A 57,671-nucleotide genomic window follows, 5' to 3' on the forward strand; every position below is an offset into this window, starting at 1 on the left:
TTTAGTAAAATTGATGCTGTGGCTGAAGGGTGAAGGCACGACATTATTTCGTGCCGTTTCTAAGTCAGAACTTGACGATAATAACAATGTTCAACCAATTTTTCGGCATTTTATTTAAAGGGTTGTATACAACTATTCAACACGATCAAGTTAGCCAAATAAATTTATTTACCTAGTGCTCAACGATACAATAGGCTGGGCTTCATTCAGAATGAGTACATGATACTATAGTTAAAATGATACATTGCCGTTTAATACTGCCGCGGATTGGAGTATAAATGAAAAGAAGGCTCCGAAAAGAGCCTTCTTTTCGTTTATTATAGCTTATTAATAGACCTCCCTTAACCCACCAGCATGAGCTTTCCATCCTGATCAAACAGTTTAGAACGAACAAAGAGGTTGATCTTGCGGCTAATGCACACCACTGAAATGTGGAAGAATGGGAAAGCATATAATTTAGAAGTTCTTTATGATAAGGCAACAAACTCTATTTGGCACTTCATGTATTGGCCAAAATGAAATTAAAAAAATAGTATGTACGATAAAAACGATAAACGAAGATTATATTGGCTTATTGACCAGTATTTATCAGGGAAGATTAATGAACCAGTTTTTTGTAATGAATTTTATTATTCGTATGATTTAGAAGTGAATAATGACATTCTTACTGATATGGAAAAAGTTGCATTCGCAGAATTAAGCAAAGTTTCCAGCAGATTTTCTCAATACGAAGAAGACCATAAGCTAAATCCAAGTGCTTTTTCTACTGCGGAGGAATTGAGGCGAAAAATAATAGAAGTAAAAGGTAAATTACAATATCAAAATCCACTGTAGAGAGCTCTATATGCAGTTAAAATATAATTGCTCATCATTTGGTCAGCATGATTGACATTTTGTACCATGAATTTTTCATCGACACAAGAGATTAGTCATTGCGAATATTAAACTGCTTATTTTTAAAGTGCCTTTCAANNTTGAAAGGCACTTTAAAAATAAAATTGTAGTTGAGATAGGAGGATATATAAACTTTATGAATATGTCTTCGGATGTGCAGACTATTGATGCCTACACAGCAGTCTATTATAGTGAAGGAATAGAAACCTATTATAACAACAGCAGAATAAAAGGAGGATTTAGTAGTACATTAGGTTTTGCTATACCTATACCTTTTCCGGTATTTGGTCCTGCTGGTAGTTCTCCTTATCCGGGTGCCGCGCCGCTGGAAATACCAAGCGCAGAGAGTGTGGCCAATTGGGTTAAAGCGTACCCAGAATCAATTTCGATTATCTTCTTGGTAGATAGGATTTGGAATTTATTTTCAAGAGGTAGAGGTACTACTAAAGGAGAAAAAGGATGGCAAGGAGATTCGAAGGGGACTGATAATCCTTATAAAAAATGGAGAAAAGATAAAAATAATCCAAATAATGTATTAAAACCTAAAAATGACGGTAATGGTAGCTTTCAGTCAATACCCGAGCCCCCTGATTGGTCTGACTGGAAAACACCTGAAGGAGGAAATAAATCTAAAAAGAAATAATTTATCATATATGAATGAAAATCACAATAATTTATATCAAGATATTAATGATCTCCTATATAAATATAAGAATATACTTGATTATAATCAGTCAAAAAAGTTAATTAAGCTACAAATAGAATTTCTGGAGGCTGGTGCAAAGGAAGGCGATGATGCTGCTCAGTTTAATTTAGCTGTACATTATGCTGATAGTGGATATTTAAATCCAAACCCTTTTTATAATCCCTCAAAATATTATAAATGGATGAAAATTGCTGCAAAGAATGGGAATATAAGTGCAATTGCTAACTTGTCTGTTTGGTATATTTCTCCAGAAAATGGCAAAAAAAGCAATATTATTAAGGGATTACACTTATTAAAAGATGCCTATAACAAAGGAAATTATTTAGCGAGTTTAAATTATAAAGCATATATCAAGCAGCTAAAGAAGAAAAAATCTCAGTTAAAGACACAACTTCTTAAAGCACTGGGCAATTTGCCTGATAAGGGAGCCGCTTTTAAGAAAGAGCATCCTGATTTTGCAATTTACATCTAAAGTAACTAATGCACATATGTGGTAGTGTACTAGATATGTTGATTGCAGATAAAAGACCTTTTAATATGGAATAGTAGACGTTAAAATACCATAAAGAAAGCGAGCAATATAGATATTGCTCGCTTTCTTTATGGTATTAGTTTTGCCTTCAAATGAAAGGTTTTACCTATAGGTAGAAAGGATTATTATAGATATCAACACGTTTGATACACTACCACTTGGGGAATCAATGTTATATGATCAATCTCTTGCAGAATTAGATTTGTAGAACTCTAATTTGATTAGTCAATTTGAATTTGATGAAATTTGGAAGTTAACATGAATATGGTTCCTAAAATTAGAAACTGCCTCAAGCCAATTGACTTGAGGTAGTTTAGTGAATAGAGACTTCATCTCACCAGCATCAGCTTCCCCTTTTTATCAAACAGTTTAGAATGCACAAACAGGTTGATATTTCTACTGATGCGTTCTGTTCGCACCTTGTAATAGCGCTGCGTTGTACTGTATGAATACAATGACCACCGGATAGTACGGTTCAAGATGAAAAGAAATGATATGCTTTTTGGAAAAACCGCTGTAGGAAATGCGATTTAATGCAAAAAGGCGCAACTTAGTGCGCCTTCTGTGATCCCGCTGGGATCAAAAAATAGGGATGCTATAAACTTATAATCAACCAGTTGCGAAATTTTCATTCTGATTGGTAACCGAAAAGGTAACCGTTTCAAATGGTTTGATATGTATTAAAATAGATCAAATAACTGTTTATTCTACCATAAATATACAAGGATTATTTTGTTATGGCAAATTTCGCAGAAACTTTAATTATGCATTTAATACACAGGAACTCTTTGGGTTTAAAAGGCATTCAATTTTTCTAATAATATAAACTTTTGTAAATTTATTTTCCGGGACATTGGGGCTAGAAATGTCAAGATTATAATTATCAAACTTCATATACTAATGGATATTTCCTCTGAAATAAAAAAGCAAATCAACAACATAAAATTTGAGGATAATTCAGTTTATCTTGATCAGATATTAAATCATATCGACAGAGCTGAAAAATACTATATACAAGGACAGCAAGATGAGCATTTTTTTAATGATGTAATTTATAGGTCGAATCAAGCTTTTGAAGGTGCATTAAAGGAAGCATATAAAGTTTTAGCATCTAAAGAGGAAGGAGAACTTAACAATACAACTCCATATAAGATTGAAACTCATTTCAAAGAAAACTTAATTTTTAGAGAGAGAGTTTTACAGCTATTTGAGAACTATAGGCAAGAATGGAGAAACAAATCGACTCATGACTATAAAATAATATTCAATGAAAGTGAAGCTTTTATTGCGCTTACAAGTGTTTCCTCATTTGTTCATTTGCTCCTTAAGCAAATACAAGAAAAATTAGCATTTAACAAAGAACAAAAAATATTGCAAGAGCAAAAAGAAAGTTTAGAGCAATTAAAAAGAACCGTTTTGAAAATAAATATTACACTTGCGGAAAAAATTTCTAGGCTGTTGAATCAATTTATAGAAAGAAATGAATTTCTCACAAAGGAATCATTAACAGAGATAGAAATATTGGGAATGATTCACGGATTCTTATCAATGACTAACGATGAATTCGATATTGTTAGAGAACCAAAAATCAAAATAAATAATGGAATATTAAGACCGGACTTTATTATTGAATATGACAATGAAAAGGTTATTTTAGAAATAAAGAAGCGATTTGATAAACAAAGACTTGAAAGTGATAAAGAGCAGGTACTTTTGTATTTAGAGTCAACAGAGATAACACAGGGAATTTTATATTTTATTAAAACGGTTGAAGGGAAACCATTTGCGAGTATTTCTACAGAAACTTACAAACGGAATAATATTGAATATAAACTTTTTATTATAAAAACATGAATAATCATTTAGCTACTGGATTAAGTCCCTCTAAGAAGTAGGTCTACTATAAGTTGATATTGTATAGTTACCCGATAGAAATTTGATGAATCTTTTCATCAAAAAGTTTCATACCCTCTTAGTCTTTCAAATTTTCTAAAAATTACTTTCTGATTTGGTGTAAAACTTCTTTTGTTTCACTACTTACAAAGTCTACCTTTAATTGTTTAGTTTGCTGTTTAAATAAGTCCATTCCAGGGACATCATCATATCTCTCACTAAGTTTTTGTCTTAACCCAAATAATCTTTTTTCCGCCGTATCGACAAGTTGTCCAAATGTTGTAATTCTAATTTTCCCCATTTCTACAGAATTTCCGTTCAATACCTTCGCAATTGGTTGTATTTTTTCTGAGAATGATTCACCAACAACAAATGCTTCTATGTATGGTGAACCAATTAGGTTTCCGCAATTCATAAACTCTTCTACATAACCTTGTGCCTGGTTTCTTTCTTCTCTTGTAAGTTTAAATCCACCTCTTTTTAATTCAATAACTAGGACTTTATTGACTGTTGCTAAATTGGAATCACTATCAAAGGACTCTGTACCTGTAATAGAGGCTGTAGAATTATTCAAAACAACTATGTCAGGACGCTTCTTATGATTATTAAAAACATCTGTTCCAATTTTCTTTTTAAAGACGGCTTCAACTGCCGTTTGCAACTGTCGATTAGATGAATATTCTGCTGATTCAAATTCGGGTCCGAATAACCACCTCGCCCCAGTCACTAATGGATGTAAGACATGTAATTCATCTACGTCTTTATCTTTAGAAAGTTTGCGAATAGCTTCTATTACTGAAATCCGATTATCTATTTCGTCTAAGACGCTCAAAGCGTCTCTTACTGACCACTTTTCCAGAAGACTATTCAACCCATTAATATCATCTTCCGAAAGTTTAGCAAGCTTTACTAATAATTCTTTTCCTGTTCTTGTCTTTTCAAGATTTATAATTGCTTCTACAGCTATTGAGATAGATTCTGGTTTTGCTGTGGGGTGACTTATGGTAATGCTTTCAATTGCCTCGTTAACTTCATATTTTGCTAAAGGTGTTAATTGTGATAATTCGGAATGAAAATCGCTTTTAATCTGTTGTTTTGTTTCTTCAATAGTATCTTTTGCTATTTCTGAAAACATTTTGTTTACATAGGAAATAACCTCTTTGTAAACGCTTTCCATAACTTCTACTTTTTTAAATCCGGTCCAATCCTCATAAATATATTCGGCTAGATCATTTGTTTGAAGAACAACTGTATATTGTTTAGCAAATTTTGTTCTTCCATCAATAACAACCTCATTCCCTAAAATCCAAGACGGTTCTCCAACCAATCTATTACTTTGCCAGAAGGCAATACCTTGATATAAAGTTGAACGAGCAGATTTTTGTGAATCAATAAAGTGTGCAGTTAAGTTAATGTCTCCAATTTTAATATCTGTAGAATCTATTAAACCAGAATGCTGCTCTAATTGGACTGTCTGTCTATTAATTGAAACAATAAATTTGGGGTCATGAAGAAAACGTGCAGAAATGATTTGTAAAATCTTATCTGGGCTAGGTAGATTTCTGGTAACTGTCACTTCCAGTCGTGTGCCAAAAGTACTCGATATGTCAAAATGAGCATCTTTAATGACAAACGGATGGGATTCATTTTGAGTAGTGATAACAAATATTGATTTTTTGCCACCTGAGTTTGTAATTACTGTATATTCTTTGTCGAAACAAAGTAATCCGTGGCGGCCAACACCGTTCCTTCCATAAGCTAATCGCTTTCCTTCTACATTAGGTGGAAAAATAACATTCTTTCCTTGATGTCTAATTCGATTGTACCCGAGCTTCATCCAGCGTTGCTCAAATTGATCTCTTGTTAAGCCTGTTCCGTTATCCTCGACAATTAATTTTTGTCCGTAATCTTCAGGTATAAATATGTCTACCAATGTTGCTCCAGCGTCCCAAGCATTTGCAACAAGTTCGGTAAGAGCTATTTCAGGTGAATGAACTAATGCGCCTAATGTGCGTACAAGATAGTCCTCTTCAAATAAGGAACCTTGAAATATTGGGTTAGGTGTTTTATCGGTCATAATATTTTTAATCTTCTGTTACAATCCATCATTATAAAGATGAATTAAAGAAATTGCAACTGTCTCATGATATTCGGAAGTCCCAAATATTTGTTTGGCAACAATGTTACTAAATTAAGATAGGTTTTTCATTTTTGTTTATATTTTTTACACGAGCTTCTTAATATTGTTTATATATTTCTCCAATATACCCACTCCCAAGCTACCTTTTTCCAGTTGCTTACGGGGTTCCCGTTTTTATATTTCCAATTAAGCGCAGTATACCATTCAAAAAAGCTATGTGCCTGATTAACAGAACACCCAGCCTGTAAAAAGTAAATCTCCACATGAGCAAGCAAGGGAGGGATTGAGACTCCAAAACCTAAACAAACCTTTCCCATACTATTGCACCTTATTGAGTTCCATCAAAGCCAACACATCCTCCTCGGCATAATAAAACACCCCACCAATAGGCGTATAGGGCAGTTCCCTTTTATTGCGCATGGATTGCAGCTTACCCGGGGAGATACCCAGGAGCTTCCGTACCTCCTTAGACTTCAGCCATTTCTTGGCTACAGGCTTCGCTCCCGAGAGCAAAACCTTCAGTTCAGCGCTCAATGCACAGATCAACCCTGCTTTAAATACTTCCAAATCCCCCACGGTAACCAGCCGCTCCTGCGCAGCTATTAACTTCTTTTCCATCCCCACCATTCTTTAAAACAGGCTCAGCGCCCAATATTTAATTAAACCAATAAAAGAAAGATTACCCTATAATCTTCTTCTTTTTTTATTCTTTTTCTTCCACTCATTGGGAACCGTTTGGGTGGCATACTCATATTGAATGAGCAATTCCAAAAGAGACTTTTCATTGCCGGCAGGCAAATCCCTAATGCCCTCAGAAGGGCTATGATCAGGAACAGCAGTACCACCACTACCATCACTAAATCCCTTAGTATCTGAAGCCGAAGCAATATCTTGGCCCATCAGCTTAGCCGATTGATCCACCACAATACCCAGGCGTTCCAGCGTCCCCTGAGCACTATATTCCTTACCCAAAGCACTCCCGTTAAACACCGATTTTGTCTCAAAATGCACATAAGTAATTCCATAAACCATACCACCATCACTTTGGCGGAGCACCATATTAATGCCCTCCCTTCTGAGCAACTCCGCTAAAGCGTCCAAGCTTTTAGGTTGCTTCGACATGATCGCAAAATCAATAACAGATTTAAGCCTGTTTTGATGTTTAAACCTGTCCGCATCCGATTCATTTTTAAGATATAACTTATCCAGATACTTCAAGGTTGGCTTATTGTAAAACAAACTCGCCTTGATCGGTACGCCAACCGCCTTACCCGTTTCATCAATGATCCGGTAGACCAGGCCACCCCTTTCATAGATCCGGCTGCCTTTTTCGCCCCGGTCCGCGCGCACATGGTACAAACCCAGGACCGCATTTAACTCATGAAGCGAACCAAACTTATATTCACCCAGCACCTTATTTAATACCTTCTCAATAGCCCTTTTACTATCCGTTTTGCCATACTGCACCCGTGCAACATCAATAGGTTTCAAGGGATCTTGAAAAGTCTTTTGAACACCCTGCGCAGGCACCAAACCAAACTTCTTTTCCAGTTCCTTACGGGCAGGCTCCGACTTCAAACGACCAATATGATGCAGAGAAATACGCTTCGCTTCCATCGTCACATTCGTTGTGACGATATGGCAATGCGGATGGCCGCTATCATGATGACGGTAGACCAGGTACGGCTGATCACCAAAGCCAATCTGCTCCATATATGCTTTGGCAATCAAACCCATTTTTTCATCAGAAAGCAGCTCATCAGGAGAGAAATTCAAAGAAATATGCACAGCGTTTACGCCCACATCAGGACGTAAACCGGCCACCTTCAATAACATCTTAAGCCGGAGATCCTGGGTTAAATCGGCATCCTGAAAAGGATAATTTTCCGAAAACAGCAAAGACGCCACACCCTCCCTTAACTTATTTTCATTATACGAAAAACTCCTGCGCAGCGAAGTCCCCGTATTGATTACCGCAACCATACTTCCCCCGTTTTAACCACATAATCACGGATCAATTCAATAGCCGAAAAGAGCACAAGCTTTTCCTTTTCATACCGTAAAATCCAATCCCGGAACTCCGGGAGCGCAACCATAAGATGCAGCTTATGGATCATCTGGTTATAATTATTGCCTACTCCGTTAAAGTCCTTTTGCAGCTTAGATAAGACCACCAGGATGTCCTGCAAACCCTCATCCCGAACCGATGCGATCATCGGTTTAGACAGCAGGATCTTACGGGCATACACACTTAGTTGCCGTTCCGTAGTTTTATTAAAATGTTGTAAAAGCAGGGCATATTCTCCCTCATTGAGGCGCAGATGCAGCCATTTGTTTCGGATGTTCTTTTGTTCCTCCATCACTATATCATTATCACATTACACAATCAAACACAATCAAAAAACACTCATCTCCCTAAAAAAGCAAAGCCCACGAGTTCCGAGTATGGGGCTTAAAATTCCGGTGGGGTGATACACCGGTTCATCTTGCCGTTTCCGGGCGCAGACAGGGAAACCGCCGAAAAGCAAGATCTGCCTTTCAAAAAAACAATGCTGATGAAAAGAGAAAAGATCAGCAGGCATCAAAATTCCAAAACCAAAACCGGAAACTAAAAACCAAAAATAAAGAGACCGAAGGAGTTAAACCCCATCAGTGATGCAAAGGTAAAACACCGGTTTCAAAAAAAGAATAGTTGTTCAAATTCTAAATAACCCAACAGTAAAAAGAGGGGAAAAAAGAACAAAATAAAATGTGAAACCAAGTCCTAAAACACCAAAGAATTTGTTGCTTAAAACAAGAAAGATCGTGATACAAATCGCAATCATTTTGTTAAAGAAATCATTGAAACCAAGCCCTGTTTTTAGATCAAATGTGTACATCAATCAGGGGTCAATTTAAATCGGTGCAGCCGAATAAATACAACCTTAAGAAGAATCCAAATAGGGAAAGAAAATGAGGATAAAAGTGTAACAATCTCCTTCCCCTTAAATGAAATTTCTCCAAAAGAAAAGGAAAAAAGAAAGCAATTACAGAATGGGATCGGGCCAGCGGAGCGCTATAAGTCCCGAAGGGTGTTTTGCTGTTTTCGCAGCAAAACATTATGCGCGCGCAGTGCTGTCCGATCCCATTATCTTGGCGGCCTTTTTGTCCTTTTCCTTGTCGGAAAGAATCACGTAATATTTGAAAAAGGCTAATAGATTAAGAGGTATTAGCTTGACCATAGTCCTTAAGGAGTGTTCTTGCTCGAAACACGAACAAAGGGAAGATTACTCGTTTAGGGAAACATTTAGCTTCCGGGAATGGCTCCCCATTTTAATTTAATATTATGTATCAAAGGCTTAGGTGGAGCCTTCTGGATTATTTCACTTTTTCTTGATTAAACGCTTGAAATTATGAAAAACCGCAATATCTTCGCCGCGAAAAATTCCTGTTAACAAAAACCTAAATTTCTTGAAACTATTCTTACAGATGCTGTTAGTATTTGTTTTAGGCACGTTTTTATCGAACGCGCAGGTAAATTGTGAATATGATGCTTCACCCGAGAACAGCAATGTTATTCATAAAGCGCAGGTTTGTATCAGCAAACAATCAGGGCATTCAAACCAATACGTAAAGAAGCTTAGACACTTCCAGAAGAAATTTCTAAAAAGATTGTAAAATCCAACTCCCAATGGATTCGTCTTGCTGGGTTCGAAACTTTAAATAAGTAGATATTAATTATGAAAATTATTTTTTTGAAAAAAACAATCCTTACAATTGGGTTTGGTGTATGCACATCTGTCTTGCTAGGTCAAATCCGGTTAGTAATGCCCCCTGCTCCCAATACCGCTTCACTGGGAAAGTATGTCGATAATCCGGTAGGTTATTATACGGGTGTTCCCGGCATTTCAGTTCCCTTATACGAGATTAAGGAAAGAAATTTCAGCTTACCCATTAGTCTTAGTTACCATGCCGGGGGTATTAAAGTAGAAGAAGTGTCTTCAAATGTAGGCCTGGGCTGGGTTTTAAATGCTGGCGGAGCTATAGTTCGCTCCGTTAAAGATATACCGGATGATTTTAAAGGAATAGAATCTCCTTGTGTTTCATCTTACGGTCAAGGCGGGCCAAATCCCGGTTGCAAAAAGGGCTTATTGCATAGTGGAAAGAATATTGGCGATACTGACCTAGAATATGCCTATGCTCAGGATCTTATAGACCAAAATTATTCATATAATAATATTATTGATAAATTTAATAGGATTGATACCGATCCACAGGGTAATGGAAGACATATATACTTTAAAGATGTCGATTCAGAACCGGATGTTTTTTACTTTAATTTTTGTGGCCATACAGGTCAGTTTGTTTTCCAGGTGATCGATGGAACCGCAACGGTTAAATTGCTTTCAAATTCCGATTTGAGTGTTAAGCACTATCTTGATACAGGTGGGGAGCTGTCAAAGTTTGAAATTATGGATAACACGGGAAATACCTATATTTTTGAAGATATAGAGCGCCAGGAATCGTTTGCTTATAGAATTGTCAATGGTGTCCCTAGTATTCAAATGGAACCGGGATTATTTTCTTCCGGTTTTAATATTACCGGTGCATCTTCCGGCTACAGAACGGGTTGGTATTTGAGTAAAATTGTAACTACTTCAGGAGAAAATATTAATTTTAGCTATAATACGGAATTTAATATAAGTCATACCTCTATTCCGGAGCAGAATTTTTACTGGGGCCCTAGTTGGGCTAATACCTACAATACTTATAATCCAAATACTAGTGGTGCAACCCTATATTTTCTTACTCAAAACTATAATTACCAGTATTCCAAGAGGTTGGGTAAAATCGAAAGTCCTACTGCACGAATTGTTTTTGAACAGTCTTTTGAAAGGCAGGATATTTCTGACTCAGCAATAATCAACACACTTCATCCCCGGGCTATTACAGGACTGACTATTTATTCCCTTGGAAATCAATCAGCAGAAAGGATCAAAAGATTCAAATTTGAACAAGATTATTTTGAAACATCCATAACTCAAGCCTATTATCCAATCGGAAGTAATGAAATGTATCCCCCGAACTCTATAGATATTAATGCGCCGATCAACAGGTATTTCAAAAGGCTTCGCCTACGCAGTGTACAGGAATTAGGATTAACAGATAATTGCATCAATCCGTCAACATCATTTGAATATAAATACAAGGATTTTGCAGGTTATACAAATGCAGATGAACTGCCCTATAGATTTTCTTCACAACAGGATATGTGGGGTTATTATAACGGTGCAACCCAAAATCTCTTTTCTAAAATACCTACACTTTATGTCTATCCCCAGATGTTTGACGATAGCAGGAAAATCGGTGTCTATAAAAGAAACAATTATACCGGACCGGAATATGTATTGGAAGGTGCAAATCGGCAACCGTCTGTGTCAGTAATGGATGTAGCTATGCTTACCAAGATAAATTATCCTACGGGTGGTTATACTAAATATGAATACGAACCGCATAAATTCAAGGATTTTAATGAAGAATTTATCGGTGGTGGGCTTAGGATAAAAAGAATAACTAAGAATGACGGTATCCCCAATAGTCAACCCATTATTTATAATTATGGCTATACCGATAGTCTGAATGTTTCCTCGGGTAGAGCGATCAGTATGCCTCAATACGCAAGCCCTCAAGGTATTGGAGGTATATATCCTTTAGACGGATCTGAAAGTTCGTTTAGGGCGAATACGATCAGGTATAGTGTTACACAGGCACCATTGGGTACTACCCAGGGTTCCAATATTGGTTATCGGAAGGTTACAGAATCCATAAGTGGAAATGGTAAAACGGAATACCAGTTTTCACTACCGGGATATTGGTTTGAGACGAATGATGCGGCTGCACCCTTACCCGGACCGGATTGCAATATCTCAGAAAATGGGATTTGTGATAATTTATATAAGGCAACTCCTGTCGTTACCCTTTTCCCGAGTACCCCATTGCGATACAGTGATTTTAATTTTACACTCTTTCCGGCCTCTATAAATTCATATCCGTTTGCTGAAAATCCTAATTATGACTGGGCGAGAGGTCATTTAATGAAAAAGAATGTTTTCGACCAGAGTGGCCAACTATTGTTGTCAGAAGCCTATACTTATAAAAATTGGATTGCCAATGGCGTGAGTAGTCCTACAAAAGTATACGGGTTAAAGATGGATTTAATCACCGCTTCAAGAAATGCAAACAATAGTAGTCCTTCAAGTTCAAATAGGGCTGGTGTATGGAGAGCCGGTAAATACTATTATCTAACTGATGTAAATAAAGTCTTATCAACTAAAACAACCACAGAATACCAGGTGGGCACAAGTAATTCAATCACAAAAACGGAACAATTTAAATATGATGGAGTAACTCATCCATATAATACCCAGACTAATACAATGTCAAGTACAGGCGACGAATTAATAAAAAGGATAAAATATGCTGCTGATTATAATTACACAACTGCCGGAGGTTTCGGTGGAGTAGAAGGAATTGCTGCATTAAGATACAAACAGATGCGCGCGGTGCCCATTGAAACATCCCTATTTATAAAGCGAAATGGAACCGAATACTTGAAGGGTGCGAGCCTGATGACCTATGATAAGTTAAGTAATAATACCCCGGTTCCAAAAAGAGAATTCAAAGTTGAAAATGGCGAGCTGCTTAATAATTTCGCACCTTCATATACCACGGTAGCTCCTTGGGCTTTAATAAAAGATCCCAATTATGTGGAACAATCAGTCGTCAACCGCTATGATGATAAAGGTAATCCTCTAGAAGTGCAAATGAAAAGTGGGGAGCTGGTATGTTATATATGGGGCTACAATAACGGGCAGTACCCGATCGCTATGATTACCAATGCCAGTTATGCCCAAATTGAAGGAGTCATATCCAGTACAACACTTCAAAATCTTAATAAAGGTTATAGATTAGTCGGTGCTACACAAGTTTATCTGATCGATAATGAAATAAGAGATGCCATAAATACCTTAAGATCGGCTTTGCCAAAGGCACAGGTTACCTCCTATACCTATAAGCTTTTAGTTGGGATGACCTCAGAAACCGCCCCAAATGGAGCTATTATTTTCTATGAATATGACTGCTTTAACAGACTATCATTCGTTAAAGATCAAAATGGTAAAATCATAAAACAAAACACTTATGAATTACAGCAATAAATTTAAATATCCTATTGATCCACAATCAACAATAATGAAATACATGCTTTATAAAGGAATACTTGTTTTTGTAACCATTGGCTTGTTATCGACTTTTATTGCTTCTGGTCAGGCGGTCAATAATCCTGCTACAAATATTCCGGAAAGCCCAGCGGTTTTACCCAGCCTTACAGCCTATCCCGGTTTATTTAACTTTCCTTCAACTACGAAGAAAAACTATATAGTCACCTGGGTACCCGATGCACCGACCACAGTGAAGGACAGTGCCATCAAACACCGACAGGTGACCGATTTTATAGATGGTTTGGGCCGTCCTCTTCAATCCGTTCAAAAAAGAGCCCATGCAGATGGCAATGACTTGGTACAGCATCATTTTTACGATGGGGTTGGCAGAGAGAGTGTTCAGTACCTGCCTTATGCCAAGCAAGAATTTAGTTCATTGGGGCAAATAGATTATTCACCCAAAGTGCGCATGGAAATCTTTTATCCGCTTGCCCAAGGAGAACAACCCTATAGCCAGACCGTATATGATAATTCCCCCCTTAACCGTCCGGTAAAACAGATGTCTCCTGGTAAAAGCTGGGTGGGCAGTAATCGGGGCTCCCTTATGGAGTATAAGACAAATGGTGATGAAACCTATTTTGGAGGTGGGATCAATCCTACCAATATAACCGTAAAGAGCAGCTTTCCGCGTTTTAGCGTCGATGCTACAGGTACGCTTCAATATGACGGAAATTATGCCGATGGGACTTTATACCTCACTAAAGTGACTGATGAGGATGGAAATATTACAGAAGAATGCAAGGATAACCAGGGACGGTTGATTCTCAAACGTAGTCTGAGCAAAAATACCTCAGGAATTATGTATCCTGCTCAGGCATCTGCAAGCCTATTCCCGGTCAACTATGTATATACCATCTATGTATATGATGACCTTGATCGGTTAAGATATGTATTACCACCAAGTACAACCACTCCACAACTGAGCGTCAGCAGCAGTCCGGGTGGCGGGGGTACAATTAATACCTATACCTATAATTGGAGTGTTCCGACCATAACACAACGGGAACAACTGTGCTATACCTATCAATATGATACCAAAAGCAGGATCATAGAAAAAAGAATCCCGGGCAAAGGAATCGTATACATGGTATATGATAAGCGTGATCGTGTGGTGCTCACACAGGACGGGAACCTGAAACAGCAAGGAAAATGGATGTTTGTCTTTTACGATGTCCTTAACCGCCCGACGACAAGCGGCCTGTTAACTATTGCAGATGACAGAGCCAGTTTACAAAGCCAGGTAAATAGCGGCAGTGTAGGCGGTGGCAGCTCTACAAGTCACTGGTTATATTTTGTCAACAATTATACAGAGCAACTTTCTGAAAACTATCCCATAAACGTAACCAATGGTTTTATACTCAGCTATAATTATTATGATAATTATACGCGGCTGGGTGGCTTTAGCTTTGACCCATCCAAAATACCGGCACCCCCCGCAAATGACAACACCATTGTACCCTCCGTTTACAGCAATGCCGTAAGGGGATTAACAACCGGTAGTAAAATAAGGATAATGGACCCGGACAACCCCAGTGGAAATGAATGGATCACCACCGTAAATTATTATGATGCCAAAGGCAGATTGATTCAAAGCCAGCAGAATAACCTGAAAGGCGGTACAGAGATCAGCAGTAACCTATATTACTTCCAGGGGATGGCTTATGAAGGTGTAAACTATCACCAGAACCCAGATGCCATGACTATTCCCGGAGCCAATGCTGCCTTAACAAGCATTAAGTTGGACAAGAAATACAAACGTAACCTGGGCTTTGGCGGTAATGACCAGATCTGGAACATCCAACAAAGTATCAATGATGGTGCTGCTTATAACATTGCCTATTATGATTATAACCATCTTGGCCAACCGGTGGTCAAGCAATATACCATTGCCAATGTATTACAGGAGTACAACATTCGTGGCTGGCTCAAACATATACAGGCGCGTAATCCAGTAGATCAGAATATTAACTATTTTAATGAGACAATTCATTATGATGATGGTTTCGGCAGTAAATTGTATAGTGGCAAAATTGCCGGTACTACTTGGAACTATTATAATGAGGATGATAATGTACAGAAACATGCCTATGGCTATAGTTACGATAAACTCAATCGGCTTACCCATGCAGAATATAGGAACAATCATGCAAACCCCACTAACTGGGTAAATGATAATTACGATTATACCAACAGCAATATCACCTATGATGATTTAGGCAATATCCAGACTATGAACCATAGAGGGAATATTGGGGGCAACCCAGGGGATATGGACATCCTCAAATATATCTATGCGCCCAACAGTAATAAGCTGGTTAAAGTAAGCGATGCCATAGCGGCCAATATAACAAGTGCCTTACCGGACTTTAAGGATAATGCCAACCTTGCTGAAGAATTTACCTATGATGTTAATGGTAACTTGTTGAGTGATGCTAATAAGGATATTAGTGGCATTGCCTACAACTACCTGAATAAACCAGAGAAGCTGGAGGTTAATGGTAAAGGCAGTATTACATATGTATATGATGCTACCGGCAATCTGCTACAAAAGAGAGTAGCCGATTACCAAGCAGGCAATACCGATATCTGGGACTACATGGGGAATTTTGTGTACAAAAATGATCTGTTGCAGTATATCCTCAATGAAGAAGGTCGGTGTCGTCCACAGGTGACCACAGGAGCGATGAGCGGGCAGACCAAGTTTGTATATGATTATTTTATTAAAGATCACTTGGGTAATGTTCGCAGTACGATAGAAGCAGAGCCTGCCAATCAGCAATACCTGGCCCGCCATGAAATCGCTACGGCCAATGCCGAACAATTGATCTTTGATAATATTGCCGCCGTAAGAGCCGATAAACCGGGTAGTATCAACCTTGATGATACCAAAGCAGCAAGATTGATCGCCGATGACCCGGCTAAACGTATTGGCACAGCAATCATGTTACGGGTAATGCCGGGGGACCGTTTTACTTTTGCAACGGATGCCTATTATGAAAGTAGTGGAAATCCGATTGAAGGGCCGACCACAGCAGCCGAAGATATCGTAACTTCGTTAATCGGTGCTTTAACTGGAGGTACTATAGGTGGGGTGCCTGTAAGTGAGAGCGGGCAAAGCGGAGAATTGATCAACCAAGCGTTGGGCAATTCAGGAGTGACCAACAAGTTAGAAAATATACTGAACGATACCTATACAGGTTCAGGCCCCAAAGCCGGCTTGAACTATTTGTTCTTTGATAAAAATATGAAGCTGATGAGTACAATCAGCGGTAGCTTGCCGGTAAATGCGACCCCGGGTGTTTTTGAAAATGTAAGTGTTAGCCCTGCGGTTGCGACTGAACCAGGCTATGTGGTGGTCTATGTAGATAATAGAAGCATCGGTACCGATGTATGGTTTGATAATGTGCAGGTATCCCATTACAGTGGTCAGGTGCTTGAAGAGGATCATTATTATCCCTTTGGATTAGCCATAACCGATAATGCGGCTGGCAATAGCCAACCATATAAGTATCAGGGTATAGAATTGGAAAAAAACTTTGGACTGGAAACTTATGAAACGTTTTATCGTGGACTAGATCCACAATTGGGAAGATTCAACCAACTTGACCCTAAAGCAGAGGTAGATTTATCTTTGAGTCCCTATGTTTCCATGCGCAATAACCCGGCATCTTATACAGATCCTATGGGCGATTGCCCTTTATGTGGCTTTGCAGCCTTTGTAGGGCAAACATATACTTCACCATATGGTAGTAATTACAGGGTTGATGGTACAGGCGACTGGGGAAGAGAAGAAGGAATGCTGGGTGAGGTTACGGCATCCGCAACGAGGCCTGGTTCCGGCTCAAGCGGTTCAGGTGGCCTGTATGGAGATGGTGGCTTAAATGTATGGCAGGCCAGCAACCAGGATATCGGGCGCAACGATTATAACCGTAGCAAGGTAGCCGGTTTTGAAACCGCTATGAAAGTATGGGGCACTACCGGTGCCGCACCATTTGTACTAATTGCCGGTGCAGAGCTTGCTCCGAGTTTGATGGTGGCCTACTTATCCAATCCAATGAGATGGAACGAAGCGGCTAACAATCTGCTGATGGGCTCTCAGGGTTATGCCGGAGAGTCGCCGACAGGTTTAGTTGAATCTGCTTCTGTTAAAGCAGGAGAAAGAGGTTTGGTAAATCTTACTGAGGAGACATTCTCACAAGCGGTGTCTAAAGGTGCAGAAAAAATAAGTGGATATTCAGTTTATGGCACGAACGGATTGGTTGGAAGCACATATAACGTAAATGTTTTTCTTTTAGAAGCTAGCGCAGGAAAAAGTCTATCTGGATTTAGAACATTTATTGGTAATTTAGAAGGAAGAGCACTAGACGCAGGTGCAAGTAAAATATCTATATATGGTTCATCTGTAATTAATAAAGGCTTTCTTAACCCGAACATTGCTAGACGTTTTGGCTATAGCTTTGAACAATCTGGTACTGGAGTGTTTCTACAAAAAAATTTAAAACAATAATTTATGAAACAAAAAACATACAATTCTTCAATATTATTATCAATATTTAAAAGAAAGGGAGGAGAAGGTTTTTGGACTAAATTAATAAATGAAGAAAATAAATATAATTATTATAATGAGTTAGCATTAGTAGCAAAAGATGAAAATGCTTTAGTATGTTTTAAAGAAGACGAATTAAATTGGCTGCTCATAACAACTGATGGTATTTGTGCGGTGTCATTCGGAGAAAAAATCTTTATGCCATTTACAGAATTGGCAGATGTCAGTCTTGCTATGAAGGAAGAATTTAAAGATAGTATAGTTAGTAAGGAAGATTTTACACGACTTGCTTTGACAAATATGAATGGTAATAGATATGTTGTGAAAATTGAAAAAGGAGAACCTTTTCAAGGAATATATCAAATGTTGCACCACATTGCATCAAGTAACAAAAGCCTTAGTAAATAGGGCTTTTGTTATATAATTTAAGGTTGTTGATTTAATTTATCATTAAGCTGGATGTGACTGTTGAATAGTCAAGAACCTTATATTTTATTTCAACGGAAAAGTAATACCAAGTCCATTTTAAAGAAGACTGACTATAAGTAAAGAATTTTTTAAATCAAATAGAAATTTTACTAACTGGGAATTGCACACGATTCTGACAATTCCAAATGCTTTACAGCGAACAACTTTCTATAAGTTTTCAAACGGAAGTTATGATGTAGTTCCCAATCCATTTTAAAATTATGAATGATATATTGAATAGAGTTTTTTAAAATCTGGGCTTATACAGTTAGCTACAGTTTCCTAATCTGGAGAAGTCCAATGAAATTCCCAGACCAAGACGACTATAATAAGTTATATGACTGCAATATTGATATAGAATTTTCGGCAGTAGCATATTTGGATTTACCCAATATCTTGAAAGGAATAGAAATAAGAGAATTGAATGAAGGTATCCCTGAAAAACTAATCCATTATAAAAAAGATTTAGGATTTAAAATTTTTGAAATTAAGTCTGAAAATAATATATTTTATGTTGTTACAGGAAACTATAGAATTGGAAAAAAGAGTGGCACACTGAAGATAGGATTAATAATTCTAATTTGGAATACGATGAAATAGTGGCGAATTCATAGACAGCCATTAATGGGAATGGAAATTACAGTAATGTTGTGGACGGGGCAGTTTGTAGTAGAACCGCCAATAATCCCAGGTACAATGTCGCCAAGTTAAGCATTTAGAATCGTTCCAATTCAACAATCAAAAGTTAGCCCTTTGGATTGGGGAGGATGTTGATTGAATTTATTTAATATGAAAATATTTTGTGAAACTGATCAACATGTTGAAGTGCCTTATGATAGTTTAAAAGGTGTTTCACTTGAAAACCTGAATTTACATCGTGCCCAACTAGAAAATATTGATTTATTTGGTACAAGTTGTCTAAATACTAAAAGCAGGTTGATTCCTGCTTTTAGTATTTTTGGTAATAAGATTAGCCGTTAGTGGTTAATAATTGCTGTTTCGACCTATTTATCCTGCCTACGAATTGTTGGAGATTTTAACACTTATAACTAACTGGATTTGCATTTTATTGAGTAAATTTGAGATAGATAAATATACCCATATTTGGGATAAAAAGGAGAACATTATGATAAAGGAGATTATAAGGGATAATGCCGGCAATCCCGTTTCGGTATTATTGGACTATAAAGAATGGATTCAAATAGAACAAGTGCTGAAACAGCAAAAAGTAAGGATAAATCCACCGGAAAATCCCTTAGATTGGTATGCGCTTACAGAGAGTGCTAACTCGATACTCAATGAGCTCATTGCCTATACAGGCCGCGAGCAATTTTCAGAGCTTAAAAAAGAAATACCAGACCAGGGCAGAATAGAGGAACTGCTTAAGCTATCTGAAGAAATCAAAGCTATAAACAGGAAATCGGCCAACTTTATGGATGGGGATCGTTTGAAGCAGATCATTGCATTATATGGGCCTAAATTAAAAAAGGTTAATAATGGAGAACAGCTCGTATAATGACCTTGAACACCTAAAGGAACAGTATCGTTTGTCTGACAAAGATTTTTCGACAATATTTGAAATTATTGTAGAGCATGTTGCAAAAGGATATATTGCTTCACAAACGCCCAAAGCTGTTATCCTTGGTGCCCAGCCGGGAGCAGGAAAATCAGAATTACAGAAAAACGCTGAGGCTTTGCTTCGGGATAATGCTGTTGTTTGCAATGCAGACAACCTGAGAGACTATCACCCATTGTCAACAGAAATAAAGAAAAAGTACCCTTTAGCTTATCCGGAACTGACGACAGCATATGCACAGCAGTGGAATGACCAATTATGCAGATACTGCAGAGAAAACAGGTTAAACTATATTCTTGAAACTACCTTTTCATCAGGTGAAAGGCTTAACGAAACCATCCGGGAAATGAAAGATAATGGTTTTGAGGTCGATATTATGTTACTGGCGGTGAGTCCGAAGCTGAGTTTACTGGGCACTTACATTCGTTATGAAGAAAATCTGCAAGAACAAGGTCTGGGCAGAAAGGTATCAAAAGATGCGCACGATGTTCGTTTTGAAGCGATACCGACCACAATAGCAGCAATATCCCGGAAGCGACTTTTTGACAATATCTCTATATACGCCCGCTCCATTATACTGGAATATACAAGTTTGGTGGAGGGAGTAACTTTGGTTGCTCATAACCCGGTTGATATTATGGAAGTTTATAAAGAAGAGGTACTACGTTCCTGGTCTCCTAAGCTGCAAGAATATTATTTGAAGAGCTGTACTAAAGTACTGCAGATGATGGAAAGGAGATCAGCTTCCCTGCCAGAAACAGACCGCTTCAAAATGGAACTCAATTTAACTGCCGTGCTGACGCCAAAACAGGAACTGCCAGAGGAACAAAGGTTACGGCAAAAGAGAGGACGAAGAATTTAAGTCCTTAGAAACCCCATTAAGCATCCTTGCAGCACAGAACTCCCGGCGCTTGCCCTGTCCATTACTTAATTTTTTCCGGTTTATTATTACATCAATGAAAAGCAGGCTCTTTTAAGGGAGCCTGCTTTTTAATTATTATAAGATTATTATCCATCATTAAACTATCCTACCAGCATCAATTTCCCCTTTTCATCAAATAGCTTAGATCTTACAAATAGGTTAATATTACGGCTGATGCGTTCCTTACGTACTCTGCAATAACGCTGGGTGGTACGGATAGACCGATGGCCCAGCATTTTACTTACATCTTCGAGTGGTACTCCTAAATTAAGCATCATATCCGCAAACGTATGACGGGCAAGGTGCGTATTTAACTCCCGGTCCAAACCACAGATCAAAGCAATCTCTTTCAGATAACCATTATACCTCGTATTCGAAGATACCGGCATCAAAGCATTACGCACCTTACATTTAGGGTGATCTTTATATTTAGTAATAAGTTCTTCTACATTCGGCAGGATCGGCACAATTTCAGAAACGCCCGTTTTTCCCCGATCTTTGATCAACCATCGTTCCTTGTCTACTAAGACAATATTTTCAGGAGAAAGGGCATAAATATCCTGATAGGCAAAACCCGTAAAACACTGGAAGATAAAGGCATCACGCACCTCATTCAAGCGATCTACCCCAAAATCCTTCTGCTGAATGGTAAACACCTGTTGCAGCTCCAAAGGCGGAATATCCACCAAATCCCCTCCACAAACAAAATCGGCAATAGGATTAGCGGAGATAATTTGCTTTTTCACTCCGGCCTTAATGATCTGTTTCAGCTTCTTGATATGCTTCTTAGCCGTAGGATCGGCCAAAGGATAATCCACATAAATGGTCAGGTAATCATAAAACTCATCTGCAAAAGCAGGGCGTATCTCCCCAAAAGCAATATCTGTAACTCTATACTGAGACTCCAGAAAAGCAAGTACCTTGGTTTTAGTAGATCGCCAATGACGTAAAGTACCATCTGAACGGTTATCCTGTCCAACCATCTTAGCAAAGCGCTCAATAAACTCCGAAAAAGCAACCATCAATGTAAAGTTTTCCGCATCTGCCATATCAGCAGAAACCACAACAGCCGATTTTCCGTTATAAACATTCTTTACCATCTCCGGAGTGACAACAGCATATTGCAGGCAAAGTGTATCATAGATTCGTTCCATATCCACACTAACTTTCCTGATCTTAGTATTGATACTTCTATGATCAGCATCCTGCCTTAAAACCATCTTTCGTTCCACATCCCAATGTTCGGGAAGCACAGATGCCCCCAAAGACAATTCCCGGGAAGCACAATCAATGGTAATACGTACGGAGATCGGTACTTTACCGTCTTTTCTTTTTTTACTCCTTTGCAACCAGAACAACAGATCCGGTTTTTCTTGTTTGATATTCATCACACAGCACATTAAAAAGGTTAACAAAAATTAATTTGAACAGCCCTTTGATCGATTACACGCATCAAACGAAATGAGGTTCGCGGTTACCAAAAGTAAAAAAAGGAAATGGTAACCGAAATGGTAACCGTTTGGTATGGATCAGAATGGATTGAAATGGTATGATTATCTTTTAAAAGCGGCCTTTTCAATATGATTTAATGCAAGAAGGCATGCTTTAGCATGCCTTCTGTGATCCCGCTGGGACTCGAACCCAGGACCCCATCATTAAAAGTGATGTGCTCTACCAACTGAGCTACAAGATCATTTGTTTGATTTGCTTTTTAATATATTTATACTCAAAAATTAAAAAATTTCCGCTGAAAAAACAGCAATTTCAAATTGTTTGATGTGTACTAATAAATCAAATAGCTGATTGGAGTGCAAATATATAACGAGTATTTTGTTCTACCAAATTTCGCTAAAATTTTAATTTCGATATTAGGGTGATTATGTGAAGCATTAATATGTTATTGATCTTTTTACAGCATTGTATCTTTTGCTTAAAACTACTAACGTAAAATGATTTGTAAAGCAGTATTTATATTAAGAAATTGGCTTTATAGTAACCGAAAACTTATTTGTATCATTATAAGACATAAATGATGATGTCCTATAAAAAGGAAAAATATGGAATAGGAGCCGTAAAGATTCTTGCTCAATACCTCGAGTTGTTGGGATGTTTCAGAATGCAATGATTAACTTGTGAGCTTTAAAATGAAATGGCGCATATATCTGAACCTTTGCAGCGATGCAACTAAACTGAGCACCCGGGATGGTTGACCTAAAAAAATAAAAAATATGACACAAAAAATACTCAGGCAGGCCTCAACTATGTCACTTATTTTACTAATGCTTTTTTCCTCTTGTAACGGACAGAGCAACGCCCATAAGGATAAAATTGTTGCGCAAACGACGGTTCAAAAGGAAACACAATCTCTTAAGGTAAATGGAAAAATTGTCAATGAATTGGGCAAGGATATTCGTGATGTTTTACAAGATAGAGAGGGCAATTATTGGTTTGCAACTTATGGTGAAGGCATATATTATGCTAAGCGAGAAAGATTATTTCAAATCACGGACAAAGATGGTTTGGGTAGTAATTTTGTTGCGGATATTAAAGAGGACAGTGCAGGGAATTTATGGTTTAACACCAGTGAAGGACTTAACAAGTTCGACGGAAATTTTTTTATTGATTTTGCGGATACACTAAAAAATGCACCAAAAGAAGATTTAGAATTAGAAAAAGAGGGCCTCTTTTTTTGTTATAATGGCAATGTGTATCACTACGATGGGAAACGCTTTGCCCAATTTGTTATTCATCCCGCCACATACAAACCTTCTCCAACAAATTTAGACAGACCTTATGGGGTTTATTGTATTCTAAAAGACAAGTCAGGTAACATTTGGTTTGGGACAGACCAACAAGGCGTTTGTCGTTATGACGGTAAGACATTTACTTATTTTACAGAGCAAGGACTTAATAGAGGAGCTGTTCGGGCTATCTTTCAAGATAAGAGGGGTGATATTTGGTTTGGGAATAATGGCTTTGGCTTATTTCGCTATGATGGTAAAACACTCACAAATTTCACAGAACAGAATGGGCTTGGAAATCCTGATTTCGTGAATAAAAAAACTACCTCAGCGCGTAAAGCAAACCTTGCCAGAGTTTGGACAATCAATGAAGACAACGAAGGTAATCTTTGGATAGGAACAATTGACAATGGCGCCTGGAAGTATGATGGGAAGAACTTGAAAAATTTCACGACCAAAGACGGGCTTGCAAATGAAAAAGTCAGCACTATCTATAAAGATAAGCAAAACTCCTTGTGGTTTATAACAGAAGGTGAAGGAATCAGCAAGCTGAACGGACAAACATTTGAGAAGGTTATAAAATAAATAAAACGACTGGATCGGATCTGTCTGTAACAAGAGCTTGGATAGGACAAAATTAAAGGGACAATCTTTATAATGTGATTTTGTATTTTGGCTTTACATTCCTGCCTCTAAAAATGGCACTTTATATCAGCGAAGAACGGTCATCGCTTCGGTTTTCCCCGAAAAACTGGTATTTGACGGATTTAGTTTTCGAACTACAAGAATCAACGAAGCGATCAGGCTTATATCGTTAGTAAACAGGAAACTACAGGGTAAAAAAATGGGACAAACCAGTTATTTTCTGATTTGTCCCAAGAGGTGATCCCGCTGGAATCAAAATTAAGTATGCTATGTAATTATAATCAACCAATTGCGAATTTTTCATTCTGATTTGTAACCGAAAAGGTAACCGTTTCAAATGGTTTGATATGCATTAAAATAGATCAAATAACTGCTTATTTACTATAAATGTACATGGATTATTTTGTTGTTACAAATTCTAATAGAGATATCAATAATTAATCATTTTTAGAGCGGCATTTATCTAAGCATAATACCACCCCAAAAAACTATCAGAAGAATATTCTTTTTATTTATTCATAAAATTCATAGTTGAGCGTCGATTCATTCACTGTTTTACCATTCGGAAAATCAATTGTTGAAAAATCTGATGATGAACCATTTGCCGATATATCTTTTACGGAAGCCTGCGATTGGTATTCTGCTCCATCTGTAGTTTTTACTTTGAAGCGAATGTAATAGTTGCCATCTTCGTGCTGATCGCCATAAGCTTCATTTTTTAAATTTGTGACTTCAAATTCTATTCGGTAAGACACTTGACCTGCCTCTTTCTTCAAAATGGTCAATTTGAAGTCTGAAGGTTTGAATTTGGATACAGGATCACCGCCACCCGGTTCATTGCCGGACTTATCGCAACTCAGTAGAAAAACGCTAGACAATAAGCACAATAATAAAATATTCAAGATTTGTTTTGCATGTTGTCTGTTCATCGTTTATGTTTTATGGAGTTTAAAAGACTGGATCAAACTTTTGATAACGTTATTGATCATTATATATTTCATAAGTCAAAGTAGAGGGCGCTATCGTTTTACCCGCCGTGTAATATATACCGAGATCATATGCATGGCTTCCGCCAGCTTGTGTAGTATTGATCATCAAATTATCTTCATATTTCGTTCCATCTGTTGTCGCTACTTTAAATCTAAGGGAGTAATATCCATTTTCAACATTGCGGGTATAACCTTCATTCTTTAGGTTCTTAACCTCATAATATATTGTATAAGGACTTGATGTCAAGTTGGTACTGGTACTGGTAATGGTTACCTGGAAATCTGAAGGTTTGAAATTGGATACTGGATCACCTCCCCCCGGGCTATTGCCTGATTTGTCGCAACTCAACAGTAGGGCACTTGAAAATAAGCACAATAATAAAGTACTCAAAATTTGTTTTGCATGTTGTCTGTTCATCGTTTCTATTTTATTGATTTTAACTTTATTGTTCATTTTTGGGTAGCAATAATTCAATCATTTTCCTGCAAAACAAGAACTTTAGATCCACTATAAGGTGATCTGTAACCAACGGAATTATCAAATAGCCCAACGTTCCGATAAACGTAAATAATCTACGATAATATTAAAAGAATTAATCTTTATACACTCTATACGTGACAGTAGAGAGATCTGGTGTTTTTCCGGCAGAAATCGCAATATTAGTAACCTCTGCCGAAGTTGCCCCTGCATTAAGCTCTAGAGGCAACAGATCGTTTTGCTGAAAGGAATTGCCATCGGTAGTCCTAACAGTCCATTCTATCCTAAAACTGGTTCCTCCGTTAATGCTGGAATAGTTCCTGCTGCTGATGTTTTTAAAGTCATAAGAAACGTGAACATTAGTACTAGAATTCACTTCTTTTATAATATTGGACACTTCAAAATCAGAAACATTGAACGAGCCGGTATCACCATCTGGTCCTTTATTTTTGGAACAACTTAATACGAGCGTAAACAAACCAAGCATCAGAAGACTTGAAAGAAATAACTTTTTCATAATATTTTTGTTTAATTGAATATTTAGTTAAACTATTTAAAGCAAAAATACGACTAACAAAAACCGCCCACAATACCGACAAATCGGCTTTTTTGACCTCCTACTATTAGGGTGTCATGCATTCTTATAGCATTTTATGCTCCACCAAAAGCATCAACAATTCAGCGATATTTTTAACTTCGAATTTCTGTAACAGGTTTTTACGATACGTGTCTACGGTGAGTTTACTCAGGAAAAGTTCTTCTGCGATAACCACCGTTGTTTTGCCTTGCGCCAATAGTAGCAACAATTGTTTTTCCCGTTTGGTCAGGGAGGGCAGTTGCTGTGCTGCAGTAGTCGGCGTTGCCAGGATTTTCTTTACTTCTTTACTTAAGACTACTTCCCCTTCCAGGACATCGGCTATACCGCTTAACAGCTCTTCGGCAGGCACATCTTTTAGCAGAAATCCGGACGCACCGTTATGCAGCATTTGCAGGATCGTACTGTGCTCTGCCTGATTACTCAGGCCAATAACAAGGGTATCGGGATATTGAGATCTGATTATTTTGCAAAGGTCCACGCCGTTAGTATCAGGTAAGGCAATATCTAAGAGCAGAACATCTACTGCATTATGTTCCAGGAAAGAAAGGATGGTATGGCCATCGCCAAAACAAACCAGGTTATATTTTTCCTGCTGATGGGCAAAAAGTGACTTCAACCCTTCTATAACAATTGGGTGGTCATCCACCAAAGCCAACGTTATTTTTTGCTTAGCCATATAATTCAATATTTACGGTCGTCCCTTCATTTGCAGCAGCATCTATCTGCATTTTTCCCTTCATAAGATCTACCCGGTTTTTGATATTAATCAATCCGATGCCATTGGATAGTGATTTTTGTTTCGGATCAAATCCTTTACCATTATCTTCTACGGTAAGCAGGAAATGGTTGTCGCTCTGAATGCACTGCACGATAATTTTTGATGCTTTGCCGTGTCGAATGGCATTTGCAATAAGTTCCTGTATGATCCGGTAAATATTGACCTGCGACTGAAGTGGAATTTCCCTTTGCATGCCATTGGGTTGACATTCAACAACTGTTTTTTCAGAAGAAAGCGACACACATAAATCATACAATGCTACTTCCAGCCCGGAACGAATGAGCGTTTCCGGCATCATATTCCGTGCGATACGGCGTAGTTCCCCAATAGAATGTTCCAGTTGCAGAATGGTTTCGCCAATAACGGGTGTATCGGATGGGTTTTGAACTCCCGAAAGTTTTATTTTAATACCGGATAAAGCTCCACCTAAACCATCGTGAAGGTCACGTGCAATACGTTGGCGTTCCCGTTCTTCCCCTTCAAGAATAGCTTGTGTAAGCTCCAGCTCTTTTTGTTTTTCCAGTTCCTTTAGCTTTAATATGGTACGCTGCTGCCTGTTTCGGTAAATGTACACCGACAAAATAAAGGCCAATAGAAAAACCGCAGCACCAATACCCAAAAGCCAGTTAAGTAATGTTTGGTTTTTCCGGATCAGTAAGGTTTCCTTTTTTTCGACTTCCAGCAGGGTGATTCGGTTTTCTTTTTCGGATAGCTTCAATTTTTTATCTATTACATTAATTTCCTTTCTGAAATCGTCATTGTATATTGAGTCGCGAAGGATATAGGCCTTCTTCAGCCAATCATAAGCGGTGGCAAAGTCTTTCGTCCTTTCATGAAGTTCTGCCATATGGGAGAAATAGATGCGCCTGTTGTTTGGAGTAACCATTAAACCCGGTTTTAGCGCCTCTAAAATAGCTTTTGCTTCAGCGTATTTACCTTGCTCGGACAAAGCCTTAAATAACTGAAAATATAAAGCCCTTAACCGATAATCCTGACTGGCATCACCCGTAGAATTGACCGTTCTAATCACTTCCTTTGCAAAGCGTTCCGCTTTAACATAATTTTTTATCACATTGTAATAGTTTACCTCAGTTTCTTTAAGGCTTATATATAACGGATCATTTTTATGACGGTTCGCCAAGGGGAGTGCTTGATCCAGATAATATTTGGTAGCATCTGTTTTCTCCTGGTGTAAAAAATTCGTTGCTGCCCCAATAAGCGCTTCTAGGTGATCGAGTTCGTCTGTATTGGTTAAATTTTGATGATAAGCGATACTTTTTTGATAGTATGCTTCTGCTAACGGATAATCTTTAAGGTTCATCAGCAGCATACCGATCGTATAATTATATCTGGCCTGAAATTTATCATTCTTTGCTTTCTTTGCCAAAGGAATACAATGTTCCATCAGCATGGCCATAAAAATTTCAGAATCACCCAGATAGTCGTATTGAGCCCCGATATTATACCAGGCACGCGCCTGAAATTCTAGGCTTTCCGTTGATTTAAACTCTTCTAATAGGGTAATGCCTTTTTTATACTGATTGATGGCATTTTCCGGTTCTTTATAAAAAAGCAACTGGCCATAATAAAAATGATATACCCCGGTTAAAAATTTATTGTCTTTACTTAATTTAAGACCGATGTCCAGTTCTGCTTTTCCCTTTTCAGGTTCCTGACTATATTCATCGCTCAGTAAAAAGCTGGCCCTTGCTTTTATACTATCTGTTTTGCCCTGTATTTGCAGGTTCCTTAAACTATCAATCTTGTTACCTGATTGCGCATACGAAATAAAAGAGAAGAGTAAACCGGACAGGACAAAGATTGTTTTTTTCATATGGTAGGTTTTAGCTATATCGACTTTCATATTTAAAATTAATGCAAAGCATTTTATAGCTATCCTAAATTTGCAATATAAAAGTCCAATAAGATAGAAATAATGCTAAAAACTTCAGCATATCTAAATACCTCATTTAAAAAAATACATTAATTGATTTTCAGTTTTTTTGCCCTCGGACAAAACATCATGAATCCTTTCTGCTTTAGATCAATTCGTTACCTTGACATTTTTAATAATTTCTCCGTCCGTTTTTATTTCGACAATTCCGTACACATTTCTATAATAACTTTCGGCGGGATCTTCTTCCGTAGCACCATAATGCCACTCTACCGTACTGAGCAAAAAATATTTGCCCGGCTTCATCTCCGTAAATTGGAAATTACCGCCTTCATCTGCTTTTACATCTAATCTCGTTGCATAAACTTCATCACTCATTTTTACTAATTTCTTTTGCCTTAAACTATTTTTTACTTTTAGTTTTTTCCATTCTTGGATGTAGGGAGTAAGGGGAAAAATAGAAACTACTGCATACTTACCATATGTTTTGGCATTTGTATTCTTAATACCGTAGATATTATTTATCGGAGCAAAAAACACCGACCCCATAATGGCAGATTTTCCATTAGCTAATGCCTTTTTTGCACTCACCTGGTCGAAAGCGGCTTTCGGATAAACAAGTTCTTGAGAAAAAGCAACCGTACTCAAGCAAATAGCTAAAATAGTCAATAGCGTATTACACATTTTCATAGTTCATTTTTTTAAAATTTCAATAATTATTATGTAGATGTTAATAAGGCAATACTAGTGAATAAGACTTTTTGATTGGGCTTTATTTTGTTTAAATGATTTATTTAAACAAAGGTACCCACAGGTAAAAACCAATACAATACCTAATATTAGGAATTTTTGATATCCTAATATTAGGGTGATTTTATTATCTCATAAGTGATTTCTATTAGAATTTATTTTTCGTTATCATGTTAGCGGACAGGAATGTGATAACTTTCTTCTTTTAATTGCTAGATTTTCATATTGTATAATTGTGCGTTCCTTTAATTGCCGATATGATACCGTGAGCTTCCCATAAAATAGGCATATTTAAAATTAGAGAAAACGCTTTAGTTTTAAATAAGTATTATAAAGAAGTCATCTAGCTAAGTTCGGGAAGGTTACGGTTCTTTTAGCCCACGACAATAACGCTGTGTCGTACGGATAGAAAATGACCCCGGATAGGATGGCTCAAGATGGAAAGAAATGATATGCTTTTTGGGAAAAACCGCTGTAGGAAATGCGATTTAATGCAAAAAGGCATGCTTTAGCATGCCTTCTGTGATCCCGCTGGGACTCGAACCCAGGACCCCATCATTAAAAGTGATGTGCTCTACCAACTGAGCTACAAGATCATCCGTTTCCAATAATTACGCAACCGTGATTTTGTAAATGGAATGCAAAGGTAGGAGGAATAAACTTAATTTCCTAAAAAAATATATTATTTCTGAAAAATAAATGTAATTGCGGACGCATGCCGTAACATTAAATGCGTAAAATTGGTTTTCTTTGTGCTATAAAATAGACGATAAACATGCTACAGATACAACAATTCACCTGTAATCCTTTTCAGGAAAATTCTTATGTGATTTATAATGAAAAAAAACAATGCTGGATCATAGATCCGGGTATGTATGGTGTTGATGAAGAGCAAAAAATGTATGACTTTATTGCTAACGAAATGCTGGTACCGCAACAGATCATTAATACGCATACACATATCGATCATATTTTTGCAGTAGATAGCGTAAAACAACGCTATAATATTCCTTTTGGGATGCATCGGCTGGAAGAGCCGGTCTTGCGGAATGCAGTGAGTTCTGCCGTGATGTTTGGCTTTAATTTTAATGTTGCGCCCATTCCGGATTTCTTTATTGAAGAAGGTTCTTTAAGCTTGGGTGTGGATAGCTTGGAGGTAAGACTGGCCCCGGGACATTCACCGGGCAGTATCGTGTTTTACAGTCAGGCAGATAATTTTGTGATTGCAGGAGATGTATTGTTTCAAAGAAGCATCGGACGTACGGATTTGCCGGGAGGAGATTACGACACTTTGATCAATAGCATTCGACAACAATTATTCACCTTGCCGGAGGAAACCGTCGTGCTGAGTGGTCATGGCGCAGCCACAACGATAGGGGAGGAAAAAGTGCTCAACCCATTTTTGCAATAGGTTGCCATAGGAAAAGAGATATTTTTGACCTGATTAATGTATGATACGATCAGCACAGGTACTGCTGGCAAAGGCATGTGGTTTGGCTTTAAAAGCAAAGCCCATGCCTAAAATGTAGCCCATCGCCTCGCTTAGAGCAATGTTGCTTTTAAAATGTGGATCGGTGTTGATATCTGCATGCACTTCCATTTCTACATTGTAGGTCGTGAGTACATCACATAAGTCATAGGCCACCTGTATGCTTTTCGCAACTTCAAGCAGCATTCGTTCTTTGATGGCATAAAGCCGTGGATCGCTTTTGTGGTGTACAAACATAAAACCTCCTTTTTTTTCGCGTAGAAAGACAATAACCGTCGCAAAATCAGTATACCTGCCAAAAACCTGCGAATCGGTTCCGATAAACAATTTGATACGGTTACCTTTTTCCTGCTCGGCGATAATCGTTTCTTCTACCGCTTGTTTAATAGGCAGTTTTAAACTGCTGCCATTCAATCTTTTCCATTCCATATTATAATTATTTTAGGATGAATTGATTATATGAAATTAAGATAAATTATAATGTATGTGCATTATGTTGTTGTTAACAGCTAAATTGTTACCCACATCTGTGCATTTCTTTTTGCGTTAAGTAGTAATAGATAGCTTATTTTCGGTGTTGTGTAATTAATGAACGCATAAAATGGAATTAGAACAGTTGATCCTGCATGTAGAAGCTTTGGTGTTTTCCAGTCAGCAACCTTTAACCCAGGTAGAGCTGATTGAACTTATGTCTAATGTTACAGAAGTGCCTATTCCCGGTGAAAGAATTGCCTTGGCTATAGAAACGGTTAAAGAAAAATATGATACACCACATTATCCTTTTCAATTGACAGAAACCGGTGGCGGATATCAATTTCTGACCAAAGCAGCCTACCATCAGACCATTATGCAACTGAACGGAGATAAGTACATTAAAAAGCTATCGTCTGCGGCAATGGAAACCCTGTCTATTATTGCCTATAAGCAACCCGTAACTAAATCGGAAATCGAATTCATTCGTGGGGTAAGTGCCGATTACTCTATTCAGAAATTATTAGAAAAAGAACTAATCGTCATTGCAGGCAGAAATGAAGAGGCCATCGGTAAACCACTGATCTATGCTACTTCAAAGCATTTTATGGACTATTTAGGCATTAATGCGCCTGACCAGTTACCCAAATTAAAAGAGGTCGCAAGTATGGAAATTGTATTTCCGACAGATGCTGCAGAAGCAGCACCTGAAGCGGTACAGCAAATGGCCGTCGGTGATGACGGCATGCTTAAAACAATCGAGTAATTACCATTTACTATAACGAGTAACTGCTTACATTTTTTTGTAGGCAGTTTTTTTATGCCTTTTAAAATACGGGAATTTGTGTAAATACAGCTGATAGAGATATGCCACAAGGCTAGCGGCATTCATAGCACTAAGCATGTATCCGTAAAAGTGTTTAGGGAAACATACGTTTTTATCCATAATCTTTAATTACTTTTGTCGCTATGATAATGAGTAAATTTTTATCACATGTAGGCCGGTACACCCTTATGCTTAAGGGCATGCTCAATAAACCGGAAAATTCCAAAGTTTACTGGAAAGAATTCATGCATCAATGTAATGATATCGGATACCGTTCCCTGCCCATTGTATTGATCATTGCAGCATTTTTAGGAGCAGTAATGACCCTGCAGTCGGCTTATCAATTGGTGAGCCCGATTATCCCGCGTTATGTAATTGCACAAATTGTGCGGGATTCTACCATTCTGGAGTTGGCGCCGACAATGATCTGTGTTGTGTTGGCAGGTGTAGTAGGTTCTAAAATTGCTTCGGAGTTGGGTAATATGCGTATTAGTGAGCAAATCGATGCCTTGGAGATTATGGGGATCAATACGAAAACCTATCTGATCTTGCCTAAAATTGTTGCGGCATTACTAATGGTTCCTTGTCTCATCATATTAGCGATTGTAATCAGTATGATCGGGGGCTATGCAGCCGGTTCAATGACCGGAACTGTTTTGCCGGATCAGTTCTATTATGGATTGACAACGGATTTCGTACCTTTTAATATGTATGTTGCGCTGGCCAAGTCTTTTACCTTCGCGTTTATCATTTCTACAGTGCCGGCATATTATGGCTACCATGTTGAAGGAGGGGCTTTGGAAATCGGGCGCTCCTCAACTACTTCGGTAGTAGTGAGTTGTATCACAATTTTATTGGCAGATTATGGTATTACTGCGCTGATGCTGAGTAATGGTTAATGATAGCTTAATTAGCATTTTTAACTCCCATTTATGTGGTAAGAATGGTACTTTTGATAGTATAAAAGTGAAATTATTTATATCATTTTATATCATTCACCTATAAAATTAAGACTTATGTACAAGAAATTTTTAATGTTATGTATTGCCGCAGGGAGCTTTATGGCTTTGAGTACGAATACAAGTTTTGCGCAGGCAACAGAAACGACCGTAAAGTTCAATAAGACAGATGCAGGCGCCTTCACCACAACGATCGAAGCACCAAAAGACGTTGTTGCCGGTAGCATGGAAGACTATTTTAAAAAAACATTTTCTTCTAAATCATCTAGCAGTAAAGGATATAAACTATACAAAGGTGTTTTGTGGAATGAAGTGTCTACAGATAAACTGGATGTATATTATAAAGTAGAAGGAAAGAAAAATAATAGCCAGGTATTCCTGTTGGTGTCTAAAGGTTATGATAACTTCACCACTACTCAGAATGACCCGCAAACCGCTCAGGGAGCCATCAATTTCTTATCGGGGTTAAATGTGAAGGTTTCTGAATACAGCAAGACTATGGCTGTTGCCGCTTCTTCTAAAGTTTTAGATGATGCGCAGAAGGATTATAATAAGTATGTGAAAAGAGATGAGGATCTGAAAAAACAGAAAGAAAAACTCGAGAAAGATATTGCGGACAATCAGTCTAAAATGGGAGATAGAGAAAAAGAACTTAATAATGCTAAATCTAAGTTGGACGAGGTAAAACAATAAAAATGAATTACACATAAAAGATGGNNTTGCCCATCTTTTATGTGTAATCACAAATGCTATTTTTTGTTATTGTAGATAGTGAAAATAACTAATGAGGAGCTATTCTGCACGGTATCCCTTAACCAGTACCTTTCTTAGAAAGGGCTTTGTCATATTGCCATCATAATAGAAAAACACATAACCATTTGAAAATTCGGTTTCGAATCCCATTTCTTCCAATTTCCCTTTTATCATAACGGCATCTTCCTGATTATGGTAGGTGCAAACGCTCAAGGTAAGGTTATGCAACAATGAGGTACTTAAAGTGGAGATTTGCGATAGCATATCTAACTCTGCTCCCTCAATATCCATTTTTATATATGAGATATCACCATAATCCTGGTATAATTTTGTTATGGATATAAAGTCGCCATCGCCACTACCAACATATTTATTTATAATATCGACTTTGTGTTTATAAGCTGCGAATGTGGCCTGTAATGGTTTTTGCCACATACCGTCTCCTTCTACTAAGATAAGCTTCTTAACCTGGTCAATGACGCTGAGCCCGAATATTCCTTCTGCAGCACCCAAATCCAAAACGATATCTGATGATTTAGGTACATGTACGCCATTGAAATAGCAATGCGGAGAACCCGGAGCTTGCTCACCAATCAAACTTTTAAATAGCTTTTTGGCATCATAAGCACTTATTTCCGTAGGAAAATAAAGTTTTTTACCCTCAAAGATAAAGTAAGGCAATCGCTGGTCTTTATCCCAATGCATTACTACATCCTGGTTAATAATATTATAGTAAAAATCATAAGGAAAAGGGGTAAGGCCTTTAGTGTTTAAATTTCTTAAAATTTCCTTCTGATCCGCGTCCAGCATCTTTTTTGCATTCTGCGCACTCAGGTAAGCGATCAGTTGCGCTTGCAGGGCACCGTACTTTCTTTTGTTTTGTATAAAACCGATTTTATCCAGAACCTTTTCGGGAAGTATTGATTTATATAATTTCTTAATTCTTTTATGCAGTGTCAAGGTCTGATATTTGGGGTAAAAGTACTAAATTTTGAAATATTGAGCGGTTGCAATACAGATAATCTTTTATCCGGTACCGGATCATAAAAATGCCCGGAGATATTATTTCTCCGGGCATTTCAGGATATGCTGTTACTCAGCTTAATTAATGTACATGCGCTTCGTGTGCACTTGGTAATTTTTGGAAATCTTCTAAAGAAATCGCTTTATCTTTTACCTCCATATTGCTGGCAATCTCCATAAATAATTTATCCATCAATAATCTGCGGTATGTTTCGTTCAAAGTATTCTCATCGTTTACCATTTTGTCTACATACTCTTCTAACCATGGAGCGTCAGCAGCGGTATTGCCAAAATAAGCCAATACACGCACTTTCATCTCTTCTTTAACGTCTTCCAAAGATACTACGATCTTATAGTCGTTAACCAATTTGTCAGAGATCAGCGTCCAGCGCAATTGATGTTCAAAAGAAGGCCATTCTTTAGCAACTTCTTCGTCTGTTTTTACTTGCTCCTGTCCTTTTTGTAACCATGCTTTCAGGAAATCTGCAGGCAATTCGATATCGGTACCGTGTACCAATGTTTCGAAAATATCATTTTGTAAACGATCGCTACCAATGCGGTTGATCTCTTTACCCATTTCTTCTTTAATGCGTGCTCTGAAGGCTGCTTCATCTTTTACTTCCTGACCCGGGAATACTTCTTCAAAGAAGGCTTCATCCAAATCGCGTGGTGCCAAACGGCCCACTTTAGTTAAGGTTAAGGTATAATGTGCTTCAGCAGCTTCTTTGTTTTCAGGATCTTGTTTCAAAGCATCTTTCAATAACTCTTTCAACTCATCTCCTTCTGCTACCGCGGTAGGTTGGAAGGTAAAGGTAGCACCTGCAGCAGCGCCTTTCAGCATTTCCTGCATTTTCTTTGGCATTTTATCCAAAGTCACCACATCGTCGATTACAGCAGCACCTTCAACAGCATTACCGTCTTTATCAGTAGCCTGATAAGCAGCATATACCATATCGCTATCCTGTGCTAAAGTATCCGGATTTTCAACTTTACCGGCACGTTTGCGAATGTTTTCAACTTCTTCATCAAGCATTTTATCATCAACCGTGATAACATACTTATTTAAAGTGCCTTTTTTGTCGTTAATCGGCTTTACTTCAAACTCCGGTTTCAAACCGATTTCGAAACTGAATTCAAAATCTTCAGGAGCATTCATATCAAACTTCATACCAGCATTCTCTAAAGGCAGAGGCTGCGCAAAAATGCTAGGCTTTTCAGTAGTTAAATATTGTTGTAGTTGTTCATTAGCCTGCTGGATAACCGCATCTGTAAATACAGACTGGCCAAACATTTTCTTAACCATTCCTGTAGGAACGTTTCCTTTTCTAAATCCAGGTATGTTAGCTTGTTTTCCGTATTGTTTTAAGTTCTTTTCGAAAGAAGGTAAATAATCTTCTTTGTTGATTTTCACGATTAATTTATCGTGCAATTTTGCAATTGGTTCGCGTGTTACCGTTGCCATTGAGCTCAATTTTATAGTTAGTACGAATATTGTTAATAATTAAAATGCTCCGCATCTGTTGCGGAGCATTTGCTGTGCGGGTGGAGGGACTCGAACCCCCATGCCTCGCGGCACTAGATCCTAAGTCTAGCGTGTCTACCAATTTCACCACACCCGCTTCCTTTTTAAAGGCAGGCAAAGGTAATGTATTTTTAAATTAAAAACATATTTCTTCTTAATTTCTTTGGAAAAATTACGTCCATTATGATAAGGAGAAAGGCCGTGCGGAATAAGCCGAAAATCGCGTCCTTATTTTTTGAGGGAAATCCCTTGTTGTGAAAAAGAATCCTTAATTTAGGTACCATCAAGGTAAAATAAGTTTCTTATGGAAAAGATGATCAAAACAATTGCATACAATGCGCTACTCGGGTTGATATTATTAATGACCGGTTGTAAAGAACAAACCGCACTGACGGTAGGAGAGTTTAAAAGTAACACATATGTGCTGGGTAACATTGGAAAAATAAAAAATTACTGGACTATGGTCCTGCAACATAACAAAATAGATGTAAAGCTGGAGAATTATAAAATTATTGCGAAAGAAGATACAAAAAGCAAGCAGCTGTACTATATGCTTGTGGGGTCTAATAAAGATTATAGTTTCACCATCGCTGTTCAGGTCTTTTTAAATGGCAGCAAAATTGAGTTTAATGACCGCTCCCTTAAAAAAGGATCGGCCAGTTGTGGCGGCTGTACCACGGGTTGTGGCCCTGAACAAGCCGATGGAGACTGGGTTTGTACCAACGACTGTGAAACGGCCTGCCGGAAGACGATTACGATCGCACATGAAGAAAATAATTATACCACGCCAATACAGGCCTTTCTGGAACGATATTAGTTAATTTATGACCAAATTAAGAAGGGAATACCAAATGAGTATTCCCGAACCTTGTACGGAAAATTGGGAAGCGATGCTTCCTGAAGACAAAGGTAAATATTGTATGGCCTGTCAAAAATCGGTAATCGATTTTACGGGAATGAATGACCGGCAGATTATCGAGATCCTGGCCAATCATGAAGGCGAACTTTGTGGCCGAATAAAAGCGTCGCAGCAACATCGTAATTTGATTCCGGCTCCGAAGAAGATTGGATATTTAAAGCCCTTTAAATACGCAGCAGGCTTAATACTTGCGGGCATAGGACAAACAGCGATCGCACAAGAGCATACCCATACTGCCGTAACCATAGTGCCACAGACAGCCGAAGATCTGCCTTTAGTTCAGAAAGAAGAGGGCATTGCAGATTGCAGTAAACATTATATTAGTGGTAAAGTGGTAGACGAATCGGGAGCCGCACTCCCGGGCTGTGTCATTTCAATGGTGGGTGCAAATGATAAAACAGTATCGGATGAGAATGGACAATTTTTATTATTTGTTCTGCAACAACAGATTGCGAATGGTGTTATTTCTTTTAGAATATCAGGTATTGATGGAGGGAGAACGTTTCATTTTAGTCCCAGAGTTTTACCACTAGTAAGTACTTTCGAGATTCCGAGCTCTAAAAATATAGAAGGCATATATGTTTACGGATCAATCAGCCCGCTCAGAAAACGGCACTGGTGGCAATTCTGGAAGCCGAAGTATGCTAAACATTAAAATAGGAGCCCTACCCCCCCTTTATTAAAGCCCTCGCGGCCTAAATGGGTGTAAGCTTTTTCAGTCACCTCTCTGCCCCTTGGGGTACGGATGATATAGCCTTCCTGTATGAGGAATGGTTCATACACCTCTTCTATCGTGCCGCTTTCTTCCCCTACGGCAGTAGCAATATTACTAATCCCTACCGGGCCGCCTTTAAACTTGTCTATAATAGTGGTCAGGATACGGTTATCCATTTCATCCAGGCCATTGGCATCCACATGCAAGGCCATTAATCCATGTTCTGTTACACCCAGATCTATAATCCCGTTACCCAGTACTTGTGCGAAGTCCCGCATCCGGCGCAAAAGGCCGTTGGCAATCCTCGGCGTACCGCGGCTTCTGCCTGCAATTTCGAAAGCAGCATCGGAAGTTACTTTTACATTCAACATAGTGGCAGAGCGGAGCACAATATTCTGTAATACCTCTTTGGGATAATAATCAAGACGGGATTTGATTCCAAAACGAGATAAGAGCGGTGCGGTCAGCAATCCCGAACGGGTGGTGGCACCCACTAAGGTAAAGGGAGATAAATCGATCTGTATACTTCGGGCATTAGGACCGCTATCAATCAGAATATCGATTTTATAATCTTCCATGGCTGCATAGAGGTATTCCTCTACAACAACGCTCAGGCGATGGATCTCATCAATAAACAAAACATCTCTTTCCCCAAGATTGGTGAGGATACCGGCAAGATCGCCGGGTTTCTCAAGCACCGGTCCACTGGTCTCTTTTATATTGGCACCTAATTCATTCGCCACAATACGGGACAGCGTTGTTTTTCCCAAGCCCGGAGGGCCGTGAAACAGGATATGGTCTAATGCTTCACCACGCATATTTGCTGCTTTAATAAAGATGCGCAGGTTCTCGATCAATTGCGGTTGCCCCGAAAAGTCTTCAATAGATTGTGGTCTGATCGTATTTTCAAACTCCCGTTCTTTCGGATTCGGGTTTTGATTCGGGCGTACATTAGAGGGTTCCATAACTACATACAAAGATAGGGTTAAAACTGTTCTTAAATTCCTCCAAAGAAAAAGTGTGCCTGCCCAAAATGAGTTACTTTTGAGCCAAAAAACTCTTTTGGCAGTATTAGAATCAACGATAGCGGCAATCAAACATTATTGTGCCTATCAGGAGCGTTGTCACAGCGAAGTGCGTCATAAACTCATTAGCCTCGAATGTTACGGAGAGGAGCTTGAAGAGGCTATGAGTGTTTTGATTGAAGAAGACTATTTAAACGAGGAGCGATTTGCGGCCAGTTATGCCCGTGGAAAATTCAGGATGAATAAATGGGGTAAAACGAGGATCAAACAACAACTCAAGCTTAAAAAAGTATCGGAATACTGCATTAAAAAAGGCATCGCCCAAATTGAGGAAGCAGCGTACCTCGATACGCTGAGTGGCTTGATGGAAAAAAAGATTACTGCTCTGGCTGCTGAAAAGAATGAATGGGTACGGAAGCAGAAAGTACATCATTACTTATTACAAAAAGGCTTCGAGCCCGAGCTCATACAGGAAGTATGGGAACAGCAGGAAACGGATCTGAATACACAATGAGCAATCTTATGGCGCCTGCTTCCTAAGCAAGCGGCTCTTTGTTTGCAGGTACCATTAATTTATGTTTAAAAAACCACAGCCATATAGACCTTGATAAACGCATCATGACCGGTTGTATCAGAATCAGTAAGGCGGCATTACTCGCAATCCAGTAATACAAACTATTGTCTTTGAGTGATAACCCGAAAAACAGAAAGGCTACTATGATCGATGCGAAGGTCAAGGCAATAGATAAACCATAGCTTACATAACCGGTACCAAAATAGAAACCCGGTTCTGGCTCAAAATCTACGCCACATACATTACAGTATTTCGGCATGTCCAGGGTGTATTTTAAATTGTATGGATTTGTATGTGTAAACATTTTGCCCTTACCACAATGGGGGCATTTACATTGCAGCACACTCAGAAATGAACTATTATGTTCCGGGATAGCTATATTTTGTGATGGTTCCATAAAACGTTGTTTGTAGATACAAAGTTCGGTTGCGCCGCGCAGCATTTGTGGTACGATTAGCACATTCTATGGTATTTCTCGATGATACAGGCTTTATGCAGAAGTATGATACTTATTCCGGAATTGTTCGGGTGTTGTAGCAGTGTGTTTTTTGAAAAATTTATTGAAATTGGAAGCATCACTGAAGTCAAGCTCAAAGGCGATCTCATTGATCTGCATATCAAAATTGACCAATAATCTTTTGGCTTCTAAGAGAATCCGGTTTCTGATCAATGCACCGGCAGATAGCCCTGTAATGCTTTTACAAACGGTATTTAGTTGCTGCGGGCTTATAAATAATTGTTCGGCATAAGCTTTCGGCAATTTTAAGGTTTTGAAGTGCACCTCCAGGAGTTGTTCAAAACGTTTGAATCCCGCATAGTGCGGGTGCTCTTTTTGAGGAGTGCTATTGTTTTGCGTCAGGCTTCGGCTTGCAAAGAGGAAGAGCTGTAGTAGCGTATTCGCAATCGTCAGGTAGCTGAGCTCGTCTTGTTTTTCTTTTTCTGCTAAAATGATGGTTAATGCAGCCTCGAATTGCTTTTGTTCTGTAGGTGTGCAGTGCAGCACCTGTTGTGCGGTATCACCCAAAAAGATGGGCAATTGTTCCAGCAAACTGGAGTGCAGGAGCAGTTTGTCAAAAAATAAGGGTGCAAAGTTGATCACCACTCCATCGACGGCCGATTCGAAATCCCAGCTATGTACCTGTCCGGGTTTCATGACATAGAACATACCCTTTTCTACCGGAAATGTATTAAAATCAATCGTATGCTTTCCCGAACCCTTTTCAAAATAAACCACATGATAAAAGGTATGCGTATGCACCCCCTGTAAATGTGGATTTTTCGATAAATAGCCTTCAAAACGTTCAATACTGATCAGGTCTTGTAATACGGTATCCGTATGGAGGTTGCAAATATCATAAATAGGGTAAACGGATTGCGACATCAGTATAAAATCGATAATTATAAAAAGAGTAAGGACGTTTATAAGTCCTTTAGCATCCATATGGTACAGGCATAGTGTCCTGAATTGCCCAGCGCTTTATCTAAAGCCTTAAAATGATGCCGTTGGTATAGGTTTACTGCCATCTCAAAGGCATCAAAAGATTCTAGATACAAATGTGTATAGCCTATTGTTCTTGCCGTATCGATCGTCTGTTCCAGTAACCGGCTACCGATCCCTTTACCCCTTGCTTCTGGGGAGAGATAAAATTTTACAAGTTCTGCATAGCCCTCCGGTAGCCCCGGAGTAGGGAACAGGCCACAACCACCCAAAATCGTATCTTCTTCTGCTGCCACCCAATAAGCCGCGCCTTCTTGCTGGAATACCTCGAATAGCGTGTCTGTGGTAGGATCGCTATATACTGTTCCCGGCAGGGCAAGGTCGAAAGCCTCAAAAATGCTTTTAATCAATCGCGAAAGGGCGACATTATCTGTTGCGGCTATAGGGCGAATGCTATAGTTCATACACCGAAGCTATTATTAAATTGGGTGAAAATGTGATGTATTATCCTATTGGCAAGCCATTGTCAACAGACTGATCGGGCGATAAAAGCGTAATCACCTTCTGATCCCCGATGGTACCTAATAAGAGGCATTCACTCATGAAATTGGCGATCTGTTTTGGTGGAAAATTGACCACGGCAACCACTTGTTTTCCGATAAGGTCTTCCGGTTGATAGCGGTCGGTTACTTGTGCCGACGTTTTTCTCTGGCCTAAATCTCCAAAGTCGATTGTGATCTTATACGCCGGTATACGCGCTTCTTTAAATACTTCGGCATGTATGATGGTTCCTGAACGGATGTCTATTTTTTCGAAGTCATTCCAGGTGATAAATGCTTTTGTTTCCATAATTTTTATTGATCTGTAATTTACAATTCTTTTTACACAGAAGGCCCCGTTTTTAGAATATGTTTATTTAGATTTGCAGTAACTCGGTTATATGGTTAAGAAAATTACAGAAGGGATATGTGTTACAGTGGAAACCTTTTATCAGGACGAACAAAGTAATCCGATAAATGGAGAATATATGTTTGCTTATCGCATCACGATCGATAACTATGCCGATGTCCCGGTACAATTACTTCGCCGCAACTGGCATATTGTAGACAGTACGCTGGGTTTAAGGGTTGTTGAGGGCGAGGGGGTTGTTGGTCAGACACCCATCATAGACCCCAACGAAAGTTTTCAATATGTTTCTGCTGCTAATCTGCGCAGTGATATGGGTAAAATGTATGGTACCTACCAGATGATGAACTTATATACACAGCAAAAGTTTGAAGTAGTCATTCCTGAATTTATGCTCCTGGCCCCATTCAAAGGCAATTAATTACTGATGATGATAAGGCGCATTATTCAAAATGCTGAAGGCTCTGTAAACCTGCTCTGCCACCATTAGCCTAACCAATTGGTGTGGGAAAACCAGTTTGGAAAGAGACCATACCTGATTAGCCTTATCCCTAATACAGTCGGTTACGCCGAAAGCACCTCCGATAAGAATGACTAAAGTACGTGTACCCTGGTTCATACAGGACTGGAATTGGGTTGCCCATTGTGGCGAATCCAGCATTTTCCCTCTTTCATCCAATAAAACAAGGTAATGGTTTGCCTGCAGCTTTTTAAGAATCAGCTCTTCTTCCAGTTTTTTGGTTCTTTGTACATCCGTACTGACCAGCTTTTTGGGTAATTGAAAGGTATCTAATTTTACTTTATTCCAAGGTGTGGTTTTCTTAAAATAGTGTGCAATACCTGCTTCTATAAAGGCATCATTTTCCTTGCCTATCGACCAGATCTCTATATCCATATATTCTTTATTGCCCGGGCTTAAAATACATAACGGCCTTGCTCGTCATACATAACAGGAAGTATGTTTTTATTGCGTTCAAAGTAGTCATAAGCAGATTTCAGGTTTACCCAAAATTTTTGCTTATCCACTTCGTGGCGGTATTCCCTGCCCAAAAAGTTTAGTCCTGCTTTATCAAAGCGGGTGGGGAAAATATGATAAGGGATATTGGTTTGACCGTTCAGTCTGGTTGATAAACATAAGGTATATATTTCCTGTATACCTTCATCCGTCATTGGAATACAGCCTACCGTGAGACAGCCGCCATGCATATAGATATCACCGCCCGGCTTCTCCTGATGGCTCAAAATCTTATCAGAATAGTTGGGATAATTCACCAACATAGAAAGGTAAAAGTCACTTTTAGGATTAAAATCGGCTAAAAAATAGAGGCCTTCCGGAACCTGACGATCGCCTTCCGCGCGTTTGGGCCCCAGTACTCCGGACAAAGCGCACACTTTATATTTTTTAAACAAAGAAAAAGTATCGGCATTGTTATTTTTTACCCAAACCTCCAGTTCATTTTGTGCTTTGAAAGATCTGATGTAAATATTGTTTGCCGGGTAGTTTAGTCCTTTGTTTTTAAATTCTGATCGTAAAATATTATCATATTTTGAAAATGCGGCCGATACCCTGGGCATAGACATTTGATAACTCCTAACGGTGTTTACATCGGTAAGCTGTGCCTGTACGGTACCGGCACAGAGACAGAAGATAAACAATATAGAAAAAATGCGATTGATATTCATATTGGTAATATGCAAAAAATTAAACACGAAAATACAAAAAATAGCGGTGTGCTGATCCCAAATATATATTAAAACGAAAAAATGCGGCTCCGTATATACCGGGCCGCATTTTTTAACAAAAAAGGAAGTAGTTTATTGTAATACGATTTGTTTTACACCAAATTTGCCTTCTTTTAAATTTTGTATGTGGATATAATAAGCACCTCTGCCCATTTGATCAACAGAGATATTTAACTGTGCTTTCATATTGCCCGACCAAACGCGCTGACCCAGTACATTCAACATTTGCACCTCTAAAGTTTCGCCATTGTATTGCTCGTTCTTAATCGTGATGTGTTGCGTAGCCGGATTAGGGAATACGGAAATACTATTGTTCAATTCAGTATTTTTAACAGAAGTCGGTGTACCGTTAATTTTGAAGTCGGTATGAGATACATCAAAGAACACATTTCCTACCGCTTTAATTTTGATTCGTGCCTTAGTGGTATACAAATCCGGAGCCGTAATGTCGAAGCTGCCGTCATTTTCTACGTTTGTCGCTAAAATGATAGGGAAAGTTAAACCGCCATCTTTAGACAAATAGATATTTACAAAACCGGTCATAATGCTATCCGTTGCAGTAAGTGTATTGGCTTTATTCCAGGTTACAGTGTATTTTTGACCAGGAGTCCATGTTACATTACTGCTAGGTGTTAATACCCTGAAATCACCCATACTACCTCTTACTGATTTTATTTTCAGAACGCTGTCGATGGTATTATGCGTACCCCAACCGTCGGTAGCAATACTTCTTGCGGTTACTTTGAAGGTCATGTTTCTGGTTACATTAGGCAATCTCGCTCCTGATGAAGTATATAGACCTGTACTCAATAATTGATAAGAAGGGAATACGCGGATTCTGCTGGTATCGGGATCCAGACTGCTGAATATTGGTCCTACAGTAACCGTTGCACCATTGGCTTCTACCATATCAATAGGGCCTTTGTCCGATTGTTCCCAGCAATATGTTGTCGTGCTATTGCTATTTACCGTTTTAAATGCTTCCGGAGCAATCAACTCGAATGGTGTATTGGCCGGGATAATGTAGCGTACATCCAGATTTGCCATTGTTACGGGAGCTTGTCCAACAGCAGTTGTACCACAAGAACTTCCGGTAGTGGTAATAAAGGTGCGCATTTGCCCCAGGTTAAATTGATTATAATAGTCGGTGACTACAGAAGGTGTATTATCTGCAGCACAAGCCCCATTATAAGACATGATTGAGGTACCGCTGCCTGGTTCGTAAGATGATTCTGCCATGCCATTACCATCACATCCACCAGCTTTCGAGGTAAATGTATGTCCTGCTCCTAATTGGTGTCCTACTTCATGAATTACCGTTCCGATGTCAGAAGGACCGCTGGAGCCGCTCACGCCGCTTGCCTTAGAGCCGGCACTACAAGTAGAAGATAAGGCGGCAAGGCCACCACCTGCGGTGTTGAAGATGTGCCCGATATCATAATTGGCAGCACCTATTACATTGTTCACATTGGTTTGGTTTTCACCAAGTGCCGTCGGGTTGTCATTATCGGTATAAGGATCGGCATTGCCATCCAGGTAGATCACACTTGTGGTGTTACTGATCAATTTAAGCGAAATGCTTACTTCTCTCTCCCATACCGCATTGGCATTATTAATTGTTGCTGTGATGATGCTGAGTACTTGTGATACCGTTGGTACCGTTGAGCCGGTAACCAATTGAGAATATTCACCGGTACAGGCCATCGCTAGTCTGTAAGTATGGCGTACATTACCATTTGTTCTTGCAGCTGTTTTGCCTGTTTCAGGAGGTGCAATAGCCGTTTTTTCTCCGGTTACTAATTGTTGTATTTTCTCCGGATTGCAAGAAGAATTATGATTTGGTAAAGCCTGTAAATCTTTGGTATAAGCTACCGTATAGTAGCCATTTGCATCAAATCCATAAGGCTCAATTGCAAAAGTTTCCATCTTATTATAAGAAAATACCTGTGCAAAGAATCCCATTGGAGTAGCCGACATTTTGACGGTTACCGTTGCATCATTTGTAGCAACACCCGAATAGGTTTGTATCTCGGGATATCGGTTTTGTAAATCGGTATCTAATACCGGTGTGTTCCAGACACTGAATGTTCTGAACGTTCCGTCCGGTGTAGGTATAGAGACTTTAATACTTGCAGATTCATCTGTGCCTGCAGTAGCCAACAATGCCTTGATGCCCGATTGGTCCAAGGTCACTACTTTGTAGTCTATAGGTAAGAATGGCTTTGGATTAGCGGTAGGCGCTGCCTTTCCCAAAAAGCTCCCCCACAATTGCGTACGGGCAAAGGAAGGGGTATATGTAGCAAGGCATAAACTTGCAAAAGCCAGATATGTAAATTTTTTCATTTTAAAAATTTGAATATGAATGCAATATAAAAAAATGACTTGATATTTCATAATTTAATACCGAGTAATATAGACAGTATTTTAAATTAATTGGTTTGTCTTTTTTCAAGGTTCATCCATAATGTCGTCCCAGCCACGACGTTGCTTTTTGGTGGGTCGGCCTACTTTACTCAGGCGTTTACCGGTATAGAAACTGGAAGACTCACTTTTCGTATTCGTTTTGTCTTCTTCCGGAGTGAGGTCTTCATAAAACTGAACGGCTTCGCTAAATGCTTTTCGTTGCAGGAGTAAGCCGGTTACCTTAATGATCCATTTCCTGTCGCTGGTTTTGATCTCATATGTCTCTCCGATATTCACACTTTTTGACGCTTTGAGGGATTGCTCATTCATTTTTACCCTTCCCGAGTCACAGGCTTCTGTAGCAAGACTCCTCGTCTTAAAGACGCGGATGCTCCATAAATATTTATCTATTCTTAATTTCTCCTGATCTGCCATAACTTGGATTGATTATACGGTTCAAATTTATATAAATTATGGATTGCTTGCGTATATCCCTTGCATAAAAAGCCCGGCTGCACATTGCAGCCGGGCTTTTTATATTTTAGGTAAAAATGAGCTTACATTTTCCACTCATCTACTGTCGTATCTTTCAATTCAGCATTTATTTCGTTTTCGCTTTCACTATAAACAGGAGCTGCTACCGCTACTGCTACTGTTTCCTGATTTTCCGCAACATATGGTTCTGTAACATATTGTTGTTCCGTATCATCATGGTTAAAGGCATCAAAATCAAAATCAGGCATTAAATCGGTTTTAACGAAATCGATTGTTTCCGTCAAAGCGGCCAGAAATTTATTAAAATCTTCTTTGTACAAAAACATTTTGTGGCGATCATAACCATCGTCATTAAATCTTTTTTTGCTTTCTGTGATTGTAATAAAATAATCACTACCTCTGGTTTCACGTACATCGAAGAAATAAGTTCTTCTTTTTCCGGCTTTAATCTTTTTACTGAAAGCTACCTCCGTGTTACGCTTCTCATCGAAATTTTTGTTGTTTTCGTACGACACCGTTCTTTTGATTTTAATGTGAATGAATTGTATGCAAAAATAATAAAGTAAAGAAGTTAACCAAATATTTGAAATTATTTTTTTATAGAATTTGTTCTGTTGCTTATATTTCCTGAGGTTTGTATTAATTGAGATACAAGCAGGATGCCGGCTTTTTGAATAAGGTCAAATACGGGCTTATATCCTGATGCCGGTCCATACCAGGGATCAGGCACGGCAGCTTGCTGATTAGGATACAAAGGTTCGAGAAAATAAGAAACCTTATCCATATCTGCCGGTTTTCGGGCTATACGTTTTACCTCCTGGTATACATCTTCCGCCATAACGAGGATATGATCATAATCATCAAAATCACGGGCGGTAAACCGTCTTGACCTTTGTTTACTGATATCAATACCGTTTTGCCTGCAGATACTTTGTGAATCGCGGTGTGGTGGCTCACCGGTATGATAGCCATTGGTGCCGGCAGAATCGACCGTCCAATCCAGCTGGTGCTCAATAGCCATCTGGCGCATAAGGCCTTCCGCAATAGGAGACCGGCAGATATTACCCAGGCATACAACTAAAATCTTCATAGTCAATATAGAGACTTAATTAGGAGTGACTGATTAATTAACATCGTAAAAACTAAATAACACTACAATAATACAAGCCTTTTAACGTAGTTTTGTAAGAATTTAACATAACTAAAGAATTTATGTTTAAAAAACTGGGAATTGCACCCAGATGGATCATCTTTTTGATCGATCTGGCCTGTGTATTGCTTTCTATTCTTATCGCCTACGTCATTCGCCTGAATTTTAATTTAGTGCGCTTGGTTGACATTGTCGATTTATATCTTTCCTTTGGTATTGTAGCGGGTGTTAATATCGTTCTTTTACTCTTATTTAAAAATTACAAAGGCGTTGTTCGGTACACTACGCTGGAAGATGCAAAACGCGTATTGCTGCTGAACTTGAGTGCCAGTATCCTGTTCCTGATCATCAATTATAACCTCCCGCGCTCTCCGCACATACTGCTGTTTCCACTTTCTGTTATTGCGATTTATTTTCTGTGTACCAATTTTTCCTTAATTGCGTATCGTATTGTGATTAAAACAATATACGAGAATATGTTTTCGCTAAGAAAGAAAACGCTGAAGGCTGTAATTTATAATGCAAATTATGAAGGAATGTTGGCCAAAAGGATGTTTACCAATAACGAGCGTTCCATTATTAAAATCGTTTCCTTTTTAGATGATAATCCGCGGCTGATTGGCAAGAAGATAGAAAATGTACCCGTGTACAGCGTTACCCGTCAGAATTTACAAAAACTCAAAAAAGAGGGTACCGAACTGCTGATCATTGCAGAACCCTTTATCAATAAGGAGAAACTTATATTTTTAGTAGATACTTGCCTGGAGCTGGATATTAAGATACAACAAGTACCTCCTAGCGAAAAATGGACCAATAATGAGCTGGATGATACGCAGCTGAAGAATATTAATATTGAGCAATTACTCGATAGAGAAGTGATTTCTTTGAGAAATGAAAGCGTGATCCGGGAAATTAAGGGCAAAAAAATATTAGTAACGGGTGCAGCAGGTTCTATTGGTAGTGAGTTGGTGCGCCAACTGATCAAGTATAATCCTGCAGTCGTCATTATGTGTGATGTGGCGGAAACACCCCTGCATGAGCTCATGCTCACCTTCAATGAAAGTGCACCAATCAAAAGCTTTATCGGCGATATTAAGGATCGCGTTAGAATGGAGCAAATATTTGAGATCTATGAACCCGATATCGTCTACCATGCGGCAGCCTATAAGCATGTTCCCTTAATGGAAGAACACCCTTCTGCAGCTATTGTGAATAATGTAATGGGTACCAAGATTCTTGCAGAGCTGTCTGTCGCGTATGGCGTAGAGAAATTTGTGATGGTCTCGACCGACAAGGCTGTTAATCCCACCAATGTGATGGGGGCATCCAAGCGTATTGCGGAAATATACACACAATCTTACCATAAACATTTATCGCTCGCCCGTCAAAACAACGGTCCTGGCATCATTCCTCAGACAAGGTTTATTACAACCCGTTTTGGAAATGTACTGGGTTCTAATGGTTCGGTTATTCCAAGATTCCAGAAGCAATTAGAAGAAGGGGGCCCGATTACGGTGACCCATCCCGAAATTACCCGTTATTTCATGACCATTCCCGAGGCCTGTCAGCTGGTTCTGGAAGCAGGAGCCATGGGTAAGGGCGGAGAAATCTTTGTGTTTGACATGGGCTTGCCGGTGAAGATTGTTGATCTTGCTTATAAAATGATACGGCTTTCGGGAAAAGTACCGGATGTGGATATCAAGATCGTGTACTCTGGTTTACGCCCGGGAGAGAAATTGTACGAAGAATTGCTGAATAACTCGGAAAATACCTTGCCGACCTATCATGAAAAAATATTAATCGCCAGGGTGCGGGAATATGATTTTGTATGGGTACAAACCGAAATTGCGGAACTGCTCAGATTGGCGCAAAACCATATCGTACTTGATACCGTAATCAAGATGAAAGAAATCGTTCCGGAATATGTAAGTAATAATTCTACCTACTCCAAACTGGACAAATAAGTATCCTCCGGATGCTTTCTATTTAATTTCCATATTTCTATTTTGAAATAAGAACTTCTCTATTATCTTTGTTGGAGATAAATAATGTATATTATGAAGAAACTCTTTACTACCATAATCGGCTTGGCAGCAAGCGCTATGTCCTTTGCGCAAGTAAGTATTGGGGTAGAAGCAGGAGCCGCATACGGTTCTATGTCGCAATATATTAATGGCGCCAATCGCAATGCGACCGGGCAAGTCGGCTACAAAGCCGGGGTAAATGTAAACATTCCCTTGGGTAGTGATAGCCGTTTTCATATCCAGCCTGGTGTCTTATACCGTGGTTTGCAAGGTTCAGAAAGCAGTTATTACAAGCAATCAGCTACCGGAAGCGGTGCCCCTACTTATGAAAGTGATTTTAGGAAATATGTAATTAACCAAGTACAGGTTCCCGTGCTTTTTGTGTATAAAAGCGGCGATCCGGAATATGATCAAAACCATTTCTTTGTCGGTGTCGGACCATCGTTTTCTTACAATGTAGGCGGCCGTATACACCAGATCTATAAAAATGCATTGAATGGTAATGAAAGGACGCGTGATAATAACGATCCGATTGCGATAGGCAAAGGCAATTACAAAGATGTTGCACCGCTTAATATCGATGCAGCACTGATTTTAGGTTATGAATTCAAATCCGGATTCTATACTAAGGCCTATGGTCAATACGGATTGGTTAATATTCATCCAATGGCAGACAGCCGCAACCAATTCACCACATTTGAAGCCGGCATCAGCTTTGGCTTTTTCTTCAAAAAATTTCAAAAGTATAAGTACTAATACTGTTTGATCCAACGTTCTGATAAAGTAATATATATCATATAATGAATAGACGCAATACTGCGTCTATTTTTGTACCTTTGCCAACTTATTTACAATTAAAATATTCTTTTTGTAGAATGGACATAAAATCTGCAATACAACAGGCTGCATTACCCGAGCATATAGCGATTATTATGGACGGTAATGGCAGATGGGCGAAAGAGAAGGGGGAGAGTCGTATTGTAGGGCATTATGAAGGTGTGGTGTCTGTGCGGGATATTGTAGAAGGTTGTGGCGAAATCGGGATCAAATACCTGACTTTATACGCATTTTCTACCGAAAACTGGAGCAGGCCCAAAGCAGAAGTGGATGCCCTTATGGAGTTAATGGTGAGCACGATCAGAAAAGAGGCAGAACATTTGAAAAAAAATAATGTGCGTTTAAAACTGATCGGAAACATTACAGACCTGCCGGAAATATGCCAGAAAGAAATGCAGGAAGGCATGGACATTACGGAAGGATGTACCGGTCTTACCCTGATCCTGGCCTTAAGTTATAGTGCCAGATGGGAGATTGTAGCAGCGGCAAAGAAAATAGCGAAAGATGTGCTGAACGGTACCATAACCGAAGAAGAGATTAATGACGCCTATTTCGGGAAGTGCCTGACAACAGCAGCTTTTCCTGATCCGGAATTATTAATCAGGACCAGTGGAGAGCATCGCATCAGCAATTTTTTATTATATCAGATTGCGTATAGCGAATTGTTTTTTACCGATGTGCATTGGCCGGCATTTAGAAAAAAAGATCTGTATGAAGCCATTTTGAATTATCAGCAAAGAGAGCGGCGATTCGGAATGACAAGCGAACAAGTAAAACCATAATACCAATAATTATTCTACGCTTTTTGCGTTTAACAATAAAATATAAAACCATTTTAATGGATCTTAAATATATAAGAAGTGTAGCAATCCTGACCTGTGCGGCTGCTACCTTTGCTATTACCTCTGCGGATGCTCAACATTTGAGTGATCCGGCAAATAGTAATACCCATGCCCGGGAAGTGAACTTCGGAGAAGCGATCGTGGAAGGGGAGTTTCAGATTGCTGAGGTAACCATTTCCGGAGTGAAATATGCCGATTCTGCTACTGTTTTAGATGTTTCGGGATTAACGAAAGGCCAGTACGTGAAGCTTCCTTATGATGGTGAGATTGCCAAAGCCATTAGAGTGCTGTGGAATCAGGGGATGTTTTCTAAAGTAGATATCCTGATTACGAAGATTGAAGGGAATAAAATATATTTAAACATACAATTAGAAGAGCGTCCGCGGTTAACCACGTTTAAATTTACGGGATTAAACGGGTCTCAGGCTACGGAACTAAAGGATAAAATTGGCTTGGTATCAAATAAAATGATCACCAACGCCATGAAAAAAGAGATTGAATCAAGAACCAAGTTATACCTGATGGATAAAGGTTATCGCAATGCTTCTGTAAGCATTATCGAAACCCTGGATCCAAAAGTCGTTAATGGCGCCTCACTCCTGATCAATGTAGATAAAGGAAGTAAAGTAAAAATCAATAATATCAACTTTGTAGGCAATGAATCTTTCTATGCGTCTAAATTAAAGAGAAGCATGAAGGGCACCAAAGAAATGGCGCGTATTTCCTTTTATCCTGCAGACAAATTTACCGTATACCCTAAGCCTGAACGTAGCTTTAGTAAATACATGGGCCAGTCCGGGCCATTGTCCTTAAGCAAAACCCTGGATGCCCTGAATCCGTATTTCAGGTATGGCATCATGTCTAGTTCAAAATACGACGAGAAAAAATACGAGGAAGACAAGAGCGGAGTGATCAGTATGTATAATACCTCCGGTTTCCGCGATGCACAAATTGTAAAAGACACCGTATATAATGTAGAGAACGGCAACATTAATATAGATATTAAAGTTGACGAGGGGCATAAATACTATTTCGGAGATATAAACTGGAAAGGAAATACAAAACACAGTGATTCTTTGCTGACCCAATTATTAGGGATTAAGCGTGGAGATATTTATAATAAAGATTTATTGAATGCCAAGATCGCAGGTCGTGCGACGATGGAAGGTGGTGTGGATGTAGGTAGTATTTACCTGAATAATGGATATTTGGGTTATAGAGCAGAAGCCGTAGAGAAATCGATCAGAAAAGATACGATCGACTTTGATATTATGGTGAATGAAGGACCGCAGTTCCGGATTAAGAATATTAATATCATCGGTAATGATCGGACCAACGACTATGTGTTGCGTAGAGAATTGGAATCTATGCCGGGTGACATTTACAACCAATCTAACCTGATCAGCTCTATCCGCAGGGTGTCTGCTTTAGGTTATATTGATGCAACAAAGGTTAATCCGCAGCCTAAACCGAATATGCAGGATAAGACGGTAGATATCGACTTTAATATTGCCGAAAAATCTTCCGATCAATTAGAATTATCTGCCGGTTATGGTGGTGGGATTGGTTTTACGGGAACGGCCGGTATTACCTTTAACAACTTCTCTTTGAAAAACCTGTTCAAAACAAAGAACTGGGATCCATTGCCTATGGGTGACGGACAGCGCTTGTCTTTCCGTTATCAGTCCAGTGGTTTGTGGTATAACTCTTTATCCTTCTCCTTCACAGAGCCATGGTTAGGAGGTAAAAAACCAATTGCCTTGAGTGTAAGTGCGAGTTATGGTCGTTATGCCTTGAACGATCAGGGATACAGTAATGGTCGTCCTATTGCCTCTCCTTATGATAAATATATTCGTAATATAGGTGGTGGTATTACTTTAAGCCGACGCCTTACCTGGCCGGATAATAACTTTATCTTCTCTATTGGGGTAGATTATATGAACTTTAAATTAAAAGATTATCCTTTATTGCCATCGGAAATGCCGGAGTACAGAAATGGTTATTCTAACAACCTGGCTTTAAAATTAACGCTTGCAAGAAGTACGGTGGACCAACCAATTTATCCACGTTCGGGATCGAATGTTGTCTTAAGCCTGTCGTTTACGCCTCCTATTTCTGCCTTTAGCGACAATGATTACAGCACCATGACTGCCAGAGAGAAATATAACTGGGTAGAATACCATAAATATAAATTTACCTCAGACTGGTATCAGCGTATTACCGGTAACCTGGTCTTGAAATTGAGCACTAAATTCGGTTTCTTAGGGTATTATAATAAAAACTTAGGGTTCTCTCCTTTCGAGCGTTTCCAGGTTGGTGGTGATGGTCTTTCCGGATTTAACTATTTTGTAGGTAGAGATATCGTAGCCCACAGAGGGTATGATGTATACAGCAGTTTTGACGGTACCAGTACCGTGACTAACAGTTATACCATTTTTAATAAATACACGGCAGAGGTAAGGTATCCTTTCTCTTTAGATCCTAATGCGACCATCTTTGGTTTGGCATTCTTTGAAGCCGCCAATGGATATAATAGCCTTAAAGATTACAACCCATTACAGTTGAAACGTTCTGTGGGTCTTGGTTTAAGGGTGTATTTGCCAATGTTTGGTTTATTGGGTCTGGATTATGGTATCGGTATCGATAACCTTACCGATGTAAACGGTAATAAAGTAAAATTAGGTTCCGCAGCGAAGTTCACCTTCATGCTGGGTCAGGAGCCACAATAAGAAATATACTCTGGTTACATTATACAATAGCTATTGCAAGTCTTTGCAATAGCTATTTTTGTTAAAGCCCTTTTTATTGCGGCAATAGCCTTAAATTTGCATTTCTTTAAAATGAATCTCTATGATTTTGCGTAAAATAGCGGTAATGTTTACCGGAATAGGACTGGTATTGGGTTTGGGTGCTTGCTCCGATGTGAGGATTAATGATCATGAAGAATGGAAGCCCGTCTTTGATAAATATCAGATCACGAATGCTTGTTTTGAATACTATGATAATAATAAGGAAGAAGCCAACTTTTACAATAAGCTGCGTTGCTCCGAGCGCATGAGCCCCGCCTCTACCTTCAAAATCTTTAACTCGCTTGTGGCGCTGGAAACCGGGGTTGCCCTGGATGAGCAAATGCTGATCAAGTTTGACGGGAAAACAAAGTTCTACCGCAACGGAAAATTACTCAAACAAGGAGAGGATACTACCGGTGCATTTACCATGCCGGAGTGGAATAAAGACCTGACGATGACCCAGGCGTTTAAAGTCAGCGCCGTTCCTTATTATCAGGAACTGGCACGTCGCATAGGCATCAAGGAAATGCAGCATTTTCTGGATACCGTACAGTACGGTAATATGAATATCGGTGGTGTAATTGATGAGTTCTGGTTAAACGACAGTCTGAAGATCACACCCGATGAGCAAGTTGGATTTATGAAACGTTTATACCATGATGAGCTACCGTTCTCTCCCCGTTCTCAACGTATTGTAAAAGGGATGATGCTGCAGGAAACAGATGGAGACTACCGTTTGTACTATAAAACCGGATGGAGTTCACAACCGGGTAGAGAAGATATAATCTGGGTAGTCGGTTACGCAGAAACAGTACACCGTTTAAAGAATCCAAAGACCAATCAGATCCAGGCGATACCGCACCCTTACTTTTTTGCTTTGAACTACAGCATTCCTAAAAATGCGCAGAACGTAGTAGAAACGAGGAAAAAATTGTTGCATGACCTGTTAACGGAAGTCGGCATACACAAATACTAAGTAAAAACGTATATAAAAAGTGTTGCGCGCCGCTATGCGGCGCGCAACACTTTTTATATAGATAGTCTTATTCTGGTTCGAAATCCAGGCTTACGGCATTCATACAGTAACGTTTGCCCGTTGGTTCCGGGCCATCATCGAAGATATGGCCTAAATGACTGTCACACCGGGCGCAGAGCACCTCAATGCGGTGCATCCCGTAAGTATTGTCTTCCTTATAGATCATATTGTCCTTGCGTAAGGGTTCAAAGAAACTGGGCCAGCCACACATACTGGTAAACTTGGCCGTGCTTTTAAATAAGGCATTCCCGCAAACCGCACAAAAATAGCTGCCCCTCGTTTCATCTTTCCATAAATTACCGGTAAAAGAAGCTTCGGTAGCAGCTTGCCTTGCAACCGCATAAAGGTTTGCCGGAAGTATTTTTTTCCATTCTTCGTCAGAGACATGCAATTTTGCTGTATCCGTTCTGGAATAATAAGGATTTTGGGACATGGAACTGTTTTTTTGAGCGTTGGAGCGACAAGACAGGCCAACTATAAACAGAAGGATGATCCCTATAAAATTAACCTTGCGCATCACGTTGCATTTGAAAGATAAATGTACTGCAAATACCGTTTAGTAAACGTTAATTTCCGGTGGATGCGGATGTAAATATGATAGAAATCACAGGACAGACCCTCTTATTGTGCATAAAAATCCGGCTACAAACGGCACAAAATTTGTTACTTTGTATGACCTGAAATTTTACTTTTTTATCAATGCAATTTTCTCATTTACATAATCATACCCAATTTTCTTTACTTGATGGGGCCTCCAATATAGGGAAGCTCTATAAAAAGGCGCAAAACGACAAAATGCCTGCTGTTGCGATTACCGATCATGGTAATATGTATGGGGTATTCCAGTTTGTGTCTGAAGCCTGGAAAAATACAAAAGTAGTGGGTACCGATGATCAGGGAAATGAGATCAAAGAGCCTATTGTAAAACCCATAGTCGGTTGCGAATTTTATTTAGTCGCTGACCGGCATAAGAATAAGTTTACCAGGGAAGAAGGAAGAGACAAAAGATACCACCAACTCTTTTTGGCGAAAAATGAAAAAGGATATCAGAACCTCACCAAACTGTGCTCTCTGGGCTTTATGGAAGGGATGTATGGTAAATATCCCCGTATTGATAAAGAGCTGGTTTTAAAATACCATGAAGGCCTTATTGCCACGACCTGCTGTATTGGAGCTGAAGTGCCACAAGCAATCTTATATAAAAGCGAAGCCGAAGCAGAAACACTGTTCAAGTGGTGGCTGGATTTATTTGGAGAGGACTATTATGTAGAACTGCAACGCCATGATATGGCAGAGCAGGTGAAGGTGAATGAAGTGCTGATGCGTTTTGCAAAGAAATATAATGTTCCGGTTATCGCATCCAATGACTCGCACTATGTAGAGCAGGAGGATTATAACGCCCATGATATTTTGTTGTGTATCAATACCGGCGAAAAGCAAGCCACGCCTACGAATAAAGAATTTTCCGACGACGGGGAGTCCAGAAAAGGAACCCGTTTTGCCTTTTGGAATGATCAGTTCTATTTTAAGAATACACAGGAAATGTCTACGCTCTTTTCCGATATTCCGGAAGCGCTGGACAATACGCAAATGATTGTAGATAAGATTAAGCCGCTGCAACTGAAGCGAGATATCTTACTACCACACTTTAAAGTACCTGACGAGTTTAATAACGATCAGGATGCATTCCTGATGCACCTGACCTGGAAAGGGGCGCATGAGCGCTATCAGGAGATTACGCCCGATATTGAAGAGCGGATCAATTTTGAATTATTCACCATCCGTACCATGGGTTTTGCCGGTTACTTCCTCATCGTATCTGACTTTATCAAGGCAGGTAGAGACCTTGGGGTTTTTATCGGTCCGGGAAGGGGTTCTGCGGCGGGTTCTGCAGTGGCTTATTGTATTGGCATTACCAATATA

52 protein-coding genes and 3 tRNA genes (2 of these 55 only partly in view) are annotated in these 57,671 nt (G+C 39.0%); 26 read left to right on the plus strand and 29 right to left on the minus strand.

The genetic code is table 11. The annotated features are described in order from the left end of the window. The 5 genes from DBR32_RS12440 to DBR32_RS12460 form a co-directional block, all read left to right on the plus strand. On the plus strand, nt 1-33 hold the final stretch of the coding sequence (locus DBR32_RS12440) for a hypothetical protein (protein ID WP_124636662.1). It extends 159 nt beyond the left edge of the window; only the last 33 of its 192 coding nucleotides appear in the window; its start codon lies beyond the left edge, outside the window; its stop codon occupies nt 31-33. 501 nt (nt 34-534) lie between these two features. After that, the gene (locus tag DBR32_RS12445; RefSeq protein WP_124636663.1) at nt 535-834 is read left to right on the plus strand and encodes a magnesium and cobalt transport protein CorA; all 300 of its coding nucleotides are present in this window, start codon (nt 535-537) and stop codon (nt 832-834) included. A gap of 196 nt (nt 835-1,030) precedes the next feature. Continuing rightward, the gene (locus DBR32_RS12450) at nt 1,031-1,537 is read left to right on the plus strand and encodes a hypothetical protein (RefSeq protein ID WP_124636664.1); all 507 of its coding nucleotides are present in this window, start codon (nt 1,031-1,033) and stop codon (nt 1,535-1,537) included. Between the two features lie 10 nt (nt 1,538-1,547). Further along, nucleotides 1,548-2,072, plus strand: coding sequence for a sel1 repeat family protein (locus DBR32_RS12455; RefSeq protein WP_124636665.1), 525 nt, complete (start codon nt 1,548-1,550; stop codon nt 2,070-2,072). A 960-nt stretch (nt 2,073-3,032) separates the two neighbouring features. Further along, complete coding sequence (locus DBR32_RS12460; protein WP_124636666.1) at nt 3,033-3,986, plus strand: hypothetical protein; 954 nt, start codon at nt 3,033-3,035, stop codon at nt 3,984-3,986. A 142-nt stretch (nt 3,987-4,128) separates the two neighbouring features. Here the strand turns inward: DBR32_RS12460 and DBR32_RS12465 are convergent, their stop codons facing one another. From DBR32_RS12465 to DBR32_RS12485, 4 genes are all read right to left on the minus strand, one after another. Continuing rightward, nucleotides 4,129-6,102 (minus strand): ATP-binding protein, encoded by a 1,974-nt coding sequence (locus DBR32_RS12465; protein ID WP_124636667.1) that lies wholly within the window; start codon nt 6,100-6,102, stop codon nt 4,129-4,131. A gap of 381 nt (nt 6,103-6,483) precedes the next feature. Next, nucleotides 6,484-6,783 carry a helix-turn-helix domain-containing protein gene (locus DBR32_RS12475; RefSeq protein ID WP_233559733.1) on the minus strand — a complete coding sequence of 100 codons (300 nt, stop codon included), beginning with the start codon at nt 6,781-6,783 and terminating at the stop codon, nt 6,484-6,486. A gap of 66 nt (nt 6,784-6,849) precedes the next feature. After that, nucleotides 6,850-8,148, minus strand: a complete 1,299-nt coding sequence (locus DBR32_RS12480; protein ID WP_124636669.1) for a relaxase/mobilization nuclease domain-containing protein — start codon at nt 8,146-8,148, stop codon at nt 6,850-6,852. Further along, nucleotides 8,136-8,525 carry a plasmid mobilization relaxosome protein MobC gene (locus DBR32_RS12485; RefSeq protein ID WP_124636670.1) on the minus strand — a complete coding sequence of 130 codons (390 nt, stop codon included), beginning with the start codon at nt 8,523-8,525 and terminating at the stop codon, nt 8,136-8,138. The genes DBR32_RS12480 and DBR32_RS12485 overlap by 13 nt, the downstream gene beginning before the upstream one ends. Nucleotides 8,526-9,971: 1,446 nt before the next feature. Between DBR32_RS12485 and DBR32_RS12490 the strand changes: the two genes are divergently transcribed. The 6 genes from DBR32_RS12490 (at nt 9,972) to DBR32_RS12515 (ending at nt 20,876) form a co-directional block, all read left to right on the plus strand. Next, nucleotides 9,972-13,361: a hypothetical protein gene (locus DBR32_RS12490; protein WP_124636671.1), complete on the plus strand. Its 3,390-nt coding sequence runs from the start codon at nt 9,972-9,974 to the stop codon at nt 13,359-13,361. Nucleotides 13,362-13,395: 34 nt separating this feature from the next. Beyond that, the gene (locus tag DBR32_RS12495) at nt 13,396-17,931 is read left to right on the plus strand and encodes a DUF6443 domain-containing protein (RefSeq protein WP_158605983.1); all 4,536 of its coding nucleotides are present in this window, start codon (nt 13,396-13,398) and stop codon (nt 17,929-17,931) included. Nucleotides 17,932-17,934: 3 nt separating this feature from the next. Continuing rightward, complete coding sequence (locus tag DBR32_RS12500; protein ID WP_124636673.1) at nt 17,935-18,378, plus strand: hypothetical protein; 444 nt, start codon at nt 17,935-17,937, stop codon at nt 18,376-18,378. A 360-nt stretch (nt 18,379-18,738) separates the two neighbouring features. Beyond that, the gene (locus DBR32_RS12505; RefSeq protein WP_124636674.1) at nt 18,739-19,038 is read left to right on the plus strand and encodes a hypothetical protein; all 300 of its coding nucleotides are present in this window, start codon (nt 18,739-18,741) and stop codon (nt 19,036-19,038) included. Between the two features lie 526 nt (nt 19,039-19,564). Further along, nucleotides 19,565-19,954: a hypothetical protein gene (locus DBR32_RS12510; RefSeq protein ID WP_124636675.1), complete on the plus strand. Its 390-nt coding sequence runs from the start codon at nt 19,565-19,567 to the stop codon at nt 19,952-19,954. Then, nucleotides 19,935-20,876, plus strand: coding sequence for a zeta toxin family protein (locus tag DBR32_RS12515; protein ID WP_124636676.1), 942 nt, complete (start codon nt 19,935-19,937; stop codon nt 20,874-20,876). The genes DBR32_RS12510 and DBR32_RS12515 overlap by 20 nt, the downstream gene beginning before the upstream one ends. A 161-nt stretch (nt 20,877-21,037) precedes the next feature. Here DBR32_RS12515 and DBR32_RS12520 read toward each other — a convergent pair whose 3' ends face one another. Further along, on the minus strand, nt 21,038-22,324 hold the full coding sequence (locus DBR32_RS12520; protein WP_199724477.1) for a site-specific integrase: 1,287 nt from the start codon (nt 22,322-22,324) through the stop codon (nt 21,038-21,040). A 232-nt stretch (nt 22,325-22,556) separates the two neighbouring features. After that, nucleotides 22,557-22,629 (minus strand) — tRNA-Lys (locus tag DBR32_RS12525). Nucleotides 22,630-23,164: 535 nt separating this feature from the next. Here DBR32_RS12525 and DBR32_RS12530 point away from each other — a divergent pair. Then, nucleotides 23,165-24,262 carry a two-component regulator propeller domain-containing protein gene (locus DBR32_RS12530; protein WP_124636677.1) on the plus strand — a complete coding sequence of 366 codons (1,098 nt, stop codon included), beginning with the start codon at nt 23,165-23,167 and terminating at the stop codon, nt 24,260-24,262. 572 nt (nt 24,263-24,834) lie between these two features. On the opposite strand, the gene DBR32_RS12535 is transcribed toward DBR32_RS12530, so the two are convergent. The 7 genes from DBR32_RS12535 to DBR32_RS12565 all read right to left on the minus strand — a co-directional run bounded on the left by DBR32_RS12535 (nt 24,835) and on the right by DBR32_RS12565 (nt 30,405). Beyond that, nucleotides 24,835-25,251 (minus strand): hypothetical protein, encoded by a 417-nt coding sequence (locus DBR32_RS12535; RefSeq protein WP_124636678.1) that lies wholly within the window; start codon nt 25,249-25,251, stop codon nt 24,835-24,837. 49 nt (nt 25,252-25,300) lie between these two features. Next, nucleotides 25,301-25,729 carry a hypothetical protein gene (locus tag DBR32_RS12540; RefSeq protein ID WP_148089216.1) on the minus strand — a complete coding sequence of 143 codons (429 nt, stop codon included), beginning with the start codon at nt 25,727-25,729 and terminating at the stop codon, nt 25,301-25,303. A 175-nt stretch (nt 25,730-25,904) separates the two neighbouring features. Beyond that, nucleotides 25,905-26,276, minus strand: a complete 372-nt coding sequence (locus tag DBR32_RS12545) for a hypothetical protein (RefSeq protein ID WP_233559734.1) — start codon at nt 26,274-26,276, stop codon at nt 25,905-25,907. Nucleotides 26,277-26,430: 154 nt separating this feature from the next. Next, nucleotides 26,431-27,063 (minus strand): response regulator transcription factor, encoded by a 633-nt coding sequence (locus DBR32_RS12550; RefSeq protein WP_124636681.1) that lies wholly within the window; start codon nt 27,061-27,063, stop codon nt 26,431-26,433. Beyond that, nucleotides 27,056-28,999, minus strand: coding sequence for a sensor histidine kinase (locus DBR32_RS12555; RefSeq protein ID WP_158605985.1), 1,944 nt, complete (start codon nt 28,997-28,999; stop codon nt 27,056-27,058). Before DBR32_RS12555 ends, DBR32_RS12550 begins: the two co-directional genes overlap by 8 nt. 210 nt (nt 29,000-29,209) lie before the next feature. Continuing rightward, complete coding sequence (locus DBR32_RS12560; protein WP_124636683.1) at nt 29,210-29,749, minus strand: hypothetical protein; 540 nt, start codon at nt 29,747-29,749, stop codon at nt 29,210-29,212. Nucleotides 29,750-30,332: 583 nt separating this feature from the next. Beyond that, a tRNA-Lys gene (locus tag DBR32_RS12565) sits at nt 30,333-30,405 on the minus strand. Nucleotides 30,406-30,584: 179 nt separating this feature from the next. Here DBR32_RS12565 and DBR32_RS12570 point away from each other — a divergent pair. Next, the gene (locus tag DBR32_RS12570) at nt 30,585-31,220 is read left to right on the plus strand and encodes an MBL fold metallo-hydrolase (RefSeq protein WP_124636684.1); all 636 of its coding nucleotides are present in this window, start codon (nt 30,585-30,587) and stop codon (nt 31,218-31,220) included. Between the two features lie 33 nt (nt 31,221-31,253). On the opposite strand, the gene DBR32_RS12575 is transcribed toward DBR32_RS12570, so the two are convergent. Continuing rightward, nucleotides 31,254-31,727 (minus strand): ribonuclease H-like YkuK family protein, encoded by a 474-nt coding sequence (locus tag DBR32_RS12575; protein WP_124636685.1) that lies wholly within the window; start codon nt 31,725-31,727, stop codon nt 31,254-31,256. Between the two features lie 172 nt (nt 31,728-31,899). Here DBR32_RS12575 and scpB point away from each other — a divergent pair, with 172 nt between their 5' ends. The 3 genes from scpB to DBR32_RS12590 all read left to right on the plus strand — a co-directional run bounded on the left by scpB (nt 31,900) and on the right by DBR32_RS12590 (nt 34,247). Beyond that, entirely contained in the window at nt 31,900-32,535 is a 636-nt protein-coding gene (gene scpB / locus DBR32_RS12580) for an SMC-Scp complex subunit ScpB (RefSeq protein ID WP_124636686.1), read from the plus strand. A 209-nt stretch (nt 32,536-32,744) separates the two neighbouring features. Beyond that, nucleotides 32,745-33,494 carry an ABC transporter permease gene (locus DBR32_RS12585; protein ID WP_199724479.1) on the plus strand — a complete coding sequence of 250 codons (750 nt, stop codon included), beginning with the start codon at nt 32,745-32,747 and terminating at the stop codon, nt 33,492-33,494. A 117-nt stretch (nt 33,495-33,611) separates the two neighbouring features. Continuing rightward, nucleotides 33,612-34,247, plus strand: a complete 636-nt coding sequence (locus tag DBR32_RS12590) for a hypothetical protein (RefSeq protein ID WP_124636687.1) — start codon at nt 33,612-33,614, stop codon at nt 34,245-34,247. Nucleotides 34,248-34,346: 99 nt separating this feature from the next. Here the strand turns inward: DBR32_RS12590 and DBR32_RS12595 are convergent, their stop codons facing one another. The 3 genes from DBR32_RS12595 to DBR32_RS12605 all read right to left on the minus strand — a co-directional run bounded on the left by DBR32_RS12595 (nt 34,347) and on the right by DBR32_RS12605 (nt 36,949). Beyond that, nucleotides 34,347-35,267: an FkbM family methyltransferase gene (locus DBR32_RS12595; RefSeq protein WP_124636688.1), complete on the minus strand. Its 921-nt coding sequence runs from the start codon at nt 35,265-35,267 to the stop codon at nt 34,347-34,349. A gap of 145 nt (nt 35,268-35,412) precedes the next feature. After that, nucleotides 35,413-36,792, minus strand: coding sequence for a trigger factor (tig, locus tag DBR32_RS12600; RefSeq protein WP_124636689.1), 1,380 nt, complete (start codon nt 36,790-36,792; stop codon nt 35,413-35,415). 75 nt (nt 36,793-36,867) lie between these two features. Beyond that, nucleotides 36,868-36,949: transfer RNA gene (locus tag DBR32_RS12605), tRNA-Leu, on the minus strand. A 207-nt stretch (nt 36,950-37,156) separates the two neighbouring features. On the opposite strand from DBR32_RS12605, the gene DBR32_RS12610 reads away from it, so the two are divergent. Both DBR32_RS12610 and DBR32_RS12615 read left to right on the plus strand, forming a co-directional pair. Beyond that, nucleotides 37,157-37,669 carry a hypothetical protein gene (locus DBR32_RS12610; RefSeq protein WP_124636690.1) on the plus strand — a complete coding sequence of 171 codons (513 nt, stop codon included), beginning with the start codon at nt 37,157-37,159 and terminating at the stop codon, nt 37,667-37,669. A 7-nt stretch (nt 37,670-37,676) separates the two neighbouring features. Then, nucleotides 37,677-38,426, plus strand: a complete 750-nt coding sequence (locus DBR32_RS12615; protein ID WP_124636691.1) for a carboxypeptidase-like regulatory domain-containing protein — start codon at nt 37,677-37,679, stop codon at nt 38,424-38,426. Here DBR32_RS12615 and ruvB read toward each other — a convergent pair. Beyond that, nucleotides 38,423-39,451, minus strand: coding sequence for a Holliday junction branch migration DNA helicase RuvB (ruvB, locus tag DBR32_RS12620; RefSeq protein WP_124636692.1), 1,029 nt, complete (start codon nt 39,449-39,451; stop codon nt 38,423-38,425). The genes DBR32_RS12615 and ruvB overlap by 4 nt on opposite strands. 97 nt (nt 39,452-39,548) lie before the next feature. Between ruvB and DBR32_RS12625 the strand changes: the two genes are divergently transcribed. After that, on the plus strand, nt 39,549-40,025 hold the full coding sequence (locus tag DBR32_RS12625) for a regulatory protein RecX (protein ID WP_199724481.1): 477 nt from the start codon (nt 39,549-39,551) through the stop codon (nt 40,023-40,025). A gap of 22 nt (nt 40,026-40,047) precedes the next feature. Here DBR32_RS12625 and DBR32_RS12630 read toward each other — a convergent pair whose 3' ends face one another. The 4 genes from DBR32_RS12630 to DBR32_RS12645 all read right to left on the minus strand — a co-directional run bounded on the left by DBR32_RS12630 (nt 40,048) and on the right by DBR32_RS12645 (nt 42,372). Beyond that, nucleotides 40,048-40,482, minus strand: coding sequence for a DUF983 domain-containing protein (locus DBR32_RS12630; protein WP_124636694.1), 435 nt, complete (start codon nt 40,480-40,482; stop codon nt 40,048-40,050). Nucleotides 40,483-40,575: 93 nt separating this feature from the next. Next, nucleotides 40,576-41,466: a helix-turn-helix transcriptional regulator gene (locus DBR32_RS12635; RefSeq protein WP_158605986.1), complete on the minus strand. Its 891-nt coding sequence runs from the start codon at nt 41,464-41,466 to the stop codon at nt 40,576-40,578. A 38-nt stretch (nt 41,467-41,504) separates the two neighbouring features. Then, nucleotides 41,505-41,987 carry a GNAT family N-acetyltransferase gene (locus DBR32_RS12640; protein ID WP_124636696.1) on the minus strand — a complete coding sequence of 161 codons (483 nt, stop codon included), beginning with the start codon at nt 41,985-41,987 and terminating at the stop codon, nt 41,505-41,507. A 40-nt stretch (nt 41,988-42,027) separates the two neighbouring features. Beyond that, nucleotides 42,028-42,372 (minus strand): tRNA-binding protein, encoded by a 345-nt coding sequence (locus tag DBR32_RS12645; protein ID WP_124636697.1) that lies wholly within the window; start codon nt 42,370-42,372, stop codon nt 42,028-42,030. Nucleotides 42,373-42,463: 91 nt separating this feature from the next. Here DBR32_RS12645 and apaG point away from each other — a divergent pair, with 91 nt between their 5' ends. Next, complete coding sequence (gene apaG, locus DBR32_RS12650; protein WP_124636698.1) at nt 42,464-42,850, plus strand: Co2+/Mg2+ efflux protein ApaG; 387 nt, start codon at nt 42,464-42,466, stop codon at nt 42,848-42,850. Here apaG and DBR32_RS12655 read toward each other — a convergent pair whose 3' ends face one another. The 6 genes from DBR32_RS12655 to DBR32_RS12680 form a co-directional block, all read right to left on the minus strand. Further along, nucleotides 42,851-43,324 carry a 23S rRNA (pseudouridine(1915)-N(3))-methyltransferase RlmH gene (locus DBR32_RS12655; protein WP_124636699.1) on the minus strand — a complete coding sequence of 158 codons (474 nt, stop codon included), beginning with the start codon at nt 43,322-43,324 and terminating at the stop codon, nt 42,851-42,853. Between the two features lie 20 nt (nt 43,325-43,344). Continuing rightward, nucleotides 43,345-44,112: a murein L,D-transpeptidase family protein gene (locus DBR32_RS12660; protein WP_124636700.1), complete on the minus strand. Its 768-nt coding sequence runs from the start codon at nt 44,110-44,112 to the stop codon at nt 43,345-43,347. Nucleotides 44,113-44,244: 132 nt separating this feature from the next. Further along, a complete protein-coding gene (locus DBR32_RS12665; RefSeq protein WP_158605987.1) occupies nt 44,245-46,515 on the minus strand; it encodes a reprolysin-like metallopeptidase in 2,271 nt (756 codons plus the stop codon). A 105-nt stretch (nt 46,516-46,620) separates the two neighbouring features. Beyond that, nucleotides 46,621-47,010 (minus strand): RNA-binding S4 domain-containing protein, encoded by a 390-nt coding sequence (locus tag DBR32_RS12670; protein WP_124636702.1) that lies wholly within the window; start codon nt 47,008-47,010, stop codon nt 46,621-46,623. A 122-nt stretch (nt 47,011-47,132) separates the two neighbouring features. Further along, on the minus strand, nt 47,133-47,585 hold the full coding sequence (locus DBR32_RS12675; protein WP_124636703.1) for a DUF3276 family protein: 453 nt from the start codon (nt 47,583-47,585) through the stop codon (nt 47,133-47,135). A 74-nt stretch (nt 47,586-47,659) separates the two neighbouring features. Further along, nucleotides 47,660-48,160, minus strand: a complete 501-nt coding sequence (locus tag DBR32_RS12680; protein ID WP_124636704.1) for a low molecular weight protein-tyrosine-phosphatase — start codon at nt 48,158-48,160, stop codon at nt 47,660-47,662. Between the two features lie 122 nt (nt 48,161-48,282). Between DBR32_RS12680 and DBR32_RS12685 the strand changes: the two genes are divergently transcribed. The 5 genes from DBR32_RS12685 (at nt 48,283) to DBR32_RS12705 (ending at nt 55,688) form a co-directional block, all read left to right on the plus strand. Further along, a complete protein-coding gene (locus tag DBR32_RS12685; protein ID WP_124636705.1) occupies nt 48,283-50,184 on the plus strand; it encodes a nucleoside-diphosphate sugar epimerase/dehydratase in 1,902 nt (633 codons plus the stop codon). 93 nt (nt 50,185-50,277) lie between these two features. Next, a complete protein-coding gene (locus tag DBR32_RS12690; RefSeq protein WP_158605988.1) occupies nt 50,278-51,000 on the plus strand; it encodes an outer membrane beta-barrel protein in 723 nt (240 codons plus the stop codon). Nucleotides 51,001-51,119: 119 nt separating this feature from the next. After that, nucleotides 51,120-51,863 carry an isoprenyl transferase gene (locus tag DBR32_RS12695; protein WP_124636707.1) on the plus strand — a complete coding sequence of 248 codons (744 nt, stop codon included), beginning with the start codon at nt 51,120-51,122 and terminating at the stop codon, nt 51,861-51,863. A gap of 56 nt (nt 51,864-51,919) precedes the next feature. Next, nucleotides 51,920-54,652, plus strand: coding sequence for an outer membrane protein assembly factor (locus tag DBR32_RS12700; protein WP_124636708.1), 2,733 nt, complete (start codon nt 51,920-51,922; stop codon nt 54,650-54,652). Nucleotides 54,653-54,779: 127 nt separating this feature from the next. After that, nucleotides 54,780-55,688 (plus strand): penicillin-binding transpeptidase domain-containing protein, encoded by a 909-nt coding sequence (locus DBR32_RS12705; protein WP_158605989.1) that lies wholly within the window; start codon nt 54,780-54,782, stop codon nt 55,686-55,688. Nucleotides 55,689-55,755: 67 nt separating this feature from the next. Here DBR32_RS12705 and msrB read toward each other — a convergent pair whose 3' ends face one another. Next, the gene (gene msrB, locus DBR32_RS12710) at nt 55,756-56,181 is read right to left on the minus strand and encodes a peptide-methionine (R)-S-oxide reductase MsrB (RefSeq protein ID WP_233559735.1); all 426 of its coding nucleotides are present in this window, start codon (nt 56,179-56,181) and stop codon (nt 55,756-55,758) included. Nucleotides 56,182-56,447: 266 nt separating this feature from the next. On the opposite strand from msrB, the gene dnaE reads away from it, so the two are divergent. Further along, a protein-coding gene (dnaE, locus tag DBR32_RS12715) for a DNA polymerase III subunit alpha (protein ID WP_124636711.1) crosses the window boundary here: on the plus strand, nt 56,448-57,671 show its start. 2,412 nt of this gene lie beyond the right edge of the window; only the first 1,224 of its 3,636 coding nucleotides appear in the window; it begins with the start codon at nt 56,448-56,450; its stop codon lies off the right edge, out of view.

It is taken from the genome of Taibaiella sp. KBW10 (assembly GCF_003852495.1).
Classification (GTDB): domain Bacteria; phylum Bacteroidota; class Bacteroidia; order Chitinophagales; family Chitinophagaceae; genus Edaphocola.

Coding starts and splice junctions, on each gene's coding strand:
- DBR32_RS12445 (WP_124636663.1), top strand. CDS start 535: ATGTACGATAAAAACGATAAACGAAGATTATATTGGCTTATTGACCAG.
- DBR32_RS12450 (WP_124636664.1), top strand. CDS start 1,031: ATGAATATGTCTTCGGATGTGCAGACTATTGATGCCTACACAGCAGTC.
- DBR32_RS12455 (WP_124636665.1), top strand. CDS start 1,548: ATGAATGAAAATCACAATAATTTATATCAAGATATTAATGATCTCCTA.
- DBR32_RS12460 (WP_124636666.1), top strand. CDS start 3,033: ATGGATATTTCCTCTGAAATAAAAAAGCAAATCAACAACATAAAATTT.
- DBR32_RS12465 (WP_124636667.1), bottom strand. CDS start 6,102: ATGACCGATAAAACACCTAACCCAATATTTCAAGGTTCCTTATTTGAA.
- DBR32_RS12475 (WP_233559733.1), bottom strand. CDS start 6,783: ATGGAAAAGAAGTTAATAGCTGCGCAGGAGCGGCTGGTTACCGTGGGG.
- DBR32_RS12480 (WP_124636669.1), bottom strand. CDS start 8,148: ATGGTTGCGGTAATCAATACGGGGACTTCGCTGCGCAGGAGTTTTTCG.
- DBR32_RS12485 (WP_124636670.1), bottom strand. CDS start 8,525: ATGGAGGAACAAAAGAACATCCGAAACAAATGGCTGCATCTGCGCCTC.
- DBR32_RS12490 (WP_124636671.1), top strand. CDS start 9,972: ATGCCCCCTGCTCCCAATACCGCTTCACTGGGAAAGTATGTCGATAAT.
- DBR32_RS12495 (WP_158605983.1), top strand. CDS start 13,396: ATGAAATACATGCTTTATAAAGGAATACTTGTTTTTGTAACCATTGGC.
- DBR32_RS12500 (WP_124636673.1), top strand. CDS start 17,935: ATGAAACAAAAAACATACAATTCTTCAATATTATTATCAATATTTAAA.
- DBR32_RS12505 (WP_124636674.1), top strand. CDS start 18,739: ATGAAATTCCCAGACCAAGACGACTATAATAAGTTATATGACTGCAAT.
- DBR32_RS12510 (WP_124636675.1), top strand. CDS start 19,565: ATGATAAAGGAGATTATAAGGGATAATGCCGGCAATCCCGTTTCGGTA.
- DBR32_RS12515 (WP_124636676.1), top strand. CDS start 19,935: ATGGAGAACAGCTCGTATAATGACCTTGAACACCTAAAGGAACAGTAT.
- DBR32_RS12520 (WP_199724477.1), bottom strand. CDS start 22,324: ATGAATATCAAACAAGAAAAACCGGATCTGTTGTTCTGGTTGCAAAGG.
- DBR32_RS12530 (WP_124636677.1), top strand. CDS start 23,165: ATGACACAAAAAATACTCAGGCAGGCCTCAACTATGTCACTTATTTTA.
- DBR32_RS12535 (WP_124636678.1), bottom strand. CDS start 25,251: ATGAACAGACAACATGCAAAACAAATCTTGAATATTTTATTATTGTGC.
- DBR32_RS12540 (WP_148089216.1), bottom strand. CDS start 25,729: ATGAACAGACAACATGCAAAACAAATTTTGAGTACTTTATTATTGTGC.
- DBR32_RS12545 (WP_233559734.1), bottom strand. CDS start 26,276: ATGCTTGGTTTGTTTACGCTCGTATTAAGTTGTTCCAAAAATAAAGGA.
- DBR32_RS12550 (WP_124636681.1), bottom strand. CDS start 27,063: ATGGCTAAGCAAAAAATAACGTTGGCTTTGGTGGATGACCACCCAATT.
- DBR32_RS12555 (WP_158605985.1), bottom strand. CDS start 28,999: ATGAAAAAAACAATCTTTGTCCTGTCCGGTTTACTCTTCTCTTTTATT.
- DBR32_RS12560 (WP_124636683.1), bottom strand. CDS start 29,749: ATGAAAATGTGTAATACGCTATTGACTATTTTAGCTATTTGCTTGAGT.
- DBR32_RS12570 (WP_124636684.1), top strand. CDS start 30,585: ATGCTACAGATACAACAATTCACCTGTAATCCTTTTCAGGAAAATTCT.
- DBR32_RS12575 (WP_124636685.1), bottom strand. CDS start 31,727: ATGGAATGGAAAAGATTGAATGGCAGCAGTTTAAAACTGCCTATTAAA.
- scpB (WP_124636686.1), top strand. CDS start 31,900: ATGGAATTAGAACAGTTGATCCTGCATGTAGAAGCTTTGGTGTTTTCC.
- DBR32_RS12585 (WP_199724479.1), top strand. CDS start 32,745: ATGAGTAAATTTTTATCACATGTAGGCCGGTACACCCTTATGCTTAAG.
- DBR32_RS12590 (WP_124636687.1), top strand. CDS start 33,612: ATGTACAAGAAATTTTTAATGTTATGTATTGCCGCAGGGAGCTTTATG.
- tig (WP_124636689.1), bottom strand. CDS start 36,792: ATGGCAACGGTAACACGCGAACCAATTGCAAAATTGCACGATAAATTA.
- DBR32_RS12610 (WP_124636690.1), top strand. CDS start 37,157: ATGGAAAAGATGATCAAAACAATTGCATACAATGCGCTACTCGGGTTG.
- DBR32_RS12615 (WP_124636691.1), top strand. CDS start 37,677: ATGACCAAATTAAGAAGGGAATACCAAATGAGTATTCCCGAACCTTGT.
- ruvB (WP_124636692.1), bottom strand. CDS start 39,451: ATGGAACCCTCTAATGTACGCCCGAATCAAAACCCGAATCCGAAAGAA.
- DBR32_RS12630 (WP_124636694.1), bottom strand. CDS start 40,482: ATGGAACCATCACAAAATATAGCTATCCCGGAACATAATAGTTCATTT.
- DBR32_RS12635 (WP_158605986.1), bottom strand. CDS start 41,466: ATGTCGCAATCCGTTTACCCTATTTATGATATTTGCAACCTCCATACG.
- DBR32_RS12640 (WP_124636696.1), bottom strand. CDS start 41,987: ATGAACTATAGCATTCGCCCTATAGCCGCAACAGATAATGTCGCCCTT.
- DBR32_RS12645 (WP_124636697.1), bottom strand. CDS start 42,372: ATGGAAACAAAAGCATTTATCACCTGGAATGACTTCGAAAAAATAGAC.
- apaG (WP_124636698.1), top strand. CDS start 42,464: ATGGTTAAGAAAATTACAGAAGGGATATGTGTTACAGTGGAAACCTTT.
- DBR32_RS12655 (WP_124636699.1), bottom strand. CDS start 43,324: ATGGATATAGAGATCTGGTCGATAGGCAAGGAAAATGATGCCTTTATA.
- DBR32_RS12660 (WP_124636700.1), bottom strand. CDS start 44,112: ATGAATATCAATCGCATTTTTTCTATATTGTTTATCTTCTGTCTCTGT.
- DBR32_RS12665 (WP_158605987.1), bottom strand. CDS start 46,515: ATGAAAAAATTTACATATCTGGCTTTTGCAAGTTTATGCCTTGCTACA.
- DBR32_RS12670 (WP_124636702.1), bottom strand. CDS start 47,010: ATGGCAGATCAGGAGAAATTAAGAATAGATAAATATTTATGGAGCATC.
- DBR32_RS12680 (WP_124636704.1), bottom strand. CDS start 48,160: ATGAAGATTTTAGTTGTATGCCTGGGTAATATCTGCCGGTCTCCTATT.
- DBR32_RS12685 (WP_124636705.1), top strand. CDS start 48,283: ATGTTTAAAAAACTGGGAATTGCACCCAGATGGATCATCTTTTTGATC.
- DBR32_RS12690 (WP_158605988.1), top strand. CDS start 50,278: ATGAAGAAACTCTTTACTACCATAATCGGCTTGGCAGCAAGCGCTATG.
- DBR32_RS12695 (WP_124636707.1), top strand. CDS start 51,120: ATGGACATAAAATCTGCAATACAACAGGCTGCATTACCCGAGCATATA.
- DBR32_RS12700 (WP_124636708.1), top strand. CDS start 51,920: ATGGATCTTAAATATATAAGAAGTGTAGCAATCCTGACCTGTGCGGCT.
- msrB (WP_233559735.1), bottom strand. CDS start 56,181: ATGTCCCAAAATCCTTATTATTCCAGAACGGATACAGCAAAATTGCAT.